Origin of the sequence: Mycobacterium alsense (assembly GCF_002086635.1) — a bacterium.
GTDB classification, from domain to species: domain Bacteria; phylum Actinomycetota; class Actinomycetes; order Mycobacteriales; family Mycobacteriaceae; genus Mycobacterium; species Mycobacterium alsense.
In genome coordinates, this window is record NZ_MVHD01000024.1 from 1 (window position 1) to 56617 (window position 56617).

General features: G+C 69.5%; 54 protein-coding genes, 2 tRNA genes and 1 pseudogene (1 of these 57 cut by a window edge). 34 read left to right on the top strand and 23 right to left on the bottom strand.

The window, feature by feature from the left end:
* Window positions 1-243 precede the first annotated feature (243 nt).
* The 7 genes from BST11_RS27615 to BST11_RS14705 all read left to right on the top strand — a co-directional run bounded on the left by BST11_RS27615 (window position 244) and on the right by BST11_RS14705 (window position 3874).
* Window positions 244-314 (top strand) — tRNA-OTHER (locus BST11_RS27615).
* Between the two features lie 67 nt (window positions 315-381).
* Window positions 382-452: transfer RNA gene (locus tag BST11_RS14695), tRNA-Arg, on the top strand.
* Window positions 453-833: 381 nt separating this feature from the next.
* Window positions 834-1010 carry a hypothetical protein gene (locus BST11_RS27620; RefSeq protein ID WP_158086793.1) on the top strand — a complete coding sequence of 59 codons (177 nt, stop codon included), beginning with the start codon at window positions 834-836 and terminating at the stop codon, window positions 1008-1010.
* Window positions 1011-1072: 62 nt separating this feature from the next.
* Window positions 1073-1258 (top strand): hypothetical protein, encoded by a 186-nt coding sequence (locus BST11_RS27165; protein ID WP_142276357.1) that lies wholly within the window; start codon window positions 1073-1075, stop codon window positions 1256-1258.
* 142 nt (window positions 1259-1400) lie between these two features.
* A complete protein-coding gene (locus BST11_RS27625) occupies window positions 1401-1574 on the top strand; it encodes a hypothetical protein (protein ID WP_158086794.1) in 174 nt (57 codons plus the stop codon).
* A gap of 276 nt (window positions 1575-1850) precedes the next feature.
* Window positions 1851-3023: an NAD(P)-dependent malic enzyme gene (locus tag BST11_RS14700; protein ID WP_083138671.1), complete on the top strand. Its 1173-nt coding sequence runs from the start codon at window positions 1851-1853 to the stop codon at window positions 3021-3023.
* Window positions 3020-3874, top strand: a complete 855-nt coding sequence (locus tag BST11_RS14705; RefSeq protein WP_083138672.1) for a glycine betaine ABC transporter substrate-binding protein — start codon at window positions 3020-3022, stop codon at window positions 3872-3874. Before BST11_RS14700 ends, BST11_RS14705 begins: the two co-directional genes overlap by 4 nt.
* Window positions 3875-3962: 88 nt before the next feature.
* Here BST11_RS14705 and BST11_RS14710 read toward each other — a convergent pair whose 3' ends face one another.
* Window positions 3963-4790, bottom strand: coding sequence for an SDR family NAD(P)-dependent oxidoreductase (locus BST11_RS14710; RefSeq protein ID WP_083138673.1), 828 nt, complete (start codon window positions 4788-4790; stop codon window positions 3963-3965).
* 158 nt (window positions 4791-4948) lie between these two features.
* Between BST11_RS14710 and BST11_RS14715 the strand changes: the two genes are divergently transcribed.
* Window positions 4949-6187 carry a class I SAM-dependent methyltransferase gene (locus BST11_RS14715; RefSeq protein WP_083138674.1) on the top strand — a complete coding sequence of 413 codons (1239 nt, stop codon included), beginning with the start codon at window positions 4949-4951 and terminating at the stop codon, window positions 6185-6187.
* 74 nt (window positions 6188-6261) lie between these two features.
* Here the strand turns inward: BST11_RS14715 and BST11_RS14720 are convergent, their stop codons facing one another.
* Both BST11_RS14720 and BST11_RS14725 read right to left on the bottom strand, forming a co-directional pair.
* Window positions 6262-9984 carry a multifunctional oxoglutarate decarboxylase/oxoglutarate dehydrogenase thiamine pyrophosphate-binding subunit/dihydrolipoyllysine-residue succinyltransferase subunit gene (locus BST11_RS14720; RefSeq protein ID WP_083138675.1) on the bottom strand — a complete coding sequence of 1241 codons (3723 nt, stop codon included), beginning with the start codon at window positions 9982-9984 and terminating at the stop codon, window positions 6262-6264.
* A 157-nt stretch (window positions 9985-10141) separates the two neighbouring features.
* Window positions 10142-10909 carry a hypothetical protein gene (locus tag BST11_RS14725; RefSeq protein WP_067316990.1) on the bottom strand — a complete coding sequence of 256 codons (768 nt, stop codon included), beginning with the start codon at window positions 10907-10909 and terminating at the stop codon, window positions 10142-10144.
* 139 nt (window positions 10910-11048) lie between these two features.
* Here BST11_RS14725 and BST11_RS14730 point away from each other — a divergent pair, with 139 nt between their 5' ends.
* The gene (locus tag BST11_RS14730) at window positions 11049-12695 is read left to right on the top strand and encodes a DHA2 family efflux MFS transporter permease subunit (protein WP_083138676.1); all 1647 of its coding nucleotides are present in this window, start codon (window positions 11049-11051) and stop codon (window positions 12693-12695) included.
* On the opposite strand, the gene BST11_RS14735 is transcribed toward BST11_RS14730, so the two are convergent.
* Window positions 12688-16083, bottom strand: coding sequence for a TM0106 family RecB-like putative nuclease (locus BST11_RS14735; protein WP_083138677.1), 3396 nt, complete (start codon window positions 16081-16083; stop codon window positions 12688-12690). The two genes, BST11_RS14730 and BST11_RS14735, sit on opposite strands and share 8 nt — an antisense overlap.
* 95 nt (window positions 16084-16178) lie before the next feature.
* Here BST11_RS14735 and BST11_RS14740 point away from each other — a divergent pair, with 95 nt between their 5' ends.
* The gene (locus BST11_RS14740) at window positions 16179-16538 is read left to right on the top strand and encodes a hypothetical protein (protein WP_083138722.1); all 360 of its coding nucleotides are present in this window, start codon (window positions 16179-16181) and stop codon (window positions 16536-16538) included.
* 287 nt (window positions 16539-16825) lie between these two features.
* Window positions 16826-17356: pseudogene (locus BST11_RS14745) on the top strand (PE family protein); the annotation flags it as partial.
* A gap of 10 nt (window positions 17357-17366) precedes the next feature.
* On the opposite strand, the gene BST11_RS14750 reads toward BST11_RS14745, so the two are convergent.
* Genes BST11_RS14750 through BST11_RS14770 form a run of 5 tightly spaced genes read right to left on the bottom strand, consistent with a single transcriptional unit; the run spans window position 17367 to window position 20613 of the window.
* A complete protein-coding gene (locus tag BST11_RS14750) occupies window positions 17367-17984 on the bottom strand; it encodes a TetR/AcrR family transcriptional regulator (RefSeq protein ID WP_083138679.1) in 618 nt (205 codons plus the stop codon).
* A gap of 9 nt (window positions 17985-17993) precedes the next feature.
* Window positions 17994-19160: a lipid-transfer protein gene (locus BST11_RS14755; protein WP_083138680.1), complete on the bottom strand. Its 1167-nt coding sequence runs from the start codon at window positions 19158-19160 to the stop codon at window positions 17994-17996.
* Complete coding sequence (locus tag BST11_RS14760) at window positions 19157-19609, bottom strand: MaoC family dehydratase (RefSeq protein WP_083138681.1); 453 nt, start codon at window positions 19607-19609, stop codon at window positions 19157-19159. Before BST11_RS14760 ends, BST11_RS14755 begins: the two co-directional genes overlap by 4 nt.
* A gap of 51 nt (window positions 19610-19660) precedes the next feature.
* Window positions 19661-20068, bottom strand: a complete 408-nt coding sequence (locus BST11_RS14765) for a Zn-ribbon domain-containing OB-fold protein (RefSeq protein ID WP_083138682.1) — start codon at window positions 20066-20068, stop codon at window positions 19661-19663.
* Window positions 20068-20613 carry an FAS1-like dehydratase domain-containing protein gene (locus tag BST11_RS14770; protein ID WP_083138683.1) on the bottom strand — a complete coding sequence of 182 codons (546 nt, stop codon included), beginning with the start codon at window positions 20611-20613 and terminating at the stop codon, window positions 20068-20070. The genes BST11_RS14765 and BST11_RS14770 overlap by 1 nt, the downstream gene beginning before the upstream one ends.
* 247 nt (window positions 20614-20860) lie before the next feature.
* Here BST11_RS14770 and BST11_RS14775 point away from each other — a divergent pair, with 247 nt between their 5' ends.
* Both BST11_RS14775 and BST11_RS14780 read left to right on the top strand, forming a co-directional pair.
* Window positions 20861-22309, top strand: a complete 1449-nt coding sequence (locus BST11_RS14775; RefSeq protein ID WP_083138684.1) for an aldehyde dehydrogenase family protein — start codon at window positions 20861-20863, stop codon at window positions 22307-22309.
* 75 nt (window positions 22310-22384) lie between these two features.
* Window positions 22385-23293 (top strand): alpha/beta fold hydrolase, encoded by a 909-nt coding sequence (locus BST11_RS14780; protein ID WP_083138685.1) that lies wholly within the window; start codon window positions 22385-22387, stop codon window positions 23291-23293.
* Window positions 23294-23316: 23 nt separating this feature from the next.
* Here the strand turns inward: BST11_RS14780 and BST11_RS14785 are convergent, their stop codons facing one another.
* The gene (locus tag BST11_RS14785) at window positions 23317-24555 is read right to left on the bottom strand and encodes a type II toxin-antitoxin system HipA family toxin (RefSeq protein WP_083138686.1); all 1239 of its coding nucleotides are present in this window, start codon (window positions 24553-24555) and stop codon (window positions 23317-23319) included.
* Window positions 24552-24887 (bottom strand): helix-turn-helix domain-containing protein, encoded by a 336-nt coding sequence (locus BST11_RS14790; protein ID WP_308211604.1) that lies wholly within the window; start codon window positions 24885-24887, stop codon window positions 24552-24554. The genes BST11_RS14785 and BST11_RS14790 overlap by 4 nt, the downstream gene beginning before the upstream one ends.
* A gap of 121 nt (window positions 24888-25008) precedes the next feature.
* On the opposite strand from BST11_RS14790, the gene BST11_RS14795 reads away from it, so the two are divergent.
* Both BST11_RS14795 and BST11_RS14800 read left to right on the top strand, forming a co-directional pair.
* Window positions 25009-26418 carry an acyl-CoA synthetase gene (locus tag BST11_RS14795; protein ID WP_083138687.1) on the top strand — a complete coding sequence of 470 codons (1410 nt, stop codon included), beginning with the start codon at window positions 25009-25011 and terminating at the stop codon, window positions 26416-26418.
* 138 nt (window positions 26419-26556) lie between these two features.
* Window positions 26557-27831: an MFS transporter gene (locus BST11_RS14800; RefSeq protein WP_083138724.1), complete on the top strand. Its 1275-nt coding sequence runs from the start codon at window positions 26557-26559 to the stop codon at window positions 27829-27831.
* On the opposite strand, the gene dapD is transcribed toward BST11_RS14800, so the two are convergent.
* A complete protein-coding gene (gene dapD / locus BST11_RS14805; RefSeq protein ID WP_142276365.1) occupies window positions 27828-28781 on the bottom strand; it encodes a 2,3,4,5-tetrahydropyridine-2,6-dicarboxylate N-succinyltransferase in 954 nt (317 codons plus the stop codon). The two genes, BST11_RS14800 and dapD, sit on opposite strands and share 4 nt — an antisense overlap.
* Before the next feature lie 35 nt (window positions 28782-28816).
* Between dapD and dapE the strand changes: the two genes are divergently transcribed.
* Entirely contained in the window at window positions 28817-29881 is a 1065-nt protein-coding gene (dapE, locus tag BST11_RS14810) for a succinyl-diaminopimelate desuccinylase (RefSeq protein WP_083138689.1), read from the top strand.
* Between the two features lie 3 nt (window positions 29882-29884).
* Here the strand turns inward: dapE and BST11_RS14815 are convergent, their stop codons facing one another.
* Both BST11_RS14815 and BST11_RS14820 read right to left on the bottom strand, forming a co-directional pair.
* Window positions 29885-31381, bottom strand: a complete 1497-nt coding sequence (locus BST11_RS14815) for a cellulase family glycosylhydrolase (protein WP_083138690.1) — start codon at window positions 31379-31381, stop codon at window positions 29885-29887.
* Window positions 31382-31471: 90 nt separating this feature from the next.
* Entirely contained in the window at window positions 31472-33598 is a 2127-nt protein-coding gene (locus BST11_RS14820; protein WP_169834914.1) for an ATP-binding cassette domain-containing protein, read from the bottom strand.
* A gap of 61 nt (window positions 33599-33659) precedes the next feature.
* On the opposite strand from BST11_RS14820, the gene BST11_RS14825 reads away from it, so the two are divergent.
* Together BST11_RS14825 and fadD6 are read left to right on the top strand one after the other, a co-directional pair.
* Window positions 33660-34223, top strand: coding sequence for a TIGR00730 family Rossman fold protein (locus tag BST11_RS14825; RefSeq protein ID WP_083138691.1), 564 nt, complete (start codon window positions 33660-33662; stop codon window positions 34221-34223).
* Window positions 34224-34264: 41 nt separating this feature from the next.
* Window positions 34265-36049: a long-chain-acyl-CoA synthetase FadD6 gene (gene fadD6 / locus BST11_RS14830; RefSeq protein WP_083138692.1), complete on the top strand. Its 1785-nt coding sequence runs from the start codon at window positions 34265-34267 to the stop codon at window positions 36047-36049.
* A gap of 192 nt (window positions 36050-36241) precedes the next feature.
* Here the strand turns inward: fadD6 and folE are convergent, their stop codons facing one another.
* A complete protein-coding gene (gene folE, locus BST11_RS14835) occupies window positions 36242-36865 on the bottom strand; it encodes a GTP cyclohydrolase I FolE (RefSeq protein ID WP_083138693.1) in 624 nt (207 codons plus the stop codon).
* Between the two features lie 477 nt (window positions 36866-37342).
* Here folE and BST11_RS14840 point away from each other — a divergent pair, with 477 nt between their 5' ends.
* From BST11_RS14840 to BST11_RS14885, 10 genes are all read left to right on the top strand, one after another.
* The gene (locus BST11_RS14840; protein WP_083138694.1) at window positions 37343-37648 is read left to right on the top strand and encodes a hypothetical protein; all 306 of its coding nucleotides are present in this window, start codon (window positions 37343-37345) and stop codon (window positions 37646-37648) included.
* A 43-nt stretch (window positions 37649-37691) separates the two neighbouring features.
* Window positions 37692-37970 carry a protein UsfY gene (gene usfY / locus BST11_RS14845; protein WP_244897659.1) on the top strand — a complete coding sequence of 93 codons (279 nt, stop codon included), beginning with the start codon at window positions 37692-37694 and terminating at the stop codon, window positions 37968-37970.
* Between the two features lie 30 nt (window positions 37971-38000).
* Entirely contained in the window at window positions 38001-38474 is a 474-nt protein-coding gene (locus BST11_RS14850) for a polyketide cyclase (protein WP_372509600.1), read from the top strand.
* 84 nt (window positions 38475-38558) lie between these two features.
* Window positions 38559-39257 (top strand): helix-turn-helix transcriptional regulator, encoded by a 699-nt coding sequence (locus tag BST11_RS14855; RefSeq protein WP_083138695.1) that lies wholly within the window; start codon window positions 38559-38561, stop codon window positions 39255-39257.
* Between the two features lie 28 nt (window positions 39258-39285).
* Window positions 39286-40269 carry an NAD(P)H-dependent flavin oxidoreductase gene (locus BST11_RS14860; RefSeq protein ID WP_083138696.1) on the top strand — a complete coding sequence of 328 codons (984 nt, stop codon included), beginning with the start codon at window positions 39286-39288 and terminating at the stop codon, window positions 40267-40269.
* Between the two features lie 114 nt (window positions 40270-40383).
* A complete protein-coding gene (folP, locus tag BST11_RS14865; RefSeq protein WP_142276367.1) occupies window positions 40384-41208 on the top strand; it encodes a dihydropteroate synthase in 825 nt (274 codons plus the stop codon).
* The gene (locus tag BST11_RS14870; protein ID WP_083138698.1) at window positions 41205-42200 is read left to right on the top strand and encodes a glucosyl-3-phosphoglycerate synthase; all 996 of its coding nucleotides are present in this window, start codon (window positions 41205-41207) and stop codon (window positions 42198-42200) included. The genes folP and BST11_RS14870 overlap by 4 nt, the downstream gene beginning before the upstream one ends.
* A gap of 33 nt (window positions 42201-42233) precedes the next feature.
* On the top strand, window positions 42234-42608 hold the full coding sequence (locus BST11_RS14875; RefSeq protein ID WP_083138699.1) for a DivIVA domain-containing protein: 375 nt from the start codon (window positions 42234-42236) through the stop codon (window positions 42606-42608).
* A complete protein-coding gene (locus BST11_RS14880) occupies window positions 42605-43186 on the top strand; it encodes a DNA-3-methyladenine glycosylase I (protein WP_083138700.1) in 582 nt (193 codons plus the stop codon). Before BST11_RS14875 ends, BST11_RS14880 begins: the two co-directional genes overlap by 4 nt.
* Window positions 43187-43363: 177 nt before the next feature.
* On the top strand, window positions 43364-43531 hold the full coding sequence (locus BST11_RS14885; protein ID WP_003406247.1) for a DUF3117 domain-containing protein: 168 nt from the start codon (window positions 43364-43366) through the stop codon (window positions 43529-43531).
* A 7-nt stretch (window positions 43532-43538) separates the two neighbouring features.
* Here BST11_RS14885 and glgA read toward each other — a convergent pair whose 3' ends face one another.
* A complete protein-coding gene (gene glgA, locus BST11_RS14890) occupies window positions 43539-44702 on the bottom strand; it encodes a glycogen synthase (RefSeq protein WP_083138701.1) in 1164 nt (387 codons plus the stop codon).
* Window positions 44703-44764: 62 nt separating this feature from the next.
* On the opposite strand from glgA, the gene BST11_RS28955 reads away from it, so the two are divergent.
* Together BST11_RS28955 and glgC are read left to right on the top strand one after the other, a co-directional pair.
* Window positions 44765-45043 (top strand): hypothetical protein, encoded by a 279-nt coding sequence (locus BST11_RS28955; RefSeq protein WP_083138702.1) that lies wholly within the window; start codon window positions 44765-44767, stop codon window positions 45041-45043.
* Between the two features lie 133 nt (window positions 45044-45176).
* Window positions 45177-46391, top strand: a complete 1215-nt coding sequence (glgC, locus tag BST11_RS14900) for a glucose-1-phosphate adenylyltransferase (RefSeq protein WP_067326314.1) — start codon at window positions 45177-45179, stop codon at window positions 46389-46391.
* Between the two features lie 25 nt (window positions 46392-46416).
* On the opposite strand, the gene BST11_RS14905 is transcribed toward glgC, so the two are convergent.
* The 6 genes from BST11_RS14905 to BST11_RS14930 all read right to left on the bottom strand — a co-directional run bounded on the left by BST11_RS14905 (window position 46417) and on the right by BST11_RS14930 (window position 52735).
* Window positions 46417-48117 carry a CocE/NonD family hydrolase gene (locus tag BST11_RS14905; RefSeq protein ID WP_083138703.1) on the bottom strand — a complete coding sequence of 567 codons (1701 nt, stop codon included), beginning with the start codon at window positions 48115-48117 and terminating at the stop codon, window positions 46417-46419.
* Window positions 48118-48143: 26 nt separating this feature from the next.
* Window positions 48144-48818: a methyltransferase family protein gene (locus BST11_RS14910; protein ID WP_083138704.1), complete on the bottom strand. Its 675-nt coding sequence runs from the start codon at window positions 48816-48818 to the stop codon at window positions 48144-48146.
* Complete coding sequence (locus tag BST11_RS14915) at window positions 48815-50449, bottom strand: ABC transporter permease (protein ID WP_142276360.1); 1635 nt, start codon at window positions 50447-50449, stop codon at window positions 48815-48817. Before BST11_RS14915 ends, BST11_RS14910 begins: the two co-directional genes overlap by 4 nt.
* On the bottom strand, window positions 50446-51366 hold the full coding sequence (locus BST11_RS14920; RefSeq protein WP_083138728.1) for an ABC transporter ATP-binding protein: 921 nt from the start codon (window positions 51364-51366) through the stop codon (window positions 50446-50448). Before BST11_RS14920 ends, BST11_RS14915 begins: the two co-directional genes overlap by 4 nt.
* Window positions 51356-51994 (bottom strand): TetR/AcrR family transcriptional regulator, encoded by a 639-nt coding sequence (locus BST11_RS14925; protein WP_083138705.1) that lies wholly within the window; start codon window positions 51992-51994, stop codon window positions 51356-51358. Before BST11_RS14925 ends, BST11_RS14920 begins: the two co-directional genes overlap by 11 nt.
* Before the next feature lie 75 nt (window positions 51995-52069).
* A complete protein-coding gene (locus BST11_RS14930; protein ID WP_067316947.1) occupies window positions 52070-52735 on the bottom strand; it encodes an O-methyltransferase in 666 nt (221 codons plus the stop codon).
* 201 nt (window positions 52736-52936) lie between these two features.
* Here BST11_RS14930 and sigE point away from each other — a divergent pair, with 201 nt between their 5' ends.
* The 4 genes from sigE to tatB all read left to right on the top strand — a co-directional run bounded on the left by sigE (window position 52937) and on the right by tatB (window position 56354).
* Window positions 52937-53716: an RNA polymerase sigma factor SigE gene (gene sigE, locus BST11_RS14935; RefSeq protein ID WP_083138729.1), complete on the top strand. Its 780-nt coding sequence runs from the start codon at window positions 52937-52939 to the stop codon at window positions 53714-53716.
* 136 nt (window positions 53717-53852) lie between these two features.
* Window positions 53853-54236, top strand: coding sequence for an anti-sigma E factor RseA (gene rseA, locus BST11_RS14940; RefSeq protein WP_083138706.1), 384 nt, complete (start codon window positions 53853-53855; stop codon window positions 54234-54236).
* A 160-nt stretch (window positions 54237-54396) separates the two neighbouring features.
* Entirely contained in the window at window positions 54397-55917 is a 1521-nt protein-coding gene (gene htrA, locus BST11_RS14945) for a serine protease HtrA (protein ID WP_083138707.1), read from the top strand.
* An 11-nt stretch (window positions 55918-55928) separates the two neighbouring features.
* Complete coding sequence (gene tatB, locus BST11_RS14950; protein ID WP_083138708.1) at window positions 55929-56354, top strand: Sec-independent protein translocase protein TatB; 426 nt, start codon at window positions 55929-55931, stop codon at window positions 56352-56354.
* Between the two features lie 132 nt (window positions 56355-56486).
* Here the strand turns inward: tatB and BST11_RS14955 are convergent, their stop codons facing one another.
* Window positions 56487-56617: the final stretch of an Mrp/NBP35 family ATP-binding protein gene (locus BST11_RS14955; protein WP_083138730.1), read on the bottom strand. 1015 nt of this gene lie beyond the right edge of the window; the window shows 131 of its 1146 coding nt (coding positions 1016-1146); its start codon lies beyond the right edge, outside the window — the gene reads right to left on this strand; its stop codon occupies window positions 56487-56489.

Here is a 56617-nt window from a genome sequence, read left to right on the forward strand (position 1 = left end):
TCAGCCCGAACCGACAAAGAAACCACAGCTCAGGGCCCTGCGATCGTCGTCAATCCGGCAACGTGAGCCAAGTCAGGTTACATTCAGGAATGCCCGCTGTGTCACGAGTTGCACAACGAGCGGGAGTGGGATGCCTACTGGTGTCCGGGCTGCGAGCATTTGATTTGCGCCGGATGTGAAACGTGTTGCCCGTAGGGCATTTTGAGAATCCCCTCCCCCGATTTTTATAGCACTAACTTTTTTGGGGTGTTGTCTGGTGAGACTGGAAGTTTTGCAAACTACCGGGAAGAGTTCGATTCTCTTACATTCCACCATGCCGGTTAGGCCATCCCTCCTGGCACTCCCGGTATAGAGCCCGCGGTTGAGGGACCGTGGGCGCCTACCCTTATAGCTCAGCGGAAGAGCAGTGGTCTACGAAGCCATGCGCCCACGTTCGAATCGTGGTAGGGGTACATGTGTCGCTATGCGATGAAACACTATAGAACGCATTGGGCTTGTGTCCCTTGCCGTTTTGTGGCGAAACACTATCCTGAAGTAACCCAACATTGTCCACAATGCTCCCGGCCCATGGTTAACGTGGGGCGGGATTTTCATGCGCCCCGCAAGCGTGACGATTCGGGTTGGCGGGTGGTTGCCCAGATGGTTGAGCTGGGCGTGCGGTATGACTCGTGTGGTTGTTCTGGCCCGGGTTGGCGGCCGGCGACGATGGCCGAGTTTAGGGCGCATTGGCCGCCGCCGATGAATGCCCCGTATCGTCGCCGGCCGCGTGTATCCTATTAGCGAAGATCCCCGCTGCGGCGGGGATCTTCTGCGTTTGTGGTATAGTACAAAGCATGACTGATAAAACAAGATATGTTCTATATGTTGTGTTCGGCCTGCTTGTCTGGTTTGGCGGTTCCCCGCTGGCCGGCGGGGCCCTTGGTATGGTTATTGCCGTCATCGGCGGCGCTATCTTTGGTTGGGGCGCTAGCTCCCTGTTGTGTCTGGCCATGGGGCGGCCGCGGCGATGAGCGCGGCGATCCTCATTTTCATCGCGGCGATAGTTCTAGTGCTTTTGTTCTCGGGGTAGGTTGTGGCAAAGAAACCCGATATTCCGGGCGATGTAAACAGGCCGATGCTGTGGCAGTTGGCTGACCGTTGGGAGGACCGCTGGCGCGATTATCGCGGTTTGAGCCCGTTGGATCGCTTCATTTGGAAGCAGGCGTGGCAGGAATTGGTGAATGTGTTGGGTGAAAGGTTCCCGAAGGGGAAGAAATGAGGCCGAATACCTCGATTAGTAAGGAAATTATTTTGGGGCCGGAACCGACCCCAGATGAGATATGCCAGGCTCGGGTGGTTGTTTGTGCGAATGCGAATTCGCCCGAGGAGGCGTCGGTGTTTTTAAAAATGTTGGGATTGATGTGAAGAAGCGCATTGTTGCGGCGCTGACCGCCGGCGCGGTCGTGTTTGGGCTCGCCGCGTGTGGCGGCGATAACGGGGACGCCCCGCAGCCCACGGTGGATAACCGCCCGCCTGGGTTTGTCTACATTCCGCCGATAGGAGACATGCCGGGCGTCGGCCCGATCATGTACTGAATCATGTACGACGAGTATCCGATCATGTGCGACGAGTATCCGTTGGGCGAGGAACCGGCGTGTGACCTTGATGCCCTCCGCGCGGAACTGCCGGTGGCGGAGTGGCCGGGTTGGGGCGATTTGATTGATTGACGCCCCGGCCAAGCCGTTTGTAAGAGAAGCTAATTAGCTGACGGGGTACTAACCGGGCCGGATGCCAAAACGGAAAAGCCCAGGTTAGGGCCGGCGTAGGGGGTCGATTGCGGCCACCTAACCGGTAATCAGTACCCTGATTCCGTGCCAGATACCGTGGACTCACTCCCCGCCATCGGAGACGACGAGATCTTCGAGGCGCACGTAGGCGGAAAGCTCTCCGTGGCGCTGCAGGCCCCGCTGGACACCCAGCGCGCTCTGTCGGTCGCCTACACCCCGGGCGTGGCGCAGGTCAGCCGCGCGATCGCCGCCGACCGCACCCTGGCCGCCCGCTACACCTGGTCGAACCGGCTGGTCGCGGTCGTCAGCGACGGCAGCGCGGTGCTCGGCCTGGGCGACATCGGGCCCGAGGCGTCGCTGCCCGTGATGGAGGGCAAGTGCGCCCTGTTCCAGGCCTACGGCGGGCTGAACGCGATCCCGATCGTGCTGGACACCAAGGACCCCGACGAGATCGTCGAGACCCTGGTGCGGCTGCGGCCGACGTTCGGCGCCGTCAACCTCGAGGACATCTCCGCCCCGCGCTGCTTCGAGATCGAGCGCCGCGTCATCGAGGCGCTGGACTGCCCGGTGATGCACGACGACCAGCACGGCACCGCGATCGTCGTGCTGGCCGCGCTGATGGGCGCCGGCAAGTTGCTCGGCCGCGACATGTCCTCGCTGCGCGTGGTGGTCTCCGGCGCCGGCGCCGCCGGTGTCGCATGCACGAATCTCCTTCTGACGATGGGTGTTTCGGACATCACCGTGCTCGACTCGCGCGGCATCCTGCACGCCGGGCGCGACGACATGAACGGTGTCAAGGCCGAGCTGGCGCGCCGCACCAACCCCGATGGCCTCACCGGCGGCATGGTCGAGGCGCTCGAGGGCGCCGAGGTGTTCCTCGGGCTGTCGGGCGGCGTGGTCCCCGAGGAGCTGATCGCCACGATGGCGCCCGGCGGGATCGTGTTCGCGCTGTCCAACCCGGACCCCGAGATCCACCCGGACATCGCGGCCAAGTACGCGGCCGTCGTGGCCACCGGCCGCAGCGACTTCCCGAACCAGATCAACAACGTGCTGGCGTTCCCCGGGGTGTTCCGCGGCGCGCTGGACGCCGGGGCCCGCCGGATCACCGAGAAGATGATGGTGGCCGCGGCAGAGGCGATCTTCTCCGTCGTCAGCGACGAGCTCGCCGTGGACCGCATCGTCCCCAGCCCGCTGGATGCGCGCGTCGGGGAGGCCGTCGCCGCCGCCGTCGCGATCGCCGCTGACTCCTCCGTGTGACCAGGCTGGCCGCGCTGCTGCTGGCCGCGCTGCTCGCGGTGGCGGGCTGTGCCGAGCGCCGTCCCGCCGCGGAACTGGTGGTCGGTGCTGCGCAAGGCCCGGATTCGGCGCTGCTGGCCGGCATCTACACCGCGGCGCTGCGCTCCTACGGTTTCGCGGCGCGACCCGAGACCGCCGCCGACCCGATCGCGAAGCTCGACTCCGGCGCGTTCACCGTCGTCCCCGCGTTCACCGGCCAGACGCTGCAGCGCCTGCAGCCCGGCGCGACCACCGTTTTGTCCGACGCCCAGGTCTACCGCGCGATGATCGCGGCGCTGCCCGAGGGCATCCTGGCGGGCGACTACACCACCGCGGCGGAAGACAAGCCCGCGCTGCTGGTCACGCAAGCCACCGCCAAGGCCTGGGGCGGCCACGACCTCACCGCCGACCTGAGCGCGCTGCCCAAGCATTGCGACGGCCTGACGATCGGCGCCGTCGCGGACTTTCCCGCGCCCGGGGTGGTGGGATCGTGCCGGTTGCCCGCCGCACGCGGATTCGCCAGCGAGACAGCGCTTTTCGCGGCCGTGCGGGCCGGTGAGCTGACGGCGGCGTGGACCACCACGGCCGACCCCGACAACCCCGCCGACCTGGTCGCGCTGGCCGACGGCAAGCCCGCGCTGGTCCGGGCCGAGAACGTGGTGCCGCTGTATCGGCGCAACGCCCTGACCGATCGGCAGCTGCTGGCGATCAACGAGGTGGCCGGCGTGCTGGACACCGCGGCGCTGGCCGGAATGCGTCGCCAGGTGGCCGGCGGCGCGGACCCGCAGGCGGTGGCCGGCGGCTGGCTGGCCGAACACCCGCTGGGTCGCTGACCCGGCGCCGGTTCGGGCGCCGAGACTGCGCCCAGCACACATTCGCCGCCGATCCGGCGCACTGGGCGCAGTTTCGACGAGGGTGCCGTCAGGATTTGGGCATCAACCGGCCCATCACGGGGCCGAAGAGCTGCTGGTAGTACGGGCCCGCGACCCGGACCATCAGGTCCAAGACCTTGGCGTCGGTGCCGACCAGCACGCGGGCCTTCTTCTTGCGCACCGCGTCCAGGATGATCTTGGCGGCCCGCTCCGGGCTGGTCTTGGCCAGGCGCTTGTCGAACAGCTTGGCCAGCTCGTCGCGGTCGAGCCCCTCCGCGGCGGTGGCGTTGCGGGCGATCGCGGTCTTGATGCCGCCCGGGTGCACGGTGGTCACCGCGACCGGGTGGCCGGCCAGCGTCATCTCCTGGCGCAGCGCCTCGGTAAAGCCGCGGACGGCGAATTTGGCGGCGTTGTACGCCGCCTGCCCCGGCACCGAGAACAACCCGAACACGCTCGAGACGTTGACGACGTGGCCGTCCCCGGACGCGATCAGGTGCGGCAGGAACGCCTTGGTGCCGTTGACGACGCCCCAGAAGTCGACGTCCATCACCCGCTCGATGTCCTTGAACTGGCTGATCTCGATGTCGCCGGTGAAGGCGATGCCGGCGTTGTTGTAGATCTGATTGACCTTGCCGAAGTGCTCGGCGACCTCGTCGGCGTAGGCCAGGAAGGCCTCGCGCTCGGTGACGTCGAGCCGGTCGGACTTGACTCCGGCGCCGATCGCCTTCAGCTTTTCCTCGGTCTGCGCCAGGCCCTCGGTGTCGACGTCGCTGATCGCGACCTTGGCGCCCGAGCGGGCCAGTTCGATGGCCAGCGCCTGCCCGATGCCCGAGCCCGCGCCGGTGACCACGGCGACCTTGCCGGCAAAACCCTGCATGAGCACCCTCTTCCTCTCGGTCGGCTCCCGTCGAGGCTAGCCGGTACCCGGGGTAACGGGAGCATGGGGGACGGTGTCGGCCATATGCCCGCTGGGTCCGGGCGAATCTGCGATGCTTCCCCTCGACCGGCGATGGGAACCCGGGAAGGAGCGCTGCCATGCAGGACGATCCGCGCGCCGACGTCGTCTCCCGCCAGTACGAGCGGTGGCGCTACCCGCAGCCGATCACGGACCTCACGCAGATGCCCGACGGCATCTGGCACTGGTACGACCCGACGCACTTTCACCGGATCCTGTGGCCCGACCGGGAATACAAGCCCGACCTCGACATCCTCATCGCGGGCTGCGGCACCAACCAGGCGGCCGTGTTCGCGCACAAGAACCCGGGGGCGAAAGTGGTGGGCGTCGACATCAGCCGGCCGTCGCTGGACCATCAGCAATACCTGAAGGACAAGCACGGCCTGTGGAACCTCGAACTGCATCTGCTTCCGATCGAGGAGCTGGGTTCGCTGGGGCTCGATTTCGACCTGATCGTCTCGACGGGGGTCGTGCACCACCTGGCCGACCCGCTGGTGGGCATGAAGGCGCTCGGCGCCTGCCTGCGCAGCGACGGCGCGATCGGCTTGACGCTCTACGCGAAATACGGGCGCGTCGGCGTGGAAATGCTGCAGTCGGTCTTTCGTGACCTGGGGCTGCGCCAGGACGAGGTCTCGGTGCAGATCGTGAAAGAGATGATGGCGTTGCTGCCGGCCGATCACCACATCCGGAGTTACTTGCGCATCGAGGGTTCCGAACTGCGTTACGACGGCGCCGTCGTCGACACCTTCCTGCACGGCCGGGACCGCAGCTACGACGTCGACGAGTGCATCGACCTGGTCACCGCCGCCGGACTGGTTTTCCAGGGCTGGTTGCTCAACGCCCCGTACTACCCGCACGACTCGTTCGCGCCGGGAACCGAGCTCAATCGAGCCCTGAACGCGTTGCCGGAGCGTCAGCTGTGGTCGGTGATGGAACGGGTACACACGTTCGGCGCGTGCCATTTCTTCATGGCGTGCCGCCCGGAGCGGCCGAAAGCGACTTATACGATTGACTTTTCGACGCGGGACTGCCTCGACTACGTCCCGATGTATCGGATGCGCTGCGGGTTGTCCGGCAACGAGATCGTCCGCCCGGATTGGCGCATGGCTCTCAACGCCGCCCAGCTCCCGTTCGTGCAGCGGGTCGACGGCCGTCGCACGATCCGCGACATCGCCGGATCCGTCGCGCAGGCCGGTGCGTCGCCGCGGGCCAGCTCCGCCGACGTGGAGACGTTCGCAAGCAAGCTGTTTCAGTCGCTGTGGCGACTGGACTTCCTCGCGATGGGCCTGCCCGGCCAGCCGGCCGGGCAGTCGGACTAACCGCCGAGGGGCCGCAAAATGCCACGCGCCGCGGCGTGTCGCCGTACAGACACGGACACTCGCGGATAAATGGCTCAGCGGAACGCCGTGTCGAGGATCTCCTGCTGCTCGACGGCGTGCACCTTCGACGAGCCCGACGACGGCGCCGACATCGCCCGGCGCGAGATTCGCTTGAGCCCGGTCAGCTTGTCGGGCAACAACTCCGGCAGTTCCAGGCCGAACCGCGGCCACGCACCCTGGTTGGCCGGCTCCTCCTGCACCCAGAAGAACTCCTCGGCGGCCGGGTAGCGGTCGAGCGTCTCGCTGAGCCGGCGCTTGGGTAGCGGGGCGAGCTGCTCGATGCGCACGATCGCCACGTCGTCGCGGTTGTCCTTGGCCTTCCGCGCCACCAGCTCGTAGTACAGCTTGCCGCTGGTCAGCAGGATCCGCCGGACCTTGCCGCGATCGCCGTCGCCGTCCTCGTAGGTCGGTTCCTCGAGCACCGAGCGGAACTTGATCTCGGTGAAGTCCCTGATGTCGCTGACGACGGCCTTGTTGCGCAACATCGACTTCGGCGTGAACACGATCAGCGGGCGCTGAATCCCGTCGAGGGCGTGGCGGCGCAACAGGTGGAAGTAGTTGGACGGCGTCGAGGGCACCGCGATGGTCATCGACCCCTCCGCCCACAGCTGCAGGAAGCGTTCGATGCGCCCGGAGGTGTGGTCGGGGCCCTGGCCCTCGTGGCCGTGCGGCAGCAGCAGCACCACGTTGGACAGCTGGCCCCACTTGGCCTCGCCGGAGCTGATGAACTCGTCGATGATCGACTGCGCGCCGTTGACGAAGTCACCGAACTGCGCCTCCCACAACACGAGTGCGTCCGGGTTGCCCACGGTGTAGCCGTACTCGAAGCCCACGGCGGCGTACTCCGACAGCGGTGAGTCGTAGACCATGAACCTGCCGCCGGTGGGGGTGCCGTCGAGGTTGGTCGCCAGCAGCTGCAGCGGTGTGAACTCCGCGCCGGTGTTGCGGTCGATGATGACCGAATGGCGTTGGGAGAAGGTGCCGCGCCGGGTGTCCTGCCCCGATAGCCGCACCAGCTTGCCCTCGGACACCAGCGAACCCAGCGCCAGCAGCTCGCCGAAGGCCCAGTCGATCTTGCCCTCGTAGGCCATCTCCCGGCGCCTTTCGAGCACCGGCAGCACGCGTGGGTGCACGGTGAAGCCGTCGGGCACGGACAGGAACGCGTCGCCGATGCGCGCCAGCAGCGACTTGTCCACCGCGGTGGCCAGCCCCGCGGGCACCAGCTGGTCGGCCTCGACGGACTCGCTGGGCTGCACGCCGTGCTTCTCCAGCTCGCGGACCTCGTTGAACACCCGCTCCAGCTGGCCCTGGTAGTCGCGCAGCGCATCCTCGGCTTCCTTGAGCGAGATGTCGCCGCGGCCGATCAGGGCCTCGGTGTAGCTCTTGCGGGCGCCGCGCTTGGTGTCGACGACGTCGTACATGTACGGGTTGGTCATCGACGGGTCGTCGCCCTCGTTGTGGCCGCGGCGGCGGTAGCACAGCATGTCGATGACGACGTCCTTCTTGAACCGCTGCCGGAAGTCGACGGCCAGCTTGGCCACCCACACACACGCTTCGGGGTCGTCGCCGTTGACGTGAAAGATGGGTGCCCCAACCATTTTCGCGACGTCGGTGCAGTACTCGCTGGACCGCGAGTACTCCGGCGCGGTGGTGAAGCCGATCTGGTTGTTGACGATGATGTGGATGGTGCCGCCGACGCGGTAGCCGGGCAGGTTGGCCAGGTTCAGCGTCTCGGCCACCACGCCCTGGCCGGCGAAGGCGGCGTCGCCGTGCAGCATCATCGGCACCACGGAGAAGGCCTTCTCGTCACCGTGGTCCTCGGCGCCGCGGTCCAGCAGGTCCTGCTTGGCCCGGACCAGGCCCTCGAGGACCGGGTCGACCGCCTCCAGGTGCGACGGGTTGGCGGTCAGCGACACCTGAATGTCGTTGTCGCCGAACATCTGCAGGTACACACCGGTGGCGCCGAGGTGGTACTTGACGTCGCCGGAGCCGTGCGCCTGCGACGGGTTGAGGTTGCCCTCGAACTCGGAAAAGATCTGCGAGTACGGCTTGCCGACGATGTTGGCCAGCACGTTGAGCCGGCCGCGGTGCGGCATGCCGATGACCACCTCGTCGAGGCCGTATTCGGCGCACTGATCGATCGCCGCGTCCATCATCGGGATCACGCTCTCGGCGCCTTCCAGCGAAAAGCGTTTCTGTCCAACATATTTGGTCTGCAGAAACGTCTCGAAGGCCTCGGCGGCGTTGAGCCGGCTCAGGATGTACTTCTGTTCGGCGACGGTCGGTTTGACGTGCTTGGTCTCGACCCGTTGCTGCAGCCACTCCTGCTGCTCGGGCTCGAGGATATGGGTGTACTCCACGCCGATGTGGCGGCAGTACGCGTCGCGCAGCAGCCCCAGCACGTCGCGCAGCTTCTTGTACTCCGAGCCCGCGAAGCCGTTGACCTTGAAGACGCGGTCGAGGTCCCACAGCGTCAGCCCGTGGGTTTGCACGTCCAGGTCGGGATGGCTGCGGAACCGGGTGCCGTCCAGGCGCAGCGGGTCGATGTCGGCCATCAGGTGCCCGCGGTTGCGGTAGGCCGCGATCAGCTCCATCACCCGGGCGTTCTTGTCGACGATCGAGTCCGGGTTGTCGGTGCTCCAGCGCACCGGGACGTACGGGATGGACAGCTCGCGGAAGATCTCGTCCCAGAAGTCGTCCGAGAGCAGCATGGCGTGGATGACGCGCAGGAAGTCGCCGGACTCCGCGCCCTGGATGATGCGGTGGTCGTAGGTCGAGGTCAGGGTGATCAGCTTGCCGATGCCCAGCTCGGCGATGCGCTCCTCGCTGGCCCCCTGATACTCGGCCGGGTACTCCATGGCGCCGACGCCGATGATGGCGCCCTGGCCGGACATCAGCCGCGGCACCGAGTGCACGGTGCCGATGGTTCCGGGGTTGGTCAATGAAATCGTCACGCCCGCAAAGTCTTCGGCGGTCAACTTGCCGTCGCGGGCCCGGCGGACGATGTCCTCGTAGGCGGTGACGAATTGCGCGAAGCGCATCGTCTCGCAGCGCTTGATGCCGGCCACCACCAGCGAGCGCTTGCCGTCCTTGCCCTGCAGGTCGATGGCCAGCCCGAGGTTGGTGTGGGCGGGTGTGACGGCGCTCGGCTTGCCGTCGACCTCTGCGTAGTGCCGGTTCATGTTCGGGAATTGCTTGATCGCCTGCACCAGCGCGTAACCCAGGATGTGGGTGAAGGAGATCTTGCCGCCGCGGGTGCGCTTGAGCTGGTTGTTGATGACGATCCGGTTGTCGATCAGCAGCTTGGCCGGGATCGCCCGCACGCTGGTCGCCGTGGGCACCTCGAGCGACGCCGACATGTTCTTGACGACGGCCGCCGCCGCTCCGCGCAGCACCTGCACCTCGTCACCCTCGGCGGGCTTGGGCGCGGCGGGCTTCGGCGCCGGCGGAGCCGACGGCGCCTGCGTCGCCGGAGCGCCGTTGCCTCCCGTCGGCTTGGCTTCCGGGGCGGCGGGCCTGGCTTCCGGGGCGGCGGGCTTCGCCGCCGGGGCGGGGGCGGCTTGTCCGTCGCCCGAGGCGGTCGAGGTGCCCCGGGCCGCCTCGGTGGTGGGCTCGGGGTTGTAGTCGACCAAAAACTCGTGCCAGCTCGGGTCCACCGACGAGGGATCGTCGCGGAACTTCCGGTACATCTCCTCGACCAGCCATTCGTTTTGCCCGAATGGAGAAATGTTGCTCACGGCCGCTGTTCGCCTCAATTCTTGTGTCCGGTAGCCGCTATCGCGCGGAGCCTCACACCCGCGATGGCCCTGGAACGTTTCCGCCCCAGTAAAGGCTATCCTTTCGCCGCGATCGGCGAGGCGTAGGCGGTGGTGCCGCCCTCGCGACCGCGAGGCGCTAGCCGGCCTCGTGGACCGGAGGCGGCAACAGCCGCAGGACGCCCGGCCAGCGGGCGGGCGCATCGCCGAACGCCTCGCGCGCGTTGCGCACGATCTTCTTGCCCGCCATCCGGTTGCCGGCGCCCCCGATCACGGCGCCGACGCCGACCGGCAGCAACTTGCCGAACATCAGGGCCCCCTTGCGCACGGTGTACCGCTTGACGAAGTACCTGAGCATGCGGTTGTTCAACCGCGACAGCGTCGGCAGCGGCAGCGACGCCATGCCCTCGGCCAGCCAGCCGCCGTTGGTGCGGGTCGGCCCGATCAGCTCGCCGATGGCGCGCTTGCTGTCGTCGCCGACCAGGACCGAGAGGACCAGAGCGCGGCGGCGCTCTCGGTGGTCGGCCGGGATGTTGTACACCACGGCCTTGGCCAGCACGAACAGGGCGGTGGCCTCGACGAAGAAGACGGTTTCCCCGGCGCCCGCGGACACCGCCGTCAGCGTCCCGACCCCGGGAAACGTCGCGGCCGACCCGACGGCGGCCCCGCTGGCCGTAAGCGCGGCCAGGTAGCGCTTTTCCAGCTTGGCGTCGATCTGGGCCGGGCTCGCGGCGGGGTGCGCCCGGCGCAGCCTGGCCACATACGCTTGCGCGGCGGGGCCGTGGATCCGGGTGCTGCGCTCGATGACCTGCGCCAACGCCCGCGCCGACGCCTTGGGCCGGCCACCCGTGTCGGGGGTCCGGTCCAGCTTGGACATCTGTGAGGCTCTGTTCCGTCGGGCCCGCATATTGTCTCTCCTGCCAATTCGTCCCTTCAGGCTAACCCCGCCGTTTGTGATCCGCGGCCGAGCGGCCCGTTGCCCCGCCCGCAATAATGCGGGCAGGGTTTGGGGAAGTGCCGTCGGGAGCCGAAGCGAGGTGGGGCATATGACCTGGGCGAGGTCCCGGTCGGGGAACCCCTGGCACGCGCTCTGGGCGATGATGATCGGCTTCTTCATGATCATGGTCGACTCGACCATCGTCGCCATCGCCAACCCGACGATCATGACCAGCCTGCGCATCGGCTACGACACCGTGGTCTGGGTGACCAGCGCCTACCTGCTGGGGTATGCGGTGGTGCTGCTGGTGGCGGGGCGCCTCGGCGACCGGTTCGGGCCCAAGAACCTCTACCTGCTCGGGCTGGTGGTGTTCACCGCGGCCTCGATGTGGTGCGGGTTGTCGGGCAGCGCCGCCACGCTGATCGCCGCGCGCGTCGTGCAGGGCGTCGGCGCCGGGGTGCTCACCCCGCAGACGTTGTCGACGATCACCCGGATCTTCCCGGCGCAGCGCCGCGGCGTGGCGGTGAGCCTGTGGGGCGCGACCGCCGGCGTCGCCAGCCTGGTCGGTCCGCTGGCCGGCGGCGCGCTCGTCGATGGCCTGGGCTGGCAGTGGATCTTCTTCGTCAACATCCCGATCGGCGTGATCGGGCTGGCGCTGGCGGTGTGGCTGGTTCCGGTGCTGCCGACCCAGATACACCGCTTCGACCTGGTCGGCGTCGCGCTGTCCGGGGTGGGCGTCTTCCTGATCGTCTTCGGCCTGCAGCAGGGGCAGGCCGCGCACTGGCAGCCCTGGATTTGGGCGATGATCGTCGCCGGCGTGGGGTTCGTCTCGGCGTTCGTCTACTGGCAGTCGGTGAATACCGGCGAGCCGCTGATCCCGCTGGCGATCTTCGCCGACCGGGACTTCAGCCTGTGCAACGCCGGGGTGGCGGTCGTGTCGTTCGTCGCGACCGCCCTCATGCTGCCGCTGACCTTTTACGCGCAGGGGGTCTGTGGGTTGTCGCCGACGCGCTCGGCGCTGCTGATCGCGCCGATGGCGGTGGCCAACGGCGTGCTCGCGCCGTTCGTCGGCAAGCTGGTCGACCGATACGATCCGCGGCCCGTCCTGGGTTTCGGGTTTTCGGTGCTGGCGATCGCGCTGACGTGGCTTTCGTTCGAGATGTCGCCCGCGACACCGATCTGGCGGCTGCTGCTGCCGTTCTTTGCCGTGGGCGTCGGGATGGCGTTCGTGTGGTCCCCGCTGACTGCCACCGCGACCCGCAACCTGCCGCCGGACCTGGCCGGCTCGGGCTCGGCCGTGTACAACTCGGTCCGCCAGCTCGGGGCGGTCCTGGGCAGCGCCGGGATGGCCGCGTTCATGACGTGGCGCATCGGCGCGGAGATGCCGCCGCAGTCCGGCGACGCCGGCACGGGGGAGGCGGGCGCCGTGGGCCTGCAGCTGCCCGAGTTCCTGCGCGACCCGTTTTCGGCCGCGATGGCGCAGTCGGCGCTGTTGCCGGCGTTCGTCGCGCTGTTCGGGATCCTCGCCACGCTGTGCCTGGTCGGGTTCGCGCCGTCGGGCGGCGGGCCGCTTCGCGATCAGGCCGGCGACGACGGTTTTGACGGCTATGACGACTATGACGATTACGTCGAGTTCGTCCTGGTTCGTGAGCCCGACGCCGGGCGACCGGCAGGCTTGGCGCACAACGGCTCTCGCGTCGGCCCCGGTAGCCGCCCCGATGTCGACCCCGTCGGCTACGGCCGGCACTCTAGGTAGGCTGCGTCAGCGCCAGGAACGCGCCCAGGTCGATCAGGCCCGCGGGCGTGCCGGGCAGGTACTCGGTCAGCAGCTGCGAGCGCACGATCACCGCGGCGTACTGCGCCCGGCTGACGGCGACGTTGAGCCGATTCCTGTTGAGCAGAAACGACATTCCGCGCGGCACGTCGTCGATCGACGAGGCCGTCATCGACACGAGCACCACCGGCGCCTGCCCGCCCTGGAATTTGTCGACGGTGCCTACCCTGACCGCGCCGAGCCCCGCCGAGCCCAGCCGCCGGCGGATCAGCGTCACCTGGGCGTTGTAGGGCGCCAGCACCAGCACGTCGGAGGTGGTGAGCGGCCGGGTGCCGTGTTCGTCGGTCCATGCCCGGCCGAGCACGCGCCGGATCTGCGCGACGATCGCGTCGGCCTCCTCGGGGCTCTCGGTCGAGTTGCCCTGGTGGGCAACCGAACTCACGTGCACTCCGGGCCGGAACCCGTCGAGGCGGCGCGCGGCCGCGCAGTCGTGGGCGTGCAGCCTGCCCTCGTAGGACAGCGCGGAGACCGCGGCGCAGACGGCCGGGTGCATGCGGTAGGAGAGGTCCAGGAAGTAACCGCGCTCGTCGGGCAGGGTGCGGCGCCCGTCGACCAGCCAATCCAGCGCCGAGGTGTCGACGGGCTCGGGATGTGTGCCCTGGCTGACCTGCGGCAGCTGCTGAGGGTCGCCGAGCAGCATGAGGTTGGCGGCCGCGGGCGCCACGGCGATGGTGTTGGCCAGGCAGAACTGCCCCGCCTCGTCGATCACCAGCAGGTCCAGGCTGCCGGGGTTTATTCGGTTGGCGTTGGCGAAATCCCATGCCGTGCCGCCGATCACGCAGCCTTCGTGACCGGCGATGAACGTGGCGTACTCGGAGGCGTCGATCTCCTGCCAGCGCGGCGCGGTGTGGTGGTGCGGCTTCTTGGCGACGCGGGCGGGATCCAATCCGGCGTCGATCACGCAGTCCAACAGGTTCTCCACCGTGGCGTGCGATTGTGCCACCACGCCGACGCGCCAGCCGTGCTCGGTGACCAGCCGCCCGATCACCAGGGCGGCGGTGTGCGTCTTGCCGGTGCCGGGCGGGCCGTGCACCGCGAGGTATGACGAGTCCAAATCCAGTGCCGCGTCGGTGATGTCGGCCGTCAAGTCGGTGGCGGCGGCGGTGCGCGGCAGCGGGGCGCCGCTACGGGTGCGGGGCGCGCGGCGCAGCAGGATGTCGACGACGGCGGTGCGGGGTAGCCGCGGCAGCCCGTCGGCCACGGCGGCGACCGTCGCCTCGATCGAGTCCCGCAGCGACGTGGTCTGTACGGGCGGGCCGGGAGTCAGCGCGAAGGGCGTCTGGTCAAAAGTGTTGCCGTCGCCGCCGGTTCGCTCGCGGATGACCACCTCGGTGGGCACGGTCGGATCGTCGACCGCGACGATCTCGGCGCGGCCGGCGCCGCGCCGGTCGGGGTTGTCGGTCATGCCCGGCGGGGCAGGGGGATCGTAGAGAGCGAAGACCTCCGTGGTCAGGTCGCCGCGGGCCAGGGTGCCGCGCAGCCGCACCTCGCGCCGCGGCTTGCGCGCGCGGGGTGGGGTGTGCCAGTGGGCGGTGACTTCCGCGTTCTCGGCGAGGAAGACGTCGGTGTCGTCGGCCCACTCGTCGACGGGGAAGTTCAGCCGGTCGAAATGCGCCCACCAGAACGGCTTGTCCTCGCGGCGGTGGTAGCCGCGCGCCGCGGAAATCAGCGCCACCGCCGTCTGCTCGGGCGTGCGGTCGCCGATGCCGGCCTCGCCGGTGAACGTCGCCAACGCCGTCGCCAGCTGGTCGCGGTCCTCGACGGTGTTGCCATCCGGAACAGGTTGGGCGCCAACGGGTATCACGCCGGACTCGTAGGCGCGCAGCATCAGCCAATTGCGCAGTTCACGGGTCGACCGGCAGTCGTAGTGGTTGTAGTCCTCGATCTCCTTGAGCACCGATGCGGCGTCGTCGGCCCGGCCGGCGGCCTGTAGCTCGCAGTAGCGGGCGTAGGAGGTGATCGATTCGGTCGCGGTGGTGACGTCACCGGCGCGCAGCTGGGAGCCCATGTAGAGGGGCTCGAGCGCCTTGAGGCTGAACGTCTCCGCGCCGACGCGAATGCTCTTGCGCACCAACGGATACAGGTCGACCAACGTCCCGCTGCGCAGCAGGTCGTCGACCTCGTCCTCGCCGACGCCGTAGCGCCCGGCCAGCCTGAGCAGCGCGGTCTTCTCGTAGGGGGCGTAGTGGTAGATGTGCATGTTGGGGCGGCGTCGCCGGCGTTTTTTGACCAGTGCCAGAAAGTCGACGAGGGCCTGGCGCTCGTCCAGCCGGTTATGCGCCCACAGCGGGTGGAAATCGCCGCCGGCCTCCAGGACGCCGAACAGGTACTCCAGGCCCCAGTCGTGCCCGTCGGCCGTCCACAGCGGGTCGCCCTCGAAGTCGAAGAACAGGTCGCCGGGGTCCGGCTCGGGCAGCAGCGCCAGCGGCCGAGCGTCGGCGATCTCGAATTGCGGTGTGCCCGTGACGCGTTGACGCACTTGCAGTTTCGCCTGCTGCGCCAGCCTGCCCAGCGCGCCGGGGAGCGTGTCGTGTTCGGCCAGCTCGGCGACCGTGGTGATGCCGGCGTCAATGAGCGTGTCGCGCTGCGTGATTCGCATCCCGGCGACGAGAAGCAGGTCATCGTCCGCACGCAGCTGCTCGGCGCACAGCGGGCAGCGGAAACACGCGTTGACGCCCTGGTCGTCCCAGCGGACCGGGGCGCCCGCCGCGTGGTGCTCGTCGAGTAGGCGCTGCAACTGCGCGCGCTGGGAACGGTAAACCGGCACGAGGTCGGCGACCCGGTAGCGCACGACGGTGCCGTCGCCCAGTTCCAGTTCGGCCTCCGGCGCCACCGGGACGCCCGAGCCCGCCAGGGTGTCGGCGTAGGCGGCCAGCTGCAGCAGCGCGGTGACCTTCGGCGATCGGGCGAGCTTGGTGTCGGTGACCCGATAGCGCTCGCCGTCGCGGACCAGGAAGTCGGCGAACCCGACGAAACGCCCGTCGAACATCGCGGCCTGATACACGACGGGGGAGCGCTCGGCGATGGCGCGGCGGGTCGCCTCGGCGGCGGCCGTCAGACCGGCGAGCGTGTAGGCCGGACGCCCGATGATGGCGACCCCGTCGCCGAACTCGTCGCGCAACCTGTCCAGCCGGCGCCGCTCGTGCTCGGTGCCCAAAGCGGCCGTGCGGGCGAGCAGCTCGTCCTCGACGGCCACGGTGGGCCCCCAGCCGAGTTTCGCGTCGAAATCGCGCAGCAGCGCGTATTCGCACCGGGCCGCGGCGGCAAGGTCCGACGCGCTGTAGACGATGCTGTCGCCGGTGACGAACACAGCCGCAACTTTAGGCGAGACATACGACACGGCCGGCCGTCGCGCGTGAACCCCCAGCAGGGTCGCGCCGGTCGGGCGGTAGCTTCGGCTAGGTGATCGTTACGGGGGCCTTTCTTGCCGAAGCGGCCTCGGTGGTCGACAACAAGCTTTGCGTGACCGGCGGCGTGCTGTCCCGGTTCGTGGTCGGGCCCGACCGGGAGGCCCGGTTTCTGCTCGTGGTCCTGACCCAGTCGGAGTCCGACGATTCCGGCGCTCGGGTGCGCGTGGAGATCTGGCCCCCGACCGGTGAGGAACCGCTTCGCCTCGCCTACGAGATGCCCGGACAGGCCATGGTCGGCGAGATCGGGTTTGCGTACTTCCCGGTCGAGGTGACCCTGCCCGTCGACGGCCGGTGGGTGATCGTCGTGGCCGGCGGCCCCGGAGTGATCTCACTGCCGCTGGTGGTCAGCGAGTGACGCGGTTTGCTGGGCGGCCCGACCCCGCCAAAATCTGCGGTACCGTCAATTGAGCGAATCCGGCGCCTAGCCGACCGAAGCCCTGCCATCAGCGCGTTTCCCCGACTCTGGGTCTGCGCTCCCCGGTGCAGTTGTCCCTTTCGTCGCGCCAGTCACGATGGCCTCAGAAGTCTTCTTTTGAAAACAATGAATTGGAAGATTTGCCCGAAACCGGAACCGTCATGTGCTAAGCGCGTACAGTCCCCGAGCTATTAGAGGTCGTGCAGCCCAGGGAACGTGGGCCCGAGATGGCGTCGTTTGTCATCGCAACGCCCGAGATGATGGCGGCGGCGGCCGGGAATTTGACCGGGATCGGCTCGGCGGTGCGGGCAGCCAATTTGGCGGCGGCGGGGTCGACGACGCAGGTGTTGGCGGCGGCTCAGGATGAGGTGTCCGCGGCGATCGCGGAAATGTTCGGCACCTATGGCCGGGATTTTCAGACCCTGAGCGCGCAGGCCACGGCGTTCCATGAGCAGTTTGTGGCGGCGCTCACGGGTGCGGGTGGCGCATATGGGCTCGCGGAGGCGGCGAACGTGTCGCCGTTGCAGACGCTGGAAGACGACGTTCTGGGTGTGATCAATGCGCCCACGAACCTGCTGCTGGGTCGGCCGTTGATCGGCAACGGCACCGACGGCGCATCGGGAACGGGTCAGGCCGGCGGGCCGGGCGGAATTTTGATCGGCAATGGCGGCAACGGCGGGCAGGGCAGCGGGGGACAGCACGGCGGCGCCGGCGGGTCCGGCGGCCGGTTCTTCGGCAGCAACGGCCTAGACGGGGGCTAGCACACGCTCATTGGGCGCGCCGGGTCCGCGGCCGCTCCGCGGCGAAGCCGCGCACCACGTGCGCGCGCACCCATTCCGCAACCACCTCGGGGTCGTCCAAGTCCAGCGTCGACGACGGCGTGCTGAAGAGCGAAAAGAGTATGCGCGCGAACCATTCCCCGGCGGCCTCGACGTCGAGATCCTTGCGGACCTCCCCGGTGAGCCTGGCCGCCGAAAGATAGGGCGCGAAGAAGTCGACGCACTCGCGCAGCAGCAGGGCCGCGTCCTTGGTCAGCAGCAGGCTGACCGCGTCCTCGTCGAAGTACTTCTCCGAGGAGATGACCCGCCGCGCCTGGGTCACGAACACCGCGGCCCGGCTCAGCTTGTCCTCGAGCGAGCTTCCGCGGTCCATCGCCTTGGTCATCTCGCGGTAGAAGCGCTCGGACGCGTGCTCGGCGCACGCCTCGACGATCGCGGCCTTGTCGCCGAAATATTCGTAGATGGTGCTCCGCGAAACGCCTGCGCGCCTGGCGATGTCGACGATCGTCGCCTTCTGCAGTCCCTGCTTGCCGAAGCACTCGAACGCCGACTCCACGATGAGCTCGCGCGTGTCGGACGCCTGGGTCGGCGGGGAAGCCCGGGTCATCGGGGCACCTCAGTCCGACGGCGCGAGGATCAGCCCGCTGGTCGGCACCCCGGTGCCCGACGTCACCAGCACGTGCTCGACGTCGTCGACCTGGTTGTACGACGTGCCGCGTACCTGACGCACGCCCTCGGTGATGCCGTTCATGCCGTGGATATAGGCCTCGCCGAGCAGCCCGCCGTTGGTGTTGATCGGGAATTCGCCACCGAGCGAGAGCCGCTCGACGGTGGCGAAGTCCTTGGCCTCGCCGCGCCCGCAGAAGCCGAGCTCCTCGAGCTGGGTGAACACGAACGGCGTGAAATGGTCGTAGATGAAGGCGGTTTGGATGTCCTGCGGCTTGAGGCCCGAGTCGCGCCACAGCCGGTCGGCGACCACGCCCATCTCCGGAAGGCCGGTGATGTCGTCGCGGTAGTAGCTGGTCATCATCTCGCCGTTGGCGGCCGCGCCCTGAGCGGCCGCGGTGATGATCGCCGGCGGCTGCCGCAGGTCGCGGGCCCGTTCGGCGCTGGTCACCACCAGCGCGACGCCGCCGTCGCTTTCCTGGCAGCAATCCAGCAGGCGCAGCACCGGTTCGACGATCCAGCGCGAATTCTGGTGGTCCTCAAGCGTGATGGGGCGCTGGTAGAACCAGGCGTCGGGATTGTTGGCGGCATGCGCGCGGTCGACGACGGCGATCCGGCCGAAGTCCTCGTTGGTCACCCCGTACGTGGACATGTAGCGCTGGGCGTGCATCGCGACCCACGCCGCGGGGGTGAGCAATCCGAACGGCGCGTAATGCGCCATGAACAGCGGGGTCTCGGCGCTGGTGCGCCCGCTGCCCCCGAACCGGAAGCCCGAGCGCTCGTTGAAGGCGCGCCAGCAGACCACCACGTCGGCGACGCCGGTCGCGACCGCCATCGCCGCGTGCACCACGGTGCCCGCCGCCGCCCCGCCGCCGTGATGGACGCGGGAGAAGAAGCTCAGATCGCCGATGCCCACGTTGCGGGCGATGTCGATCTCGTCGCTGGAGTCCATGGTGAAGGTGACCATTCCGTCGACGTCCGCCGGCGCCAGGCCGGCGTCGTCGAGTGCGGCACTGACCGCCTCGCAGGCCAATTGGAGCTCGCTGCGCCCGGACTCCTTGGAGAACTCCGTCTGGCCGATCCCCACGATCGCGCAGCTGCCGGGCAGGCGGCTCACGAGCCGGCCCCGTCGAGCAGGCTGAGCACCGCGGTGCCCGAGACGTGATCGCCCAGGCTGTTGGCGCCCTTGAACGCCACCTCGACGAAGTCCTCACCGCCGGAGCCCTGAGTTTTGCCGGTCACGGTGCCGGTGAAGCGCAGCGGGTCGTCGGGGAAGCTGGGCACCCCGAGGCGGATCGAGAGGTTCTTGACCATCGCCTCGGGTCCGGCCCAGTCGGTGAGGAAACGCACGCAGTACCCGTTGGTGGTCAGGATGTTCATGAACAGGTTGGGCGAGCCCTGCTTGTTGGCGTAGTCGCGGTCGTGGTGCACCGGCATGAAGTCCCGCGACGCGATCGCACCGGCGACGATCAACGTTGTGGTTACGGGGATTTCGAGCGGCGCGACCTCGTCGCCCACTTCGATGTCGGCCCACCGCAAGGTGGTTCGGGTCTTGGCGGTCGTCATCGGATTCCTTCCGGGATGGGTGTGTCGCAAGCGAGTTGGGCTGCAGGCCAATTACTTCCGGGGCCGGAACTGGTGCAACACCAGGTCTCCATCGCTGCCTTCGAACGCCTGGAAGTACACCTCCACGGGCATCCCGGCGGTGGCGTCGGCCGGGTCGACGCCGCACAGGTTCGACACCAGCCGCACCCCTTCGTCGAGCTGTACCAGCGCAACGATGTACGGGTAGTCGAAGAAGGGGAACCGCGGTTCGTGCGGCACGACGTAGCTGTAGAGGGTGCCGCGGCCCGACGATTCGATGGCCTCCCACTCGAGGGAGCGGCATTGGGGGCACATGGGGCGGGGCGGGTGGCGCAGCGCGCCGCACCCGCTGCAGCGCTGGATCAGCAACTTGTGCTCGCGCAGCCCGTTCCAGAAGAACTCGGTGTCCGGGCTGATCGCCGGGGCAAGGCGGGGCGCCATCAGCCCGCCGGCCTGAATCGCAGCATGCGGAAGCGCTGTCGGCCCAGCACTTCACCGTTCTGATCGGTGTAAGTGGTCAGCCAGGTCAGAAAGAAGCCGGTGCCCAGCGCGGTCTTCTTCTCCTCCGAGACGCCCTCGTAGACCGCCGTCGCGCTGATGACATCGCCCAGGCGGGGATAGCGCTCGATCTCGAACTCCGAGTTGGTCGCCACGGTGCTGGTGTAGCCCGCCTCGTCGAGGAATGCCGTGGGGTTGGAGGTGATCTCGACCGGGGAGCCGCCGCGGTCGCCGATCCCCTCGAGCTTCGGGGACGGCATCGTCCAGGTCTGCAGCATGACCGGTGGCGAGACGATGCCGCCGAACCGCGAGGACGCGGCGAACTCCGGATCGAGGTAGACGGGGTTCAGGTCGTCGAGCGCGTGCGCCCAGTGCCGGATCATGGGCTGGTTGACGGGATCCGGTGCCACCGAGGGCTTTCCGGTGCCGCCAGTGGGCTGCCCGACCAGCGCCCGCACTTTGGCGCTGACGGTCTCTGAATCGGTCACAAACGCTGCCCTCCTGACGTGTTGGTGGCCCGAAGGGCTGCACGGCCGGCCCTTTTGGCGTCGTCGACGCGCGATCGGACAGACGGCCCAGATCTGTCCGCGACCTTGTGTGTACTCTGCGCGGACCATCACTGTCAATACGCCCGAACGCGGTGAGATAGCGGGAATTTCGCGCCGTCGGCGATTGACGCCGCGCTCCGGCGGGGTGAACACTGAGTCTTTATCTGACCGACGGTGAGGGAATTAGATGGGACTCGTTGACGCTTACCGGCTCTACATCGACGGCGGCTGGGTCGAACCGGACGACGGCCGCTACGACGACGTCGACCCGGCCACCGAAAAAACCATCGCCACCGCGCCCGATGCGAGCGTCGGGCAGGTGAGGGAGGCGATCGGCGCCGCGCGCCGCGCGTTCGACAGCGGGCCGTGGGGCACCGCGACCCCCGAGGACCGGGCCGGCTGCCTCAACCAGCTCGGCGACGCGCTGCTCAAGCACGCCGACGAGTTCTTCGCGCTGGCGCAGACCGAGTGGGGCTGCGTCGCCAACGAGCGCATGATGCAGATCGACGGCGCCGGATACATGTCCATGCACGCGGCCCAGCTCGCCACGAAGCTGACCGACGAACCGGTCACCGGGATCGGCGCCGGCACCACGCTGCTGCGGCGCGAGCCGCTCGGCGTCGTGTCGATCCTGACGCCGTGGAACTTCCCGCACTGCCTCAACGTCATGAAGGTCAACAACGCGCTGGCCGCCGGCAACACCGTCGTGCTCAAGCCCTCGCCGCTGACGCCGCTGGCCGGGCTCGCGCTGGCCCGAATCATCGACGAGCACACCGACATTCCACCGGGTGTGGTCAATGTCGTCACGCCGTCGGGCCTCGACGCCGCCAAGCTGCTCACCACCGACCCGCGCATCGACATGATCAGCTTCACCGGCAGCTCGGCCGTCGGTTGCGAGGTGATGCGCGCCGCGGGCGACGCCATGAAGCGGCTGCTGCTGGAGTGCGGCGGGAAATCGGCCAGCATCGTCCTCGACGACGCGCAGGTCAGCGACGAGATGCTGCGGCAGATGCTGTTCGACTGCTGCTCGCTGCACGCCGGTCAGGCCTGCATCCTGCACAGCCGGTTGCTGCTGCCGGACTCGCTGCACGACGACGTCGTCGACCGGCTCGTCGCGCTCGCCCGCGACGTCAAGGTCGGCGACCCCCGGGACCCCGAAACCCAGATGGGGCCGCTCATCAGCGCGGCGCAGCTACAGCGGGTCCAGGCGCACGTCGCGGGCGCGCTCGACGAGGGGGCCAAGCTCGCGGCCGGCGGCGGACGTCCCGCCGGCCTGGGCGCCGGCTACTACTTCGAACCGACGATCCTCACCGGCGTCGACCCGGATTCCACGATCGCCCAGGAGGAGGTGTTCGGGCCCGTGCTGTCGGTGCTGCGCTACCGCGACGACGACGACGCCGTCGCGGTCGCCAACAACTCGCGCTACGGGCTGTCGGGCGCCGTGTGGGGCGCCGACGTGGATCGGGCCGTCGGCGTCGCCCGCCGCATCCGCACCGGCCAGGTCGCGGTCAACGGCGTCGGGCCCGGCGACGCCCCCTTCGGCGGGTTCAAGCTGAGCGGGTTCGGGCGGGAGAGCGGCGGCGTCAGCGGCCTGCACCAGTACATGGAGGTGAAGGCCATCGGGGTCCCGGCCTGAGGGCGCCGCCGAGCCCGCGGGGCTGCGTTGCCGCCGGAATTTCGAAAATCGCTTGTCACGTGCAAAGCTGCTGGCATGGCCCTCGAGATCGCCCGCCCCAAGCTCGAAGGCAATGTCGCGGTCGGGAGGAACCGCCAGCTCGGCTTCGCCGAATTCGGTGACCCGCAGGGCCGGGCGGTGTTCTGGCTGCACGGTACCCCCGGCGCGCGCCGGCAGATCCCCACCGAGGCCCGCGTCTACGCCGAACAACACGGCATCCGCCTGATCGGCATCGACCGGCCCGGCATCGGGTCGTCGACCCCGCACCGGTACGAGAACATCCGCGCGTTCGGCGACGACCTGCGGACGGTCGCGGACACGCTGGGCATCGACAAGATGGCGGTCATCGGCCTTTCGGGCGGCGGCCCGTACGCCCTCGCGTCGGCCGCGGTGTTGCCCGATCGGGTGGTGGACGTCGGCGTGCTGGGCGGCGTCGCGCCGTTCCTCGGCGACGAGGGGATCACCAGCGGCCTGATGAACCTGGGTAAGCGGGTGGCGCCCCTGCTGCGGCTGGGCGGCGACCCGCTGCGGATCGGCGCCAGCCTGATGGTCCGGGCCATCCGTCCGGTCGCGAACCCGGCGCTGTACCTGTATGCCGCGATTTCGCCCGAAGCCGACCGGCGCCTGCTGACCCGGCCCGAGTTCGGGGCGATGTTCCTCGACGACCTGCTCAACGGCAGCCGCAAACAACTGGCCGCGCCGTTCAACGACATCATCCTGTTCACGCGGGACTGGGGATTCCGGCTCGAGGAGGTCAAGGTCCCGGTCCGCTGGTGGCACGGCGACCACGACCACATCGTGCCGTTCGCCCACGGCGAGCACGTCGTGGCCCGGCTGCCCGACGCCGAACTCTTCCACCTACCGGAGGAAAGCCATCTGGCCGGGCTCGGCCGCGGCGAGGAGATCCTGTCCACCCTGATGAAGGTCTGGGACGAGCGTGCCTGAGCCGGTGGGCGAGTGTATGCCATTTACGTCAGGGTCGCGATGCGAGATCGAAGCATCTCGGACAACAATTCGGTCTTACGTTCGTCGAACCCGATTTGGTCGCACCGGTCCGGCCACTGCGCTGCCCCATCGACGACGTCGTTGATCATGCTGGCGGGCGCCCGTTCGCGGAGACCAAGCCGGGCCGCCGCTTCCATGAAATGATTGCGGTTCAAGCGATTTGCGCGCCCATAGAGCGGCAACGCCATCGAGTCGCGCCACCCCGCGTAGGGCTGCGTTGTGAGCAAGTCATAAGCGGGCGTTGGTCGCCAGAGCCCGTCCGGGCAATAGATCGACAGATTCTTCCCATGCAAGTCGCCATTGCCGATTAGCCAGGAGAACACCACGGTCCGCAGCAGGTCGAGGGCGGCCGCAGCCCGCGAACCTCCGCCGCGCGCGCAGGCGTCGGCCAAAGAAGCGATCGCCGTTTGGGCGTGGATGCGGTACTTCGCGGCGGGGTAGACGGAAGCGACTTGGCAGGCGTCCTCTTGGGCGATCCGGACATCGCCCTGCCGATCAAATCGGTGGACCAGCAGTGCGCTTCGGCCGGCGGCGTCGTGGATCAGTTGAGTCTGTGCTGCGCGCAGTCCGCAATCGACCGCCATTTGCATGAAGAAGTGTTCATTTTCGACGAGTCGGGGAAAGCCCGTCGGCGGATTTAGCTTGAGGATCGCGGGTCCTGTCGTTGTTCTCGCGGGTGTCGACCATATGGCCGCGCTGACTTTGGGCTGAACTCCGGAAAGTCCGACGGGATCGGCATCGACAGAGCCGGTGAGGCGTTGGAAAACTTTCCGAAAGTCGGTATCCCGCGCGGGATCGAACATCGGCTCACGTTCCGGGGGGGAGGTGCCGGCAGGTAGAACGCGAACATTTCCGATCGTGTCGCCGCCGATCGCAAGGAGCAGCGTGAAATGGTCGTCCACCGACGTTTTCGTGGACGAGGTCACCACCCCCAGCCGGACACCTTCGGGAAGCAGTCCGGCAAAGAATGGAGGAACCGCGCCGCCCGTCGTTATCAGGGGGTAGTCCCCGTCCAAGGGAAGGGACCATGACACTGATCGAGTGCGGATAGTCAACGCAGTCAACTTGGGGGCCACCGGCTTCGGGTCGCGGTATTCAAAGCGGATCTCGTCGCCGGGCAGACGAACGAGGTTGGCGACGATCGCGTCGGCGAGGTAGACGTCGGCTTCCCCGACCTCTCGAAGGTCGGACGGTCGGATCATGTCGCTGCGAGGTTGGCGTCGCCAGCCGTGATCACTTCCAGCCGAAGGCCGAGTACGTCGGCGATTTCGACAAGCGAAGCGAGTTTCACGGATCCGGTGCCGTATTCGAGGGCTTGGACGCTGTACCGGGAGACACCTGATAGGTCGGCCACCAATTGCTGAGTGAGCCCCAGATGAACCCGCCTGGTCGCGAATACTTTCCCTATGCGTGTGATTTCAGGCAGAGCAGATCGGGGGGCTGGGTTAGTCCTGCGTGGCGCCCTCCTGCCCGGTGCAACGCGTGATATTTCACGCATAAGAGGCCCGTCGGGGCTGCGGGCTTGGCCGGACATACATTACGCGTGATTTTCCATGCATAGCACTATGCTGCCCCTGTCCTGACCCCTTGTCAAGCCATAATGCCTGATTTCCCAGGCATTACCTGCGTGGCCGCCCGCCGGGTAACCTGCTCACGTGCTGCTCGCGTCGCTGAATCCCTCGGCCGCCACCACCGCGGACATCGCCGACGCCGTGCGCATCGACGGTGTCGCGCTGAGCCGCAGCGGCCTGGTCGGCGCCGCGACGTCGGTGGCCGAGCGGGTGGCCGGGGCGCAGCGGGTGGCGATCCTGGCCACGCCGACCGCGTCGACGGTGCTGGCGGTCACCGGCTGCCTGATCGCCGGCGTGCCCTTCGTCCCCGTGCCCTCCGACGTCGGCGTCGCCGAGCGTAGGCACATGCTCACCGACTCGGGCGCGCACGCGTGGCTGGGCCCGGAACCCGTGGAGCGAGAAGGGTTGCCGCACATCCCGGTTCGGCTGCACGCCCGCTCCTGGCACCGCTATCCCGAGCCGTCGCCCGACGCCACCGCGATGATCATCTACACCTCGGGCACCACCGGGCTGCCCAAGGGCGTGCAGCTGAGCCGCCGCGCGATCGCCGCGGACCTGGACGCGCTGGCCGAGGCCTGGCAGTGGACGGCCGACGATGTGCTGGTGCACGGCCTGCCGCTGTTCCACGTGCACGGACTCGTGCTGGGCCTGCTGGGGTCGCTGCGGGTCGGAAACCGCTTCGTGCACACCGGAAAACCGACGCCCGCCGGCTACGCGGAGGCGGGGGGCACGCTGTATTTCGGGGTGCCCACGGTGTGGTCGCGGATCGTGGCCGACGCGGCGGCGGCCGAGGCGCTGCGCCCGGCGCGGCTGCTGGTTTCCGGCAGCGCGCCGCTGCCGGTGCCGGTGTTCGACCGGCTGGTCGAGCTCACCGGGCATCAGCCCATCGAGCGCTACGGCACCTCGGAATCGCTGATCACGATCTCCACCCGCGCCGACGGCGAACGCCGCGCGGGCTGGGTGGGGCTGCCGCTGCCCGGCGTAACGACCAGGCTGCTCGACGACGACGGCAACCCGGTGCCGCACGACGGGGAAACCGTTGGGCGCCTTCAGGTTCGGGGGCCGACGATGTTCGACGGCTACCTGAATCGACCCGAGGCCACCGCGGAGGCCTTCGACGCCGACGGCTGGTATCGCACCGGCGACGTCGCCGTCGTCGACGCCGGCGGGATGCACCGCATCGTGGGCCGCGAGTCCGTCGACCTGATCAAGTCCGGCGGGTATCGCATCGGCGCGGGCGAGATCGAGACGTCGCTGCTGGGGCACCCCGGCGTGCAGGAGGCCGCCGTCGTCGGGCTGCCCGACGAGGACCTGGGCCAGCGCATCGTCGCCTACGTCGTCGGCGCGTCGGGCCTGAACGCCGATGAGCTGATCGACCATGTCGCGCAGGAGCTTTCGATCCACAAGCGGCCGCGCGAGGTGCGGCTGGTTCAGGAGCTGCCCCGCAACGCGATGGGCAAGGTTTTGAAGAAGCAGCTGCTGTCGGAGGGCTAGCCTTTGGCTAGCCTCTTTCCCCGCGAGGGGTCCGCAAATGTACACATTTGCGGCGTGCCGCCGTACAGACACGCGCGTTCGCGGGATTCACGTACCGTCGTACGGGTGAACCCAACCGTCGTGGCCGCCGCCACCCCGATGCGGCGGGTCGCGATCGCCTGCCTGGTCGGCTCGGCGATCGAGTTCTACGACTTCTTGATCTACGGCACCGCGGCGGCGCTGGTGTTCCCGGCGGTGTTCTTTCCGCACCTCACCCCCGCCACGGCGACGATCGCCTCGATGGCCACGTTCGCGACGGCGTTTTTGTCCCGGCCGCTGGGCGCGGCCGCGTTCGGCTACTTCGGCGACCGAATGGGCCGCAAGAAGACCCTGGTCGCCACGCTGCTGATCATGGGCCTGTCGACGGTCAGCGTCGGCCTGGTCCCCAGCAGCGGGTCGATCGGCGCGGCGGCCCCGCTGGTCCTGGTCGCGCTGCGGCTGCTGCAGGGGTTCGCCGTCGGCGGCGAATGGGCGGGGTCGGCGCTGCTGAGCGCCGAATACGCGCCGGCCGACCAGCGCGGCCGATACGGCATGTTCACCCTGATGGGCGGCGGCACCGCCGCGGTGCTGAGCAGCGCGACCTTCCTGGGGGTCAACGTCACCATCGGCGAGGACAGCCCCGCGTTTCTGCACTGGGGATGGCGGCTGCCGTTCCTGGCCAGCTCGGTGCTGATCGCGCTCGCGCTGTACGTGCGCCTGAACATCGAGGAAACCCCGGTGTTCGCGGAGGAGAAGGCGCGTGAGCTGGTGCCCAAGGCGCCGCTGGCCGAGCTGCTGCGGCTGCAACGCCGCGAGATCGCGCTGGCGGCCGGCAGCATCCTCGGCGCGCTGGGCTTCATCTACATGGCCAACACCTATCTGGCCGCCTACGCGCACTCACACCTGGGATATTCGCGCAACTTCATCTGGTTCGTCGGCGCGCTGGGCGGTTTCGCGAGCATGACGTTCATGGCGAGCTCGGCCATCCTGTGCGACCGGCTCGGGCGCCGCCGCCTCATGCTGGTGGGCTGGACCGGCTGCCTGCTGTGGGCGTTCGCGGTGATGCCGCTGTTGAACACGGGCAAACCCGCCGGGTACGCGGTCGCGATCGTCGGCATGTGCGCCGTCGCGGCGATCGGCTCCGGCCCGACGGCGGCGTTCCTTCCCGAGCTGTTCGCCACCCGCTACCGCTACAGCGGGGTGGCGCTGGCGCAAAACCTCGCGGGCCTCGTCGGGAGCGCGACGCCGCCGCTGATCGCCGGGACGCTGCTGGCCACCTACGGCAGCTGGGCGATCGGGCTGATGCTGGCCACGCTCACGTCGGTCAGCCTGGTGTGCACCTACCTGCTGCCGGAAACCCACGGAACGGCGCTGGGCCTGGATCAGTCGGCCTAGTTGGCGTGCAGGTCCTCGTTCAGGGCGATGCCCCGCCCGTCGCGAGCGACCACCTCGACGGCCCCGGTGACCGAATTGCGGCGGAACAACAGGTTGTTTGCCCCGGAGAGCTCGCGGGCCTTGACCGCGGTGCCGTCGGGCATGGCGACCTTGGTGCCGGCGGTGAGGTACAGGCCGGCCTCGACGACGCAGTCGTCGCCCAATGAGATCCCCAAGCCCGCGTTGGCGCCGAGCAGACACCGCTTGCCGATCGAAATCACTTGCGTGCCACCGCCGGACAGCGTTCCCATGATCGACGCCCCGCCGCCGATGTCCGATCCGTCGCCCACCACCACGCCGGCCGAGATCCGCCCCTCGACCATCGACGCGCCCAGGGTGCCCGCGTTGTAGTTGACGAAGCCCTCGTGCATCACCGTGGTGCCCGGCGCCAGGTGGGCGCCCAGGCGCACCCGGTCCGCGTCGGCGATGCGCACGCCCGTCGGCAGCACGTAGTCGACCATCCGCGGGAACTTGTCGACGCCGTAGACCGCCACCGGCCCGTGGCGGCGCAGCCGCGCCCGCACGGCCTCGAAACCCTCGATCGCGCAGGGCCCGCGGTTGGTCCACACGACATTGGTCAATACCCCGAACAAGCCGCCGGCGTTCAGCCCGTGCGGCGCCACCAACCGGTGCGACAGCAGATGCAGCCGCAGGTAGGCGTCGTAGGCGTCGGCGGCCACCTCGTCCAGCGAGCCGATGGTCGTGCGCACCGCGATGGTCTCGGTGCCGCGGTCGTCGTCGCGGCCGACCAGCGCGGCCAGTTCGGGGGGAACGTCGGACAGCGCGAGTCGCGACGTGCCGGCGCCGTCACCTTCGGTCAGTTCCGGTGCGGGAAACCACGTGTCGAGCACCGACCCGTCGGAGGCCAGCGTCGCCAGCCCGATACCTGCAGCTCCAGTCACGGCGGCCAGGTTACTTGGCCCGGCGAGCCAGATACCCTTGGGGCGTGCTGGACCTACGCGGCGACCCCGTCCAACTGACCGCGGCGCTGGTCGACATCCCCAGCGAATCGAGGGACGAGGCCCGCCTGGCCGACGAGGTGGAGGCGGCGCTGAGGGCGCAGACGACCGGCTTCGACATCGTCCGCAACGGCAACGCCGTGCTGGCTCGCACTTCGCTGAACAAGCCGACCCGGGTGCTGCTGGCCGGGCACCTCGACACCGTGCCGATCGCCGACAACGTGCCCAGCCGCCGCGAGGACGGCGAGTTGTATGGCTGCGGCACCGCGGACATGAAGTCCGGTGACGCGGTCTTTCTGCACCTGGCCGCCACCGTGGCCGAGCCGGTGCACGACCTGTCGCTGGTGTTCTACGACTGCGAGGAAATCGATGCCGCCGCAAACGGTTTGGGCCGCATCGAACGCGAGCTTCCGGAGTGGCTGTCCGCCGACGTGGCGATCCTGGGCGAACCGACCGGCGGGTACATCGAGGCCGGCTGCCAGGGCACGCTGCGTGTGGTGATCAGCGCGGCGGGGACCCGCGCTCATTCGGCCCGATCGTGGTTGGGCGACAACGCAATTCACAAGCTCGGCGCGGTGCTGGACCGGCTGGCCGGATATCGCCCGCGCCGCGTCGACATCGACGGGTGCGAGTACCGCGAGGGTCTGTCGGCCGTGCGCGTCGACGGCGGCGTGGCCGGCAACGTGATTCCCGACGCGGCGTCGGTGACCGTCAACTTCCGCTTCGCCCCCGATCGTTCCCTGGACGCCGCGCTGCGTCATGTCCACGAGGTGTTCGACGGCCTCGACGTGACCGTCGAGCAGACCGACGCCGCGGCGGGCGCGCTGCCCGGGTTGTCGCAGCCCGCAGCCAAGGCGCTGGTCGAGGCCGCCGGCGGGCGGGTGCGGGCCAAGTACGGCTGGACCGACGTGGCGCGCTTCGCCGCGCTGGGCATCCCCGCGGTCAACTTCGGCCCGGGCGACCCCAACCTGGCGCACACCCGCGACGAACGGGTCGCGGTCGGCGACATCACCGCCGCGGCGGAGATGCTGCGGCGCTATCTGAGCGGGTAGCCATCACGGCGTCACGGTGACGTCGACGGTGTCGGCGCCCGCGTTCGCGACGACGGCCAACACCGGGGCGTTGGGCGCCGAAACCACCTGTCCGCCAGCGACACTCACGTGGTAGCCGTTCGGATATTCGATGGGCGGCACCGAGACGAGCGTCTGCGCGGTCGGGGCGAACCGGCCCGCGCGGTCGGCCCGTAGCGTCGTGTAGCACAGCCGGAACGTGCCCGACCGGAAGAACCAGAACCTCGGTGTGCCGGCGATCACTTGCGGGTACGGTGCGGCGAGCACGGCGAGCTTGGCGGCGTTGACGTTGGCGCCCGTCGGCGGCTGGCTGGGATCGAAGACCAGCGCCTGGTCGTTGGGCGACGAACTCGTCTTGTCGTTGCCGGTGTACGCCCACTCCAACCAGCCCATCCGGTGCCGGTCGGTGTGGCGCATCACCTCGGCGATGTTGTTGAGATCGTTGGTGGCGCCGAACTCGGTCAGCAGCGGGGGGATGTGCATGAAGTCCGCGTAGAGGCTCGCGTTGGTGATCGTGAGGCCGTCCTCGAAGCGGCAGGTGATGTTCTTGTGCAGCACCGATTCGATGGCGCAGTAGTCGTGGAAGGTGAAGCCGGTGCTCGGGTCGACGACGCGCCCGACGTCGGTGTGGATGCCCTCGGCGAACAACGTGTTCGGCTCGTAGAACACCAGCGTGGTCGGGTCGGCCGCGCGAATCGTCGGCACCACCTTGCGATAGAACACGGTCAGCTTGTGGTCCTGCAGGGGGCAGCCCAGGATCGGGTTGAAGCAGCCCTCCCAGATGAAGCCGGGCCACGGCTCGTTGAGCACCTCGTAGCCGAAGACGCCGGGGTTGCCGCGGAAGAAGGTGGCGACGTGCGCCCAGGCGCGCGCGTAGTGGTCCTGCAGCCCGATCCCGTCCGGCGCCGGGGCGTTTCGCCAGAAGGCGTGCCAGGCGTGCTCCTCGGCCGGGTTGAGGAAGTAGTTGCCGGGAAAGCCGAGTTGCGGGTTGGGCAGGCCCGCGTCCTGCACCGCCCACGCCGGCGCGCCCTCGCCCTGGAAGGCCTCGTTGTAGAGGTCCTGATGGAAGTCGAGCAGGCTGATGATGCCGTGAGCCGCCAGCGTCGCCACGGTCTGCGCAATCGAGGTGAGGTAGTTGTCGTCGTAGGTGAGCGGCTGCGGCTCCACCGCCGCCCAGATGACCCCCACCCGCATCGCGTTGAACCCGTTGGCTTGCAGGAAGGCCGCGTCGTCGTCGCCGAACCCGTCGGCCGCCGGCTCGTAGGGCGGCACCTTGTACACGTGGTTGAGCCCGTGCAGGATGACGACGCGCCCGTCGGTGTCGGTCATCCACCGCCCGACGTGGCCGAGCGGCAGCGTCGGCCCGGTGGCCGCCGCCCGCGCCGCCGGCGGGGCGACGACCGAGGACGCGTCAGTCGTTGCCGCGGCGATCAGCAGGGCGGCTGCGAGCAGGCCGGCCGCGCGCGAAGGGCGGGTACGCATCGAGCCTCCAAAGCCCCCAGGTGAATTCGGCCAGCGAAGTCACTCTGGGAAACAGTGAGGCGTCATGGTCACCGTGGTGGCACGGTGGTGTCACGGTTCGCGCACAATGCGGCGCGCCTGCGCGTCGGCGGAGGCGGCCGCCGCGCGCATTCCGGCCGCCGCCAGATCGTCCGACACCGCGCGAAGCGCGGCTTCGTCACCCGCGGCCAGGGCCCGTGCGTGGGCGAGCGCGAGCCGGCCCGCGGCACAGTCGATTTCGCCGCACAGCCGGGCCAGCGGATCCGCCGCTCGGGTGTCACCGAGGCGGACGGCCTCGTGCCAGGCGCGCAGCGCCACGGCCGACTGCCCGCCGCGTTCGGCCGCGCGGGCGGCGTCGCGGGCGGCGTCCACCGCGCCGTGCGCGTCGCGCATGGTGGCCAGCCGCCACGCCCGCGCCACACCGAGCTCCGGGCTGAACAGCGCCGACTTGGTGCCGTGCCGAGATTCCGCGCGGCTCAACGCCTTTGCGGTCGCCGCGGTGTCGCCCTGCTGGGCCAGCGCGGTCGCCAGCAGCGTCAGCGAGAGCGGGCCCCACGAGTAGCCGGTGCGTTCCAGGGCGGCGGCCGCGGGCCCGAGCAGCGCTGCGGCTCTTCCGAATTCGCCACCGGCGATCAGCACGTGGGCCAGCAGCACCTCGCCGATCGCGCGGCCGGGCTGCTGCAGTTCGGCGAAGTCGGTGAACTGCTGGGCCAGCTCCCGCGCCGCGTCGAGCCGGCCGGCCATCAACAGCGCGGTGGTCTGGCCGAGCCCGATCGTGAAGCGCAGCAGCCCGGGATGCTCGGCGGCCAACGCGCGCTGCGCCAGGGGCTCGACGTCGCCGAAGCGGCCCTGCCGCGCCGCGCACAGCGCCGCCGCGCTGGCGGCCCAGGCCACCGCCTGGTCGTCGGCCGACGGCGACGCGAGGACCTCGCCGGCGACCTTGACCGCGTACCCGACGTTGCCCGCGTTCATCGCGAAGGTGGCACTCAGCGCGTCGAGGGTCAGGCGCGGACCCCCGTCCGACACGCGGCCGCGGATGGTGCGCAGGAACGCGGTGGCCCGCTCCGGCTCGCTGAGCATCCAGAACTGGTTGGCCGCCCGCAACAGCGTCCAGTCCATGAGTGCCTGCTCGGCCAGCGCGGCCGAGTCGACCTCGGCCAGCACCGCGTCGGCCTCGCGGCCACGGCCCTGCCACGCCAGGGCGTGGGCCAGCGCCAGCCGCGCCGCCAGGCCCCCGGAGCGCTGCAGCGCGGAGCGGGCCAGTCGCTCGCCGAGCGCGAGGTCGCCCAGCCGCAGCGCCTGCTGCGCGGCGGCGACGACCTCGGCGACGCGCTGGGGGGCGTCGCTATCGAGCGCCAGCGAGGCCAGCCGCAGCCGGTCGCTGAGGTGCCCCGACGGCCGCCGCGCCAGCAGCTCGACCACCTCGGTGCGCCGCCGGCGCGCATCGTCGGCGCCGAGCGCCGCGCGCGCCCGCGCGGCGAACAGCGGGTGCGCGGTGTAGACGACCGGGTCGTCACCGTCCCCGCGCACGCGGGTTTCGGCGGCCCCCAGGTCCTCGGCCTCGCCGACCGCGCCGTCGCCGGCCAGGGCGGTCAGGTCGGCCACCGACAGCGGCTCCGCGACGGCGAGGTACTCGAGCACGGCCCGCGCCGCGGCGGGCAACTCGGCGATGAACGCGTCGACCGCGGCGATTTCGGAGGGCCTTGTCGGCCCTCCCGGTGCCTCGATGTCGAGCCGCGGCAGCAGGTCGTCGGTCCACAGCGCCGCGATGGCGGCGGGCGCCGCTTCGGCGCGGGCGGTGACGATCATCCGCGCGGTGCCGGCCAGCGCCAGCTGGTACACGAGCGTGGCCGACAGGACGTCCAGCTCATGGGCGTCGTCGACGACGAGCAGCAGCTCATCGCCCCCGAGTGACGACCGGGCCGCCCGCAACAGGGCCGCGGGCTTGCCGATCTCCGAGATGGTGATCAGGTGGCCGAAAGCCCCGAACGGGACGGCGCGCTCGGTCGGGGTGCCGGTGACCCAGCGGGCGAGCGTGGCCGGGCGCGAGCGGGCGTAGCTTTCGGCGGCCAACCGGGCGAGCGTGGATTTCCCGCAGCCGTCGGGACCCAGCACGACGGCCCCCCGCCCGGCCGCGAGCGCGTCGCCCAGCCGCTGCAACGCCGCCTCGTGCTGGGGGACGTCCCATCGAATCGGCACCCGCCGGATTTTATTGCGCGCGGTGTGCGGGCCGCACCCGGCGTGGTCTACCTTTCGTGGTATGCCCGCGCAGCGCGACCCCTCCAGCCCGTGGGCGGTGTGCGTTTATTGCGCGTCGGGCCCCGACCATGCCGAATTGCTAGGGCTCGCTGCGGAACTCGGCGAGGCGATCGCCGAGCGCGGCTGGACCCTGGTGTGGGGCGGCGGTCGGGTGTCGGCGATGGGCGCGGTGGCCAGCGCCGCCCGCGCCCGGGGCGGCCGGACCGTCGGCGTCATCCCGCAGAACCTGATGCGCCGCGAGATCGCCGACGCGGAGGCCGACGAGCTGATCGTCAGCGACACCATGCACGAGCGCAAGCAGATCATGGAGAGCCGCGCCGACGCATTCATCGTGTTGCCCGGCGGCATCGGCACGCTGGACGAGCTGTTCGACGCCTGGACCACCGGTTTCCTCGGCGCGCACGACAAACCCATCGTCCTGCTGGACCCGTTCGGGCACTACGAGGGACTGTGGCTGTGGCTGTGCGGACTGCTCGACAGGGGATACATCACCCAAGCAGCGATGGATCGGTTGGTGCTGGTCGATAAGGTGGGTGCCGCAGTGGAGGCGTGCGCGCCAGCCTGAGGGCCGGCGTCCGAGGGGAATCACAGGAATAGAGGGACCAGTTGTCCGATCACAACGGGGGAGCGCGCACCGCGGTCCGACTGACCGACATCGCGGCCCGGGTGCCGGGGGTCCTTGCCGACCTCCCGGCGATCGTGCGCGGAATGCGGACCGGGCTGCTGGTCCAGCCGGGCTCGCACCGGTCGATCGGCACGGTGTTCGCCGAGCGGGCCGCCCGCTACGGTGACCGGGTCTTTCTGCGGTTCGGCGACCAGCAACTGACCTACCGCGACGCCAACGCGGCCGCCAACCGGTACGCCGCGGTGCTGGCCGCGCGCGGCGTGGGCAACGGCGACGTGGTCGCGATCATGCTGCGCAACTCGCCCCAGGCCGTGCTGTCGATGCTTGCCGCGGTCAAGTGCGGCGCGGTCGCCGGCATGCTCAACTACCACCAACGCGGCGAGGTGCTGGCGCACAGCCTCGGCCTGCTCGACGCCAAGGTCCTGGTCGCCGAGACCGACCTGGTCAGCGCCGTGGCCGAGTGCGGCGGCGCTGGCGCCACCGAGACGCTGACCGTCGAGGACCTGGAGCGGTTCGCGGTGAGCGCGCCGGCCACCAACCCCGCGTCGGCGTCGGCCGTGCGGGCGCGCGACACCGCGTTCTACATCTTCACCTCGGGCACGACGGGCTTCCCCAAGGCCAGCGTGATGACGCACCTGCGGTGGCTCAAGGCGCTCGCGGCGTTCGGCGGCATCGGGCTGCGGCTGAAGAGCTCCGACACGCTGTATTGCTGCCTGCCGCTGTACCACAACAACGCGCTGACGGTGGCGTTGTCGTCGGTGATCAACTCCGGGGCGACTTTGGCGCTGGGCCGCTCGTTCTCGGCGTCGAAGTTCTGGGACGAGGTGATCGCCTCCGACGCCACGGCGTTCATCTACATCGGCGAGATCTGCCGCTACCTGCTCAACCAGCCGCCCAAGCCGACCGACCGCGCGCATCGGGTGCGGCTGATCGCCGGCAACGGACTGCGCCCGGAGATCTGGGACGAGTTCACCAAGCGGTTCGGGATCGCGCGGGTGTGCGAGTTCTACGCCGCCAGCGAGGGCAACACCGCGTTCATCAACGTCTTCAACGTGCCGCGGACCACGGGCATCTTCCCGATGCCGCTGGCCTACGTGGAGTACGACACCGACACCGGCGAGCCGCTGCGCGACGAGAGCGGGCGGGTGCGCCGGGTGCCGCCCGGCCAGCCCGGCCTGCTGCTCAGCCCGGTCAACCGGCTACAGCCCTTCGACGGCTACACCGACAAGGAGTCGAGCGAAAAGAAGTTGGTGCGCAACGCTTTTCGTGAGGGCGATTGCTGGTTCAACTCGGGTGACGTGATGAGCCCGCAGGGCATGGGGCACGCCGCGTTCGTCGATCGGCTCGGCGACACGTTCCGGTGGAAGGGCGAGAACGTCGCCACCACGCAGGTCGAGGCGGCGCTGGCCTCCGACGACTCCGTCGAGGAGTGCACGGTGTTCGGCGTGGAGATCCCGCACACCGGGGGGCGCGCCGGGATGGCCGCGGTCAAGCTGCGCGACGGCGCCGAGTTCGACGGCGGATCCCTGGCCCGCGCCGTGTACGGCCAGCTGCCCGCCTACGCGCTGCCGTTGTTCGTGCGGGTGGTGAAGTCGCTGGAGCACACCACGACGTTCAAGAGCCGCAAGGTCGAGCTGCGGGATCAGGCCTACGGTTCGGACATCGACGACCCGCTGTACGTGCTGGCCGGCCGCGACGAGGGCTACGTGCCGTACTACGACGAGTACCCCGAAGAGGTGGCTCAAGGTAAGCGGCCGCAGGGCTAAAGGTCCCGTCTGCTAATGGGGCCGCGGTCAGGTTTGACTGTGAAGCCTGGGCTTCGCGCGTGAACGCCGGGCGGAATAGGGCGCCGACATCCCGCCCTGAGCTCACCCCCAAAGCCATCGCTTCACGCCCGGCGCCGTCAGCTCACAGTCGATCGCAGCGCCGGTAGCGGTCTCTGGGGCAGTGCGCCTGTTTTAACGGCCGATGCCGGCGAGCGCGAAGAATTCGTGCCGGGAACTGGGGTCGGTACGCAAGGTACCGAGCAGGGTGGAGGTGACAGAGGTCGAGCCGGTGGCATTCACACCGCGCAGGGTCATGCAGGTGTGCTCGGCGCGGATCACGACACCGACCGCGCGTGGCTGAAGGTGATCGGTGAGCCAGTCGGCGACCTGCTTGGTCAACCGTTCCTGGACCTGGGGCCGGCATGCGAAATGCTCGACCACCCGGGCGAGCTTGGACAGCCCAAGGATGCGCTCACCCGGAAGGTAGCCGACGCACGCGGTGCCGGTGAACGGGAGTAGATGGTGCTCGCAGACCGACCGCAGCGGGATGTCGCGCGCCACCACCAGTTCGTCGTAACGCTCGTCATTGGGAAACGTGGTCGCCTCGAACGGTTCTGCGCTGAACAACTCCGCGTAGGCGCGGGCCATTCGCGCAGGTGTGGCACGCATGCTCTCGCCGTTCAGCGATATGCCCAGCGCCTGAAGGAATGCACCTGCCGCCTGTTCGGCGGCGGCCAGATCGCGGACCGGGCGATCGGCCAGCTGTAACAGCGAAGGCGGGGTCGCGCGGTGATTCCTGTGGTTGAGCGTGGTCATGGAGCATTACCGCCTTCGTGACACGAAAGACCGGGGCAGACGGGCAGACGCCATCGTTCCTCCTGTATCGGCAATGATGACTGGTTTTAGACGGTCGCCGACCGCTTTGTCAAGATCTATTGGTGTTACATTGCCGTACGCCCCGGCGCGGGATCGGGCGGGCGGCCCGAAACCGCCAGGCGCGCCACACATCCGGCGCCCTTCGGGTGCGCCAACAGCGACCCTGTGTCCTTTCTAACACTAAAAAGTATTGACGAGGGAAGTCGTCGCGTTTGAAAATTCGAGAACGGATGCCGATTCCTGATAAGAGGCAACATGACCACTGCTGTGCCGAGCGGGCAACAACCGGGCCGAGCTGTCAAGACCCCCATGAGCGGGCACGCGTCGTTGTTCGCGGCACGGAGGCGTGGGAGTGCTGCCCCGACGCGAATTCTGTTGGGGGCCATCGCGCGCCTGGCATCCTGGACTCTCGGACTGATGGCGGCGGCGTGGGTCGTCCCCGGTGTCTCGATGTCGGCCTCAGGGGTCATCTTCGCCGTGCTGTTTTTCTCGGTAACGCAGACGACCCTGTCGCTGTGGATCTTGAGGCTGCCCCATGGATGGACGCCGCTTGTCCTCGGCAGCACCGCCCTGATCCTTACCTTCGTCGCGATGGGTCTCGCCGGGGCATTCACTCACGGGTTGAGCATCGGCCCGACGCTGTCATGGGTTGCCGCGACGATCGTGGTATGGCTCGCGACAACGATCGGCGCCATTTTGCTGCCCGAGGTGTACGTCCGGTAGGCGTCATGCGTTTTCTTCGGTGAGCGACGAAGGGTGGAGAGCAATGGGATACACGCATCACGACCCGACGGATCATTTCCGGACGATGCATCCACGCGCCGGTATCACGATGAAGGACAACTTCTTCTGGCCCGGCTTCATCCTCCTGACGGTCGGATTTTTCGGGATGATCAGTAGCGTGGTTGCCGCCGCCTACGGGCATTACGAATGGCTTGGCGCGACGGCGCTCATAGCAATCCTCGGGGTGGTCGCCGGGGCGTTGTGGTTCCTCGTCGAGGTTCGCCACGTCACCCTCGTTGATCGGCAGTGGGCCGGCAAGTAGTGGGGACCCAGTGATCGGCGACCGATGGGGGTGACCGACGACGAGGTCGCCAGCCACTACCCGTGCGACGACATCGTCCCGGTCCCTGTTCTGCAGGCGTGGCGTGGCGTCACCGTGCGCTGCACCCCCGAGGGGTTGTGGCCGTGGGTCGGACAGATCAGGCTCGCGCCGTACTCCTATGACTGCATCGACAACCTGGGGCGGCGGTCGCCGCAAGAGCGACGCGCCCTGCCGGAACCCGCTGTCGGGCAACACTTCAGCACCGCCGCAACTCGCCGGCTCGGGCGGATCCTGTCCGTCTCGCCGGCAGAGCAGCTCACCGGCCGGATCGCGGGCGCGGTCATCTCCTACGTACTCGTGTCGAACGGTGACGTAACCCGCCTGCTGATGAAGGTCGTCACCGCGACAGGTCGGTGGCTTGCACCGCTGATCTCGGTCGGCGACCTGGTGATGGCTCGCCGCCAACTGCTCAACCTCAAGGGACTCGCCGAGAGCAATGCTTGAAACGAACGGCGAGGGACTGGTGGGCATGTCGTCCGACGGCGCAAGAACATTTTCGTCAAGATTCATTGGTGTTAGATTGGAACCATGAGTATCAGCGCGGGTGATGGCGTTGACGCCGTGGCCGGGCTGAGTAGTTTGGACGACCCGGTGCGACGCCTGCTCTACGAGTACGTGGCCTCTCGCGACGAGCCGGTGGTGCGTGATGCCGCGGCGGCGGCGGTCGGCATCAGCCGCACGCTGGCGGCCTACCATCTCGACAAGTTGGCAGACGCTGGGATCCTCGCGGTGAGTTATGCGCGGCCGTCTGGCCGGTCGGGTCCCGGGGCGGGGCGCCCGGCGAAGCGCTACGCGCGTGTGCAACAGGAACTGTCGGCGAGCGTGCCGCCACGCAATTATCGGTTGCTGGCCAAGCTGCTCGCCGAAGCGGTGGCCGCCGACGAGTCGGGCAAGGTCGGCTCGATGGTGGCGGCGGCGGCGCGCAAGGCCGGGCGGTCCAGCGGGTCAGACAGCGGTGTGGTCGATGCGCTGTGCGGGTGCGGGTTTGAGCCCGCTCCCACAGCCGATGGCGACATCGAATTGCGCAACTGCCCGTTTCATCTCCTGGCGGGCGAGTATCCCAAGTTGGTCTGTGATCTCAACTTGCAGCTGATCCGCGGCATGCTCGAGGCGGCCGGGGAACGACCCGGCCGGGCGGTGCTGGCGCCCCGCGAGGGCCGATGCTGCGTTGTGGTGCGCGCCGCGCAGCGTCCCCGGCAGAAACCGGCGCGGAAGCGCGATGGCTGATGCTTTGCCCGGTTTGAGGGGGCGGTAGGTGAACCCGTTGGAAGCGCTCGGGCTGCAATACCCGGTGATGCAGGCAGGCATGGGCGGCGGCGTGGCCAACGGTGAGCTGGCCGGATCGGTGTCGGCGGCCGGTGCCCTGGGCACAGTGGGCATGGCCGACCCGCAGACGTTCGCGGCCGAGCTGCGCCGCGCGGCCATGCTGGCCGGGAAACGGCCGGTAGCGGCGAATCTGTTGGTACCGTTCATCCGCAGGGCCCACGTCGACGCGTGCGCCGCGGCCGGGGTTCCCCTGGTGGTTCTGCACGGCGGCATCTCGCCGCGGTGGACGGCCGCGCTGCGGTCGGCGGGCGCCCGCGTGTTCTGCACCGTCGGCAGCGCGATGCAGGCGCGCCGCGCACTGGCCGCCGGTGCGGACGGCCTCGTGGTGCAAGGCGTCGAGGCCGGTGGACACCTGATGGCCGACCGGACACTGGCCATCACGTTGCCCGAGGTGCTCGAGGCGGTCGATGACGTTCCGGTGCTGGCTGCCGGCGGCGTGGCCGACGCCACCGACGTGCGCAGGCTGCTGGCGGCCGGAGCGGCCGGCGCGGTGGCGGGAACCCGGTTCCTGCTCACCGAGGAATCGTCCGCCCATCCCGAGTACAAAAAGCGGGTACTGGGTGCCCGGCGAACCATCCGCACGCTGGTTTTCGGGATGGGCTGGCACCTGCCGCACCGGGTGGTGCCGAACGCGGTCACCGACCGTTGGTGCGCGGGCGACGACTTGGGGCCGCGATGGATGCAGAGACTCAGCCGAGTCAGCGCCCCGCTGGGAAAGGCGCTGCCGTTGAACGCGCTTGGCACCGTTGTCTCCCTGCAGCGTGTCGCGCTACCGCTGTACACCCCTGCATTGCCGCTGACCGGGATGAACGCCGCGGTGGTCGATCACGCGGCGCTCTACGCCGGTGAAACGATCCACCGCATCCGCGACGTTATTCCGGCCACCGACGCCGTAGCGCGGCTCGCGCCATGACCAACGCAACACCACCTCGAGGGCGAACCGCAGCACCGCCCGCCGACCAGGCACCATAGACGCGTGCAGTCACTTCTCTGCGGCCGGCCGGTCGCCGGGGATCGCCCGCTGATCATGGCGATCGTCAACCGCACCCCGGACTCGTTCTACGACCGGGGTGCGACCTTCGGCGACGAGGCCGCCCGCGACGCCGCCCACCGCGCCATCGCCGACGGCGCGGACGTCATCGACATCGGTGGCGTCAAGGCCGGGCCGGGCGACGCCGTCGACGAGGACACCGAGACCGCCCGGCTGGTGCCGTTCATCGAATGGCTGCGCGGCGCCTACCCGGACCAGCTGATCAGCGTCGACACCTGGCGCTCGCGGGTGGCCAAGGTGGCCTGCGCGGCCGGCGCGGACCTGATCAACGACACCTGGGGCGGCATCGACCCGGGGCTGCCCGAGGTCGCCGCGGAGTTCGGGGCGGGCCTGGTGTGTTCGCACACCGGCGGCGCGCTGCCGCGCACGCGGCCGTTTCGGGTGAGCTACGGGACCACCACCCGCGGGGTCGTCGACGACGTCATCCGCCGGGTCACGGCCGCGGCGCGGCGGGCGGTCGCGGCCGGTGTGGCCCGCGACCGGGTGCTGATCGACCCCGCCCACGACTTCGGCAAGAACACCTTCCACGGGCTGGCATTGCTGCGCCACGTGGGCGATCTCGTCGACACCGGCTGGCCGGTTCTGCTCGCTTTGAGCAACAAGGACTTCGTCGGGGAGACTCTGGGTGTGGAATTGACCGAACGCCTCGAGGGGACGCTCGCGGCCACGGCGCTGGCGGCGGCGGCCGGCGTGCGGATGTTCCGGGTGCACGAGGTCGCGGCCACCCGCCGGGTGCTCGAGATGGTGTCGTCCATCCAGGGGACCCGCCCGCCGGCGCGCACGGTGAGGGGACTGGCATGACGGAGCTGGTGGACCTCGCCAGCGAGGGCGTCCTCGCCGCGCGGCCTGGCGACGTCTGGCTGTCCGACCGCAACTGGAGCCGCCCCGCCTGGACCGTCGGCGAACTGCAGGACGCGAAGGCCGGGCGGACCATCTCGGTGGTGCTGCCCGCCCTCAACGAGGAGGCGACCGTCGAGTCGGTGATCGAGAGCATCACGCCGCTGGTCGACGGCCTCGTCGACGAGCTCATCGTGCTGGACTCCGGCTCGACCGACGACACCGAGATCCGCGCGATCGCCGCGGGCGCCCGCGTCGTCAGCCGCGAACAGGCGCTGCCCGAGGTGCCCACCCGGCCCGGCAAGGGCGAGGCGCTGTGGCGTTCGCTCGCGGCCACCAGCGGCGACATCGTCGTGTTCGTCGACTCCGACCTGATCGATCCGCACCCGATGTTCGTGCCGTGGCTGGTGGCCCCGCTGCTCACCGGCCCACCCTCCCGCGGCGTTCACCTGGTCAAAAGCTTCTACCGGCGGCCGTTGACGGTCGGCGACGCGGACGCCGGCGCCGACGCCACCGGCGGCGGACGGGTGACCGAGCTGGTGGCGCGGCCGCTGCTCGCGGCGCTGCGACCGGAGCTCGGCGGCATCCTGCAGCCGCTCGGCGGCGAGTACGCGGCCAGCCGGGAGCTGCTGACGTCGCTGCCGTTCGCCCCGGGCTACGGCGTGGAGATCGGCCTGCTGGTGGACACCTTCGACCGGCTGGGGCTGGACGCGATCGCCCAGGTCAACCTCGGGGTGCGGGCGCACCGCAACCGGCCGCTGGCCGAGCTGGGCGCGATGAGCCGCCAGGTCATCGCGACCCTGCTGTCGCGCTGCGGGATCCCCGACTCCGGGGTCGGGCTGACGCAGTTTTTCGCCGACGGGCCCGACGGCTCCGATCTGCAGGCCTACACCGCGCACACCGCGCCGGTGTCGCTGGAGGACCGCCCGCCGATGAACGGCGTGCGGCCACGCTGACCGCTGTCGGCGGTATAGGGCAATATCGAACGCGTGGCGTTGGTGTTGTTGTACCTGGTCGTGCTGGTCCTGGTGGCGATCGTGTTGTTCGGCGCGGCCAGCCTGCTGTTCGGTCGCGGCGAGCAGCTGCCGCCGTTGCCGCGGGGGACGACGGCCACGGTGCTGCCCGCCTACGGTGTCACCGGCGCCGACGTCGACGCCGTGAAGTTCACCCAGGTGCTGCGCGGCTACAAGACCAGCGAGGTGGACTGGGTGCTCGACCGGCTCGCCCGCGAGCTCGAGGCGCTGCGCGGCCAGCTGGCCTCGGCCTTGGAGGCGCACGCGGCGCCGGGGGCCGGGAGCGAGACCGAGGGCGGGAGCGATTCGGTGGAACCGCAAGACGCAGAGGATCGTCAGGACACAGTGTGAGCGATGACGAGCGGGTCCGGTGCGGCTGGGCGGCCACCCGGCCCGGGCCGGACTTCGAGATGTACCGGGACTACCACGACCAGGAATGGGGGCGCCCGCTGCGCGACGGGGTGGCCCTGTTCGAGCGGATGAGCCTCGAGGCCTTCCAGAGTGGGCTGTCGTGGCTGATCATCCTGCGCAAACGGGAGAACTTCCGGCGCGCCTTCGCCGGGTTCGACATCGAAACCGTCGCCGGCTACACCGAGGCCGACGTGGCGCGCCTGATGGCCGACCAGGGCATCGTGCGCAACCGCGCCAAGATCGACGCCACCATCGCCAACGCCCGCGCCGCCGCCGACCTGGGTTCCGCGGAGGACCTGTCCAAGCTGCTGTGGTCGTTCGCCCCGTCGCCGCGGCCCCGGCCCACCGACGCGTCCGAAATCCCCTCGGCCACCGACGAATCGAGGGCCATGGCCCGGGAGCTGAAACGGCGCGGGTTCCGCTTCGTCGGGCCGACCACCGCCTATGCGCTGATGCAGGCGACAGGCATGGTCGACGACCATGTTCGCGATTGCTGGGTGCCCGCCGCGACGCTCTGACGACCCGTTGGGGCGTCACAAGCGGGTCTTTGTGTTCCCGCGGACCCGGATAGGGAACAATGGGGGGGTGATTTGGCACTTCAACGTCGGGTATGGCTGGAAATCCACTGGCGGGGCATGCTCGGCGCCGACCAGGTCCGCGAAGCCGGGCCAGCTCGAATCTGGAGGGAGCACTCGATGGCGGCGATGAAGCCCCGTACCGGAGACGGTCCTTTGGAAGCGACCAAGGAGGGGCGCGGCATCGTTATGCGGGTACCGCTCGAGGGTGGCGGTCGGCTGGTCGTGGAGCTGACGCCCGACGAAGCCGCCGCCCTGGGCGACGAACTCAAGGGCGTCACCAGCTAGAGGCCGCTTACGCGCGCACCTTCCGGTAGATCTCCAGCGTCTGCTCGGCAACCTGCGCCCACGAGAAGTCCTCGACGCAGCGCTGGCGGCCCGCCTCGCCGTAGCGCTTCGCCTTGTCCGGCTCGGCGACCAGCTCGTTCACCGCTTCGGCCAGTTCGGTCTCGAAACGCGTCGGGTCGTCGGCGTCGTAATGCACCAGCGAGCCGGTGACACCGTCGGCGACCGTCTCGGGGATCCCGCCGACGTCGGAGGCCACCACCGCGGTCGCGCACGCCATCGCTTCGAGGTTCACGATCCCCAATGGCTCGTACACCGACGGGCAAACGAAGACCCTTGCCGCCGAGAGTATTTCGCGTATCTCCGCGATGGGCAGCATTTCCCGGATCCAGAACACCTCGTCGCGGGCGCGGGCCAGCTCGGTGATCGCGGTCCCGACCTCGTCGGCCAGCTCCGGGGTGTCGGCGGCGCCGGCGCACAGCACCACCTGCACGCCCGGGGCGAAGCGGTGCGCGGCGGCCACCAGGTGGGCCACGCCCTTCTGCCGGGTGATCCGCCCGACGAACGCCACGATGGGCCGGCGCGGATCGACCCCGAGTTCGCTCAGCAACGACCCGGTTTCCCGCGGGGCGGCGGGGTACCAGACGTTGGCGTCGACCCCGTTGCGGATGACGTGCACCAGGCTCGGGTCCAGCGTGGGATACACGCGCAGGATGTCCTCCCGCATCGCCGCGCTGACGGCGATGACGGCGTCGGCGCCCAGCACCGCCGTCCGCTCCACCCACGTGGACACGCGGTAGCCGCCGCCGAGCTGCTCGGCCTTCCACGGGCGCAGCGGCTCGAGCGAGTGCGCGGTCAGGACGTGCGGGATGTCGTAGAGCAACGCGGTCAGGTGCCCGGCCAGGCCGGCGTACCAGGTGTGCGAGTGCACGACGGTGGCCGCCGATGCGGCGTTGGCCATCATCAGGTCCGCCGACAACGCGGACAGCGCCGGGTTGGCGCCGTGCATGCGCGGGTCGGGTTGCTGCGCGAAGGCGTCCGGGCGGGGCGCGCCGATGCAGTGCACGTCGACCGCGCACAGCCGCCGCAGCTGGGCGACGAGCTCGGTGACGTGTACCCCGGCGCCGCCGTAGACCTCGGGCGGGTACTCCCGGGTCATCATCGCGACGCGCATACTCCGCACCGTAGTTCGGCGACGCGGCCGCCCGCGAGTCGGGCGGGTGCGGAGCCGGAGGATTGGGCGGCGTCGGCGACGCGGCCGCCCGCGAGTCGGGCGGGTGCGGAGCCGGAGGATTGGGCGGCGTCGGCGACGCGGCCGCACGCGAGTCGGGCGGGTGCGGAGCCGGAGGATTGGGCGGCGTCGGCGACGCGGCCGCCCGCGAGTCGGGCGGGTGCGGAGCCGGAGGGTTGGGCGGCGTCGGCGACGCGGCCGCCCGCGAGTCGGGCGGGTGCGGAGCCGGAGGATTGGGCGGCGTCGGCGACGCGGCCGCCCGCGAGTCGGGGCTTGGGCAATAATGGAGGAATCGGGTCCCGGGAACTCAACAAGAATCGGACGAGCAGCAGAAAAAACTGGGCCAAATTCGTTGACGGACAGGGGCCACTTCCGTTCCCGCTGGCAGCGGTTGGCGGCGGCCGATAGTTTGGAACCATGAGGGAAGCGCCACACGTGCTGGGCATTGTCCTGGCCGGCGGTGAGGGCAAGCGGTTGTACCCCCTGACCGCGGACCGGGCCAAACCCGCCGTTCCCTTCGGGGGCGCCTACCGGCTGATCGATTTCGTCCTGTCCAACCTCGTCAACGCCCGCTATTTGCGGATCTGCGTTCTGACCCAATACAAGTCGCATTCACTCGACCGCCACATTTCGCAAAACTGGCGTCTGTCGGGTCTGGCCGGTGAATACATCACGCCGGTGCCGGCCCAGCAGCGCCTGGGGCCGCGCTGGTACACCGGCTCGGCCGACGCGATTTATCAGTCGCTCAACCTGATCTACGACGAAGATCCCGATTACCTAGTCGTTTTCGGCGCCGACCACGTCTACCGGATGGACCCCGAGCAGATGGTCCGGTTCCACATCGACAGCGGGGCCGGCGCGACGGTGGCCGGCATCCGGGTGCCACGCGCCGAGGCCACGGCGTTCGGCTGCATCGACTCCGACGAGTCCGGCCGCATCCGCGATTTCGTGGAGAAGCCCTTGGATCCGCCCGCGACCCCCGGCGATCCCGCCTCGACGTTCGCGTCGATGGGCAACTACATCTTCACCACCAAGGTGCTCGTCGACGCGATTCGCGCCGACGCCGAGGACGACCACTCGGATCACGACATGGGCGGTGACATCATCCCGCGGCTGGTGGCCGACGGGATGGCCGCGGTCTACGACTTTTCCGACAACGAGGTGCCCGGCGCCACCGACCGCGACCGCGGATACTGGCGCGACGTCGGGACGCTCGACGCGTTCTACGACGCGCACATGGACCTGGTGTCGGTGCATCCGGTGTTCAACCTCTACAACAAGCGCTGGCCGATCCGCGGCGAGTCGGAGAACCTCGCGCCGGCCAAGTTCGTCAACGGCGGCTCGGCCCAGGAGTCCGTGGTGGGCGCCGGCAGCATCATCTCGGCGGCGTCCGTGCGCAACTCGGTGCTGTCGTCGAACGTCGTCGTCGACGACGGCGCGATCGTGGAGGGCAGCGTCATCATGCCGGGCGCCCGGGTCGGGCGTGGCGCGGTGGTGCGGCACGCGATCCTGGACAAGAACGTCGTCGTCGGGCCCGGGGAGATGGTCGGCGTGGACCTGGAAAAGGACCGCGAGCGCTTCGCGATCAGCGCGGGCGGCGTGGTCGCCGTGGGCAAGGGCGTGTGGATCTAGGGTCCCCTCGTCTTGCTCGACGTCCTCAGGGAATCTCCGGGATCAGCAGGTGGGCGTCGAAACCCGGCCCCCAGTGCAGGGTGATGCGGCCGCGCGGCGAGCCGGCGTAGGCCGCGGGCAGCTGACCGGTCAGCGGGTTGGCCGGGCACAGCCAGCGCCCGGCCACCACCAGTCGCAGCTGCTCACCCGCGCGGAACAGCGTCGCCGACGGGCCCAGCGCGACGTCGACCGCCACGACCTCGCCGGGGGAGACGGGCCGCGGCTCGGCGCATGCCGCGACCGGCTCCCACGGCCGCGACAGCTCGGGGTCCAGCGCGCGCAACGCGACGCGCTGCCAGCCCGTGGTCACCCTGTCGCGGCCGTAGCCGTAGGACCCCTCGAAGCCGACGAACCGGTCCCCGAACCGGCCCGCGCGCCACTTCTCCACCCCGACGAACAGGTTGGCGTCGTCGCAGCCGGCCAATTCGACCCACAACCGCGCGGCCATGGGCCCGGTCAGTTCGGTGTCCTCGGGCAGGATCCAGCTGAATGACGCTGCGCGCGAGCCGGTTTCGAACGTGACGCTACCCGCCTCCACCGCCCGCTCGGGTGTCAGCGTCCCGGGCCCGGCGAGATGTATTGGCCGCCAACGGGTGCGGGCCAGCGGCCATTCGGCCTCTTCGCGCACCGCGGCGACGGTGTCGCGGTCCTCGCGCACCTCGAGGCGCACGGTGCGCGAGCCGGCCCCGACATTTGGGCCATCCAGCACGCCGCGGAAGAACCGCAGCTGTTCGTCCAGCGCGGCTTGGGAGTAGAACGTCGCCCACTTGCCGCCGCGATGCGTGTAGAGGCGGGCGTGGGCGGAACCGGCGTGGGTGAACGCCCGCACCGAGCCGCGGGAGTGCAGGTTGTTGTCGGAGAAGCTGCCGCAGACCAGCATGGGCACCGTGATCGCCGACAAGTCGGGCACCAGCGAGCGCCAGAACTCGTCGCGCAGCGGGTGCTCGTCCTGGGCGCGCTCGAGGTCGTAGGCCTGCCGCGTGCCGCGGCGGACGTTGCGCGACCACATCCGCGTGAAGCCGGTTTCGCGGACGCCGCCGGGGAAGGTCAGGTCGCGATAGGCGTCGGTGAAGCCTTCCCACGGGCAGATCGCCCGCAGCGCCGGCGGTTGCAGGGCGGCGACGGCGTACTGGCTGATGGCCAAATACGACACCCCCAGCATGACGACGTTGCCGTCGCACCACGGTTGGCCGGCGATCCACTGCACCAGGTCGTAGGTGTCCTCGGCCTCCTGGCGCGACAGCAGCTTTCCCGTGCCGTCCGAGCGCCCGCAGCCGCGGGAGTCGGCGTTGACGACGGTGAAACCGCGCGCCGTCCACCACGCCGGATCCGGTGCCTCCCAGCCGGTCAGCGCCGAGAAACTCACCGATTGCGGCTGGCGCAACACGCGGTATTGCGCCGAGAACGTCCACCTCCTGCCCCGCCGCTTCGGCAGGTTGTCCTTGCCGTAGGGGTGGATGCTCAAGATGACCGGACGGGGGTCGCCAGGGCGGCGAAAGACGTTGATCCGCAACACGGTTCCGTCCCGGGTCGGGACTTCGGTGTCGCGGTCGACCACGAGGTCGGCCGGCGGGTCGGTGACCGTGACCGGCGGCTTGGCGATGCCGCGGACGCGGCGCACGGCGTACCGCAGCGCGCCCGGGCGCCGCCACGGCCGGTCGAGCGCGGGTGCCGTGTTGAGTGCCACGCCGCTACCTTAGAGCGATTTCGGCGCTACCACACGTAGGGCAGCAGGCGATAGCGCACCCGCTGCATGTATTCGCGGTACCCCGGCAGCTCCCGGGCGAGCAGCCGTTCCTCGTCGCGGATGCGCAGCACGTGCACCACGACACCGGGGACGAGGAACAACAGCCCCCAGTACGAGCCGAGGGCCAGCGGAATGCCGGGCATCAGGATCATGTTGCCGACATACATCGGGTGCCGCACGTGCCGGTAGAGCCCTGTGGAGGTCAGCGTTTGGCCCGACTCGACGGTGACCGTGGCTGCCGCGTAACCGTTTTGGATGACCACCAGCATGGCGACGCCCAGGCCCGTCGCCACCAGGCCGTCGCCGAGCACCGACACCCAGGCGGGCACCGACGACCAGCCCATCCGGTGGTCAACCGCGCTGAACACCACCGACGCGAACAGCGTCGCGAACGCAGAGGTGATCACCACCTTCTGCACCGGTCTGGTCTCCGCCAGCGGTCCGCCGCGCATGCGGCGCTGCAGGGCTTCGGGGTTGGTCCGCAGGAGGTAGATGCTCGGCAGAGTGGTCGCCGCGGTGAAGGTGGCGGCGAAGGCCCATCCCTGCCAATAGGCGAACGTGCCCGCCGGCAGGAACAGCATGAGGCCCAACCCGAGCAATCCCCACACCGACGACGCCGCCGCCCGGATGCCGGTTTTCATAGTCGCAGATCCCTCCGTCGAAAAGCGATGGCCCCCAAGATGATCAGCGCCGTGTCGATCGCCAGCAGCCACAGCAGCGGCACAGCATTGAAGTCGGCGCCGACCCGCGGGACGTGCGCGAACGGCTCGAGATCGAGCACCCACTGCGGGAACCGCGCCAGCGACCCGATCAGGTAGATCGCGACGATGCCGACCAGCACGCCCCACGCCACCGGAGTGAAGCGCGGTGCCAGACCGAACAACGCCACCGTGACGGCGGCGAGCAGCCACACGGCGGGCAGCTGGACGGCCGCGCTGCCGGCGACGACGGCCAGCCTGCCGCCGAGGTCGCCGGCCGCGGCGCCGTAGACGAGCCCGCCCGCCACGCCGCCGGCCAGCAGCGCGATCGCGGGTCCCAGGAGCGCGGCCGCTAAATGGCTTGCCAGCCAGCGGGTCCGGGAGACCGCGCCGGCCAGCACGGGCTCGGCACGCTGGCCGGATTCCTCCTGGTGCAGCCGCAGGGTGAGCGAGATGGCGAACGCGGCGGCGGCCATGCCGATCATGGCGTGCGCCACCGCGATGAAGGCCTCCTCCAGCGCGCTGGTGCCGCCCATGCGCGCGACGATGTCGCGCACGGTGGCGTTGTCGCCGAGCTGGTCGCCGATTCCGTGCACCACGCTGCCCATCAGCACGCCGTACAGGCACAGGCCCACGGTCCACAGCAGCAGCGCCCCCCGGTCGAGCCGCCACGTCAGCCCGTCGACGCCGCGCAGCCGCGTTCCGGCACCGCCGGGCCCGGCGCGTTCGGCAATCAGTCCGGCGCCCACGTCGCGGCCGGCGAGCAGCCGATAGGCCACCAGGGTCAGCGCGGCCGTGGTCAGCAGATGCAGCAGCAGCACCCACCAACGGTCGCCCGCGTACGGCCGGACCTGCAGCGACCAGCCCAACGGCGAGAGCCACGACAGCCGCCCGTCACCGGCGTCGCCGACGGCGCGCAGCGTGAACGCGGCCCCCAACGCGGCGAACGCGGCTCCGCGGGCGAAGCGGGCGCTCGGCGAGAGCTGCGCGGTCAGCGCCGCCACGGCGGTGAAGACCAGGCCCGAGCATGCCAGCGCCGCGCCGAACGCGAGCGACCCGCCGGCCGGGACCTCGGTGGTCAGCAGGCCCGCCGCGCCGATCGCGCCGGTGGCGATCGACGCGCCGAATGACAGCAGCAGCGCCGCGCTCAGCGAGGCGTACCGGCCCACGGCGGTGGAGCCCACCAACTCGGTGCGGCCGGTCTCCTCGTCGGCGCGGGTGTGGCGGATCATCGTGAGGATGACGGCCACCGCGATCAGCAGGTGGAACATCCCCGCCTTCCAAATGCCAACGGCCCCAAGGCTATCGTTGTAGACCTGCCCGTACAGCGCGCGCTGGGCGGGGCTGGCCATGATGGAGGCGGCAAAGCTGGCGCGGTCCGACGCGGAGGGGTAGACCTTTTCGATGCTGCCGACGTAGACCGTGGCCAGAGGCACCGACAGCAGCAGCACCCAGAGCGGCAGCGACACCCGGTCGCGGCGCAGGTAGAGGCGCAGCATGCCGAGCGTGCCGGAGAAGTGGGAAGCGGCGCGCGGTTGGGCCGGGCGCGGAAGGTCCAGGGTCGCGGTGCTCATGCGGAGACCTTCTTGTCGCTTTCGGCGCCGTTGTAGTGGCGCAGGAAGAGCTCCTCGAGGGTCGGGGGCTGGCTGACGAGGCTGCGCACCCCGGCGTCGCCCAGGACACGGATGAGTTCCCCGAGGCTTTCGCTCTCGACCTGCGCGCGCAGCGTGTTGCCGTCGACGCTGACGTCCTCGACGCCCTTGATGCGGCTGACATCGCCCGGGTCGCCGATCATCTCGGCGGTGATCGAGGTGCGGCTCAGATGACGCATCGACTCCAGCGTGCCGCTCTCGACGGTCTTGCCGGCGCGGATGATGGTCACCCGGTCGCACAGCGATTCCGTCTCGGCCAGGATGTGGCTGGACAGCAGGACCGTCGCACCGCGGCCGCGGGCCTCGCCCACGCACTGCTGAAACACGTTCTCCATCAACGGGTCCAGGCCACTGCTGGGCTCGTCCAGTAGGAGGAGGCGCGCGTGCGACGAGAAGGCCGAAATCAGGGAGACCTTCTGCCGGTTGCCCTTGGAGTAGGTGCGCGCCTTCTTGTGCGGGTCCAGGTCGAAGCGCTCGATGAGCTCGGCGCGGCGGCGTTCGTCGATGCCCCCGCGCATGCGGGCCAGCAAGTCGATCGTCTCGCCTCCGGTCAGCGAGGGCCACAGGGTGACATCGCCGGGCACGTAGGCGATGTGGCGGTGCAGCTCGACCGCGTCGGTCCACGGGTCGCCGCCCAACAGCCGCACGGTTCCGCCGTCGGCCTTCACCAGGCCCAGCAGGATGCGGATGGTCGTCGACTTCCCGGCCCCGTTGGGTCCGAGGAAGCCGTGCACCTCCCCCTCGCGCACGCTGAGGTCGAGGCCGTCCAGCGCCCGCACCGCACCGAAGTTCTTTGTCAGGCCGCGGATTTCGATGGGCGTGCGGTTATCAGCTGGCATGGTCTTCTCCTCGATCATCGGCGGCCAGGAATGCGTCGTACATGGTGTGGTCGACCATCAGTCCTTCGGTGTAGATCTCCAGGGCGGGCAGCACCATCTCGCTGGCGTAGTCGCGCAGGACGGCGCGGATATCCGTTGGGGTGTCGTGCATTTGCAGATACAGGAGAAAACCGCCGCCCCCGGTGATGCCCAGATACCGGGCCCTGGCACGGGGATCGCGGCTGGGCTTGATGGTGCCGGCCCGCACGCCCTCCTCGAGGTATTCCTCGGCGTTGTCGATCATCCTGCGCCACAACATCGTCGCGAGCTGACCGCCGGACTGCATGCTGCGCACCAGGTAGGCCATCAGCGGTGCGTAGTCCTCGATCTCGGCCAGCTGCGCGAACCAGGTGGCGGGGTCGTTGGACTGCAGCGCCTCGATTTTGGTGCTGCGGATCTCGGCGGCGATGTACTCGTCGCAGGCGTTGCGCAGGCCGTCCTTGGAGCCGAAGTGATGGATGACCAGCGCGGCGCTCACGCCCGCGGCCTCGGCGATGGCGCGCAGCCCGATGCCGAACCCGTGCCGGCCGAACTGCTCGATGGCCGCGTCGCGGATCCGGGCGGCGGCGGTCAGGTCAGCTGAACGCATGTTCAGTACATTAAACGCTCGTTCAGTCGGGCGTCAAGGGTCAAGGGTGTTGCCTGCTCGGCGGAATTAGCGGAATCAGTCGCGGACCGCGGCCAGCAGCCCGTCGCCCAGCGGCACCAGCGCGGGGGTGAGCCCTTCGTCCTCGGCGATGAGCCTGGCGGCCTCGCGCACCGCGGTCACCTCGGCGTCGCGGGCGGCGGGATCGCCCGCCCGGCCGCCCAGCGCCGCGCGGTGCACGACGATGACCCCGCCGGAGCGCAGCAGCCGCACCCCCTGCACCACGTACTCCGGCTGGTCGATCGGGTCGGCGTCGATGAACACCAGGTCGTAGGACTCGTCGGCGAGGCGGGTGAGCACCTCCTGGGCGCGGCCGCTGATCAGCCGGGTGCGGGACGGCCCGATGCCGGCTTCGGAGAACGACTGCCTGGCCAGCCGCAGGTACTCGGGCTCGATGTCGATGGTCGTCAGCACGCCGTCGTCGCTCATGCCGGACAGCAGCCACAGCCCGCTCACGCCCGCGCCCGTGCCCACCTCGGCCACGGCCTTGCCGCCGCTGAGCTTGACCAGCAGGCTCAGCAGCGCGCCGACCGCCGGCGTCACCGCCCCGGCGCCGATCTCGGTGGCGCGCTCGCGGGCCGCCGCCAGCAGCGCGTCCTCGGATATGGACGCCTCGGCGTGCGCGCACAGCGAGTCGGCTCGACTCGGTGCCGCCTGGCCAGTTTCTGCGTCGGTGCCGTTCATGCCCGCAGCGTATTCCAAATTGCCCCGCGGTCGGGCAGGCGCGCCTGAGCGGGACGGTGGCGACACGCCCGGGATCGCGGCGGCGACCAAGCTCACTCGGCGGCCGGTTCGCCCTGTTCAAAGCAGGTAACGATTTGGTTTCTCAGGCAAACCTCAGTTTGCTCCTATGCCCCGCATACGCCGGTGGGCGACGGTGGGCGCATGGAGCGCGGAGTTCGGGGGGCCGGGGGCGCAACTCGGCGGAATGGAACGGCCCGAAATGGGAATACCCAGTGGGAGCTTCGCGTTGCCGCCGTCAGCGAACTGTCAAACCTGGAGGATCCAATCACCACAGCGCTTTTGAGCCCGACGACCATGTCGCACGCCCAGGACTGCCGCGACGACGAGTGGGTGGAGACGACCGAGGAGTTGCAGGGCACCGCGGTGTTCGACGCGACGGGGGACAAGGCGACGATGCCGTCGTGGGACGAGCTCGTCCGCCAGCACGCCGACCGGGTGTACCGGCTGGCCTACCGGCTCTCGGGCAATCCGCAGGACGCCGAGGACCTGACCCAGGAGACGTTCATCCGAGTTTTCCGCTCGGTCCAGAACTACCAACCGGGAACGTTCGAGGGCTGGCTGCACCGCATCACCACCAACCTGTTCCTCGACATGGTGCGCCGGCGCGCGCGCATCCGCATGGAGGCACTGCCCGAGGATTACGACCGGGTGCCCGCCGACGAGCCCAACCCCGAGCAGATCTACCACGATTCGCGGCTCGGGCCCGACCTGCAGGCCGCACTGGATTCGCTGCCGCCGGAGTTCCGCGCCGCCGTCGTGCTGTGTGACATCGAGGGGTTGTCGTACGAGGAGATCGGCGCCACCCTGGGCGTCAAGCTGGGCACCGTGCGCAGCCGCATCCACCGCGGACGTCAGGCGCTGCGCGACTACCTGGCCGCGCACCCCGAGCACGGCATCCGCGCCGACGCGGCGCGGATCTGATCCCCTTCCACCGCGTCGCCGGACCACGCAGCGCCGGTTAATCCCGACGTTTTGCGCGCTGTCGAGGGGTATCGGCCGCCCCGTCGCGCTACATTCAGAAGATGGGCGACGTCGAGGTCGCGGGAAGGATCCGCTGATGGCCGACCGAGGAGAGGTGTTTCGCCGCGCGTTCTCCTGGCTGCCCGCACAGTTGGCCTCCCAGAGCGACGCGCCGGTCGGTGCCCCCCGGCGGTTCCGCTCCACCGAGCACCTGTCCACCGAGGCGATCGCGGCGTTCGTCGACGGTGAGCTGCGGATGAACGCCCACCTGCGCGCCGCGCATCATCTGTCGCTGTGTGCCGAGTGCGCGGCCGAGGTGGAGGGTCAAAGCCGTGCGCGTGCGGCGCTGCGCGACTCCCGCCCGATCCGCATCCCCAGCAACCTGCTCGGGCTGCTGTCGGAGATTCCGCACTATCCGCCGAACGACGAGTCGGACCCCCCCGACGACCCCGACGCGCGCGATCAGCGTAAGCGCCGGTAGTGCGCGTCGGCGCCGCGCCCGTTCATGCCGATCGACGCGGCCCCGTGGATACTAGGGTGGACACGGACAACGCTGGCGCGGCGCAAAGCGCCCGCTAGGCAGCCTGTCGCGAACGCTCCCGACGAGGACTTCCAAAAACGGACTCCCAAAAGAGGAAAATGTGACCTCCGACGCCAACAACAGCGGCAACCAGGACGACAGGGGCGGCGACCGCCTGCCGCCGCGTCCCGTTTCTCGACCTCCGGTCGACGCCGCATCGCGCCAGATGTTCAGCCGTCCCGCCGGGTTGCGGGGTTCCTTTGTCGCCGAGCGGGTCCGCCCGCAGAAGTACCGCAGCGAGGTGGAGTTCATACCGCACGACCAACCGGTCGATCCGGTGCTCGGGGAGGCGTTCGGGCGGCCCGCCGGGACCGCGGAGTCGCTGCAGCGCCACCCGATCGACGCCGGCGCGCTGGTCCGCGAGCGGGACGGTGCCGAGCCGGAAGGTGCCGACGACCCGTGGCGCGACCCGACCGCCGCCGCCGCGCTGGGCACCCCGGCGGTGGCGCCGTCGGGACCGCAGGGCGTGCCGGGCTACCGCGGCAAGCTCGGGGTGCGCGACGTGCTGTTCGGGAACAAGGTCTCCTACCTGGCACTCGGCGTCCTGCTGGCGATCGCGCTGGTGATCGGCGCTATCGGCGGGGTGATCGGCCGCAAGACCGCCGAGGTCGTCGAGGCCTTCACCACCTCGAAGGTGACGCTGTCGACCAGCAACAACGGTGAACTCCCGGCCGGCCGGTTCGCCAAGGTGGCGTCCGCGACGGCCAACGCTGTGGTGACCATCGAGTCCAAGAGCGACCAGGAGGGCATGCAGGGCTCCGGCGTCGTCATCGACGGACGCGGCTACATCGTCACCAACAACCACGTCATCTCCGAGGCGGCCAACAACCCCAGCCAGTTCAAGACGACGGTGGTCTTCAACGACGGCAAGGAGGTTCCCGCCAACCTCGTCGGCCGCGACCCCAAGACCGACCTGGCCGTGCTCAAGGTCGACAACGTCGACAACCTGAGCGTGGCCCAGCTGGGCGACTCCGACAAGGTCCGCGTCGGTGACGAGGTCCTCGCCGCCGGCGCGCCGCTGGGCCTGCGCAGCACCGTCACCCACGGGATCGTCAGCGCGCTGCACCGGCCCGTCCCGCTGTCGGGGGAGGGCTCCGACACCGACACCGTGATCGACGCCGTCCAGACCGACGCGTCGATCAACCACGGCAACTCCGGTGGCCCGCTGATCGACATGAACTCTCAGGTGATCGGCATCAACACCGCGGGCAAGTCATTGTCGGACAGCGCGAGCGGGCTGGGCTTTGCGATCCCGATCAACGAGGCCAAGGAGGTCGCGCAGACGCTGATCAAGGACGGCAAGATCGTGCACCCCACGCTGGGGGTCAGCACCCGGTCGGTGAGCAACGCCATCGCGTCGGGCGCCCAGGTCGCCAACGTGAAGGCGGGCAGCCCGGCCCAAAAGGGCGGGATTCTGGAAAACGACGTGATCGTCAAGGTGGGCAACCGCAAGGTCGCCGACGCCGACGAGTTCGTCGTCGCCGTCCGGCAGCTGAACATCGGGCAGGACGCCCCGATCGAGGTCGTCCGCGACGGCCGGCACGTCACGCTGACGGTCAAACCCGACGGGGACAAAGGCTAGTTGGAGGCTAGATGTTCGCCAACGTGGGCTGGGGAGAAATGCTCGTCCTGGTGGTGGTCGGGCTGCTGGTCCTCGGCCCCGAACGGCTGCCCGGCGCCATGCGCTGGACGGCAACCGCGCTGCGCCAGACCCGCGACTACCTGTCGGGCGTGACCAACCAGCTGCGCGAGGACATCGGCCCCGAGTTCGACGACCTGCGCGGCCCGCTCAGCGAGCTGCAGAAGCTGCGCGGCATGACTCCGCGCGCCGCGCTGACCAAGCACCTGCTCGACGGCGACGACTCGTTCTTCACAGGCAACTTCGAGCGCCCGACCAACGGGGCGCCGCCGAAGCCGGTGGAGGGCCCTGCAGTGTCCGGGGCCCCTGAAGCCTCTGGGGCCGCTGGGGCCGGGCCGCGCGCGGCCGGTCCGGCGCCGTTCGACTCCGACGCGACCTGAGCGCGCGGCTTGGGCGTCGAGTGTGAGGCCAGGGATTCGGCAGTGCAGCCTGGGCGCTGAAACGGCCGAAATTCCCGCCGTGGGTGCACGGCCAAAGCCGTGAGCGCACAGTCGAGAAAGGGTCCGCGCCGCTCAGTGCTTGGTCGGGTCGAGCCCCAGCGACACGCCCGCCAGGCCCCGCCGCCGCGACGACAGGCTGTCGGCCACGCTGCGCAGCTCCTTGCCGGCGGGGGAGTCGGGCGCGCTGAGCACGATCGGAACGC

Bases quoted from the DNA above. Each gene is read 5' to 3' on its own strand.
- BST11_RS14710 (WP_083138673.1), bottom strand. From the start codon at position 4,790: ATGCAGGGTTTTGCCGGCAAGGTCGCCGTGGTCACCGGCGCGGGCTCG.
- BST11_RS14775 (WP_083138684.1), top strand. From the start codon at position 20,861: ATGGGACTCGTTGACGCTTACCGGCTCTACATCGACGGCGGCTGGGTC.
- BST11_RS14870 (WP_083138698.1), top strand. From the start codon at position 41,205: ATGACGGAGCTGGTGGACCTCGCCAGCGAGGGCGTCCTCGCCGCGCGG.
- BST11_RS14915 (WP_142276360.1), bottom strand. From the start codon at position 50,449: ATGAGCACCGCGACCCTGGACCTTCCGCGCCCGGCCCAACCGCGCGCC.
- BST11_RS14725 (WP_067316990.1), bottom strand. From the start codon at position 10,909: ATGCGGGCCCGACGGAACAGAGCCTCACAGATGTCCAAGCTGGACCGG.
- BST11_RS14750 (WP_083138679.1), bottom strand. From the start codon at position 17,984: ATGACCCGGGCTTCCCCGCCGACCCAGGCGTCCGACACGCGCGAGCTC.
- rseA (WP_083138706.1), top strand. From the start codon at position 53,853: ATGGCCGACCGAGGAGAGGTGTTTCGCCGCGCGTTCTCCTGGCTGCCC.
- BST11_RS27620 (WP_158086793.1), top strand. From the start codon at position 834: ATGACTGATAAAACAAGATATGTTCTATATGTTGTGTTCGGCCTGCTT.
- folE (WP_083138693.1), bottom strand. From the start codon at position 36,865: ATGACCACGCTCAACCACAGGAATCACCGCGCGACCCCGCCTTCGCTG.
- BST11_RS14790 (WP_308211604.1), bottom strand. From the start codon at position 24,887: ATGTCCGGCCAAGCCCGCAGCCCCGACGGGCCTCTTATGCGTGAAATA.
- BST11_RS14920 (WP_083138728.1), bottom strand. From the start codon at position 51,366: ATGCCAGCTGATAACCGCACGCCCATCGAAATCCGCGGCCTGACAAAG.
- BST11_RS14715 (WP_083138674.1), top strand. From the start codon at position 4,949: ATGCAGGACGATCCGCGCGCCGACGTCGTCTCCCGCCAGTACGAGCGG.
- BST11_RS14825 (WP_083138691.1), top strand. From the start codon at position 33,660: ATGCCCGCGCAGCGCGACCCCTCCAGCCCGTGGGCGGTGTGCGTTTAT.
- BST11_RS14760 (WP_083138681.1), bottom strand. From the start codon at position 19,609: ATGACGACCGCCAAGACCCGAACCACCTTGCGGTGGGCCGACATCGAA.
- BST11_RS14815 (WP_083138690.1), bottom strand. From the start codon at position 31,381: ATGCGTACCCGCCCTTCGCGCGCGGCCGGCCTGCTCGCAGCCGCCCTG.
- usfY (WP_244897659.1), top strand. From the start codon at position 37,692: ATGGGATACACGCATCACGACCCGACGGATCATTTCCGGACGATGCAT.
- BST11_RS14885 (WP_003406247.1), top strand. From the start codon at position 43,364: ATGGCGGCGATGAAGCCCCGTACCGGAGACGGTCCTTTGGAAGCGACC.
- glgA (WP_083138701.1), bottom strand. From the start codon at position 44,702: ATGCGCGTCGCGATGATGACCCGGGAGTACCCGCCCGAGGTCTACGGC.
- tatB (WP_083138708.1), top strand. From the start codon at position 55,929: ATGTTCGCCAACGTGGGCTGGGGAGAAATGCTCGTCCTGGTGGTGGTC.
- BST11_RS14855 (WP_083138695.1), top strand. From the start codon at position 38,559: ATGAGTATCAGCGCGGGTGATGGCGTTGACGCCGTGGCCGGGCTGAGT.
- glgC (WP_067326314.1), top strand. From the start codon at position 45,177: ATGAGGGAAGCGCCACACGTGCTGGGCATTGTCCTGGCCGGCGGTGAG.
- BST11_RS14785 (WP_083138686.1), bottom strand. From the start codon at position 24,555: ATGATCCGACCGTCCGACCTTCGAGAGGTCGGGGAAGCCGACGTCTAC.
- BST11_RS14780 (WP_083138685.1), top strand. From the start codon at position 22,385: ATGGCCCTCGAGATCGCCCGCCCCAAGCTCGAAGGCAATGTCGCGGTC.
- BST11_RS14930 (WP_067316947.1), bottom strand. From the start codon at position 52,735: ATGAACGGCACCGACGCAGAAACTGGCCAGGCGGCACCGAGTCGAGCC.
- folP (WP_142276367.1), top strand. From the start codon at position 40,384: ATGGCGATCGTCAACCGCACCCCGGACTCGTTCTACGACCGGGGTGCG.
- BST11_RS14840 (WP_083138694.1), top strand. From the start codon at position 37,343: ATGGCGGCGGCGTGGGTCGTCCCCGGTGTCTCGATGTCGGCCTCAGGG.
- BST11_RS14765 (WP_083138682.1), bottom strand. From the start codon at position 20,068: ATGGCGCCCCGCCTTGCCCCGGCGATCAGCCCGGACACCGAGTTCTTC.
- BST11_RS14925 (WP_083138705.1), bottom strand. From the start codon at position 51,994: ATGCGTTCAGCTGACCTGACCGCCGCCGCCCGGATCCGCGACGCGGCC.
- BST11_RS14800 (WP_083138724.1), top strand. From the start codon at position 26,557: ATGCGGCGGGTCGCGATCGCCTGCCTGGTCGGCTCGGCGATCGAGTTC.
- BST11_RS14910 (WP_083138704.1), bottom strand. From the start codon at position 48,818: ATGAAAACCGGCATCCGGGCGGCGGCGTCGTCGGTGTGGGGATTGCTC.
- BST11_RS14730 (WP_083138676.1), top strand. From the start codon at position 11,049: ATGACCTGGGCGAGGTCCCGGTCGGGGAACCCCTGGCACGCGCTCTGG.
- sigE (WP_083138729.1), top strand. From the start codon at position 52,937: ATGGAGCGCGGAGTTCGGGGGGCCGGGGGCGCAACTCGGCGGAATGGA.